Here is a 57,671-nt window from a genome sequence, read left to right as displayed (position 1 = left end):
GTATAATTCCTTGCTCAACAAAACCTCGTTTCATATAATGTAATGTTTCATGCGCATTCACTTCAGCACCGTTTTTGGTATACTCTCGTAAATCCGCAATTAAATTTTGAAACATATGTAGTTCATTACTATGCTTATCTTGCATTTCACTACGTTCTTTACTATGTTGAACAGCCAGTTGATTTTTCATCATACGCATATTTTCAAGTTCTCTAGCTGTACTAACTTGTAAATCATTATATTTTTTCTGTTCCATATTCTTTAAAGTACTTTGTTGTTCTTTATGATCTGTAATCGTAGCTGCAATTTCACTTTCATACGTTTCAATCGCTTGTTTCTTTTCAAATTCTACTTGCTGACTCTCTGATTCTAACTGTTTATTTTTATAAAACAGTACAAACACTGCAGCTAATAATATTAAAATTCCACCTATTAGCACATAATCCATACTTCTACTCCTTTATTTCATTTTCGATTATTTTTTATAAATATATCCATTATATTATACTATGCTTTCAATATACACTTTGTAAAAATTATATATTTTTAATAAAAGGCACCTCAGTCGAGATACCTTTTAAGTTCACTTTATTGTACACCATACTGAATATAACTTGAATCATTATATACCCACTGATTTGTCCCTAAGCAAAGCCATCCATTTTGCTTACTCCATACTCGATATGATTCACCATGATGTAACTGTCTTATAACATTCCCGTTTAATGATGGAGCGTCTCGCAGATTCACATTATCGCCAGTAATAGTTGCCACATAATGTTTGTACTGAATATAACTTGAATCATTATATACCCACTGATTTGTCCCTAAACAAAGCCATCCATCTTGTTCTCCCCAAACTTCATATGATTCGCCACGATTCAATTGGCGAATTACACTAGACTGTATAGATGGTCCACTTCGTAAATTCACATTATCTCCATTAATTACAGCAACTCCGTATACTGGAGTCGCATTATTAGGCGTGGGAACATTACCTCCACCACTTGCTCCATTTCCTTGTAAAGCTTCTAATGAAACAGCTGCTGATACATCACAATTTCCTACACCTGAAATTTGCCCAGAATCTGTGTACTGCCATGCTGTCCACTCTGTCCATCCACCAGCATCAGCAGGCGGTATACTAGAATATCTGGAAATCCATAGTGGAATGTCACTTAATCCGCTAATTCCAAATTCATTAATATACCAAACTCCTGTATATAACATTACATTTTTCCCAGTAGCTTGTTTCACATAATTTACGAAACTTCTTGCCCAATTCGATATAGTCGCACCCGTTAAACTACTATTGCTAGTATCCGTTGGCGATTCTAAATCTAAAACAGGAATTAAGTCCGTCTGATTACTCTGTAATATATTCACAAAATATTTCGCTTCTGAAATGGCATCATTTTGTTCTGGGTGCGCAAAATGATATGCACCAATTAATACATTCGCATTTCTCGCAGCTTGTACATTTTGAACGAAAGTAGGGTCAATATAGTTCACACCTTCCGTCGCTTTTGCATACGCCGCTGGAATACCAGATGACTTCACAGCATTCCAATCAATGTTTCCTTCCCAATGAGACACATCGATAAACGTAACATTTGAACTGGATCTATTTTGCATATAAAAGCTCCTATCAAATTTTTTTATTCCGTATACAATATGTACAACTTCGGTTAGAGGACACGACTTTTATGCTATAGTAATAAAATTCTAATACATTTATTTTGTCGAGTTGTTTAAGAAAAAAGTGAAATTGAAACCACCCTTCACCAAAAACTCCATTAATACACTTTTAACACCGCAAAAAAGGCCTTGTAATTACAAAGCCTTTTGCAAACTACCTTTATTTTGCAGTAAGTACATATTGTAATAAAGTCCTTGTTTACTAAGTAACTCTTGATGTGTTCCGCTTTCTACAATTTCCCCTTCATGCATAACAAATATTTGATCCGCATCTTGGATTGTAGACAATCTGTGCGCAATCGCTATCGTTGTTCTGCCTTTTCGCATTTGCTGCAATGCCGTTTGGATAGCCTCCTCTGTTTCTGTATCAATATTTGCCGTCGCTTCATCTAACACTAATACTTTCGGATTAGTTGCTATCGTTCTAGCAAAAGCAATTAATTGCCTTTGACCACTAGAAAATGCAGCTCCTCTTTCGACTACTTCTGTATCATACTGCTCTGGTAATTTTTCAATAAACGTATTCGCTTGCACAAATCGCGCTGCTTCCTCTATCTCTTCATCCGTAATCTCTTCATTATACATACGAATGTTTTGCTTTACATTTCCAGCAAATAAAAATGCATCTTGCAGCACAAGACCAATTTTCTTTCGAATTTCTTGTTCTTCAAACTTCTCTAAATCTACTCCGTCTATTACAATATTTCCTGATTTAATATTGTAAAATCTCATTAATAAATTCATAATCGTACTCTTTCCGCTACCAGTATGCCCTACGAAAGCAACCGTTTGCCCTGGCTTTACGTGAAAAGATACATTTTTTAAAACGTCACGCTTTCCATCATATGAAAAAGTAACATCTTTAAACTGAATTTCCCCATTAGCTATTCCTGGCTGTTCACTCCCCATTTGAACAGGAGCTAAATCTTTATCATCCATTAAATGAAATACACGCGATGATGAAACAAGCGCTTGTTGGAAGAAAGATAGTTTCATCATCATCTCATTTACCGGCTGAAAGAAACGATGAATATAGTTAACGAAAGCATATAAAACCCCTACTTCAACAGGACTCTTTAAAGCATCGATTCCGAATAAACCAAGTACTAACGCAATTGCTACAATATGAACAAGATCTGTTGCTGGACGTAAAAGTAATGCATCTAATTTCAATGTACGACGTCCAGCACTAAAATGTTTATTGTTCACTTCTTCAAATTCTTTTCTCATCCGCTTTTCTTGCCGGAACACCTGAACAATATTCATACCTTGAATGGACTCATTTAACTTTGCATTTAATATACTCAGCTGATTACGCACCTCTAAATAAAAAGCTGCACTTTTCCGTTGATACAACACCATAATTGCAAACATTACCGGAATTAATATGAGCGAAAATAGCGCTAATTTTACATCTAATAAAAACATCGCTACTAAAATCCCTACTAAAAAGACTACATTTTTCACGAATGTTGATAGTACACTAACATAAAAATCCTTAATCGCTTCTGTATCATTCGTTATGCGAGATACGAGCGTACCAATCGGCGTACGATCAAAGAAGCTTAATGACAATTTTTGAACATGTTCATACACTTCAACTCGCATATCTTGGACAATCTTAAAAGCGATATTTTGAAAGTACAATAAGTCTAAATAAGTAAATAATACTTTTAATAAATGAGCAATAATATACACTACAAATAGGGTTACAAGTGCTGATTGTTCAAAGTTACGTGGTACTAAGTGTTCATCAAGAAATTGTTTAATTAAAAAAGGACCCATCATTTCAGTTACAGTTGCACCAACTAGAAATAAAAATGCTAACGCTAATAACCTTTTATATGGTCTCATATAAGAAAGCAATCGCCTTAAATCACTCCGCTTTTTCTCAGCCATCATACGCCTCCTTTCTCCACCAACGCCTCTAACTGCTGGCTTTCATACATTTCCTTATACCAACCATTTTCGTTCATTAGTTGTTCATGTGTTCCTCGCTGCATAACCTTACCTTCATCAATAACAAGAATAAGATTTGCATGCTGAATCGCACTTAAACGGTGCGCAGTAATAATCGTCGTTTTTTCTGCTCTTTCTCGTTTCAATGCAGTTAAAATAGTTTCTTCTGTTTTTGCATCTACAGCTGATAAACAATCATCTAAAATTAAAATTTCAGCATTCGTTAATAACGCACGTGCAATTGAAATCCGCTGTTTTTGGCCTCCTGATAGCGAAACCCCTCTTTCTCCTACTACCGTTTCATATCCTTCCGAAAATTGAATAATATCATTATGAATACAAGCAATCTCAGCAGCCCTGCTAATTTCTTTATATGTAGCATCGGCCTTTCCAAAAGCAATGTTCTCCCCAATACTCGCTGAAAATAAAAAATGATCTTGCGGTACGTATGAAATTGCAGAGCGTACACCGTGAAGTGTTAAATCTCGAATATCCCGCTCACCAACTTTTAATTCACCATTAAAGTGGTCATACTCACGAATTAAACATTTTAATAACGTCGTCTTCCCTGCACCGGTACGCCCTACAACTCCTAACGTTTCACCTTTTCTTAAGTTAAAGTAAATATCTTTTAAGTTTAATAGTTCATTCTTTTTATAAGAAAACGAATCAACAGCAAACGAAACATCACCACTTGCTATAGTATGTATAGCATTTTCCTTATTCACTACATCTGAAGTTTGTGAAAGTATTTTCTCCACACGATCATACGAAGCACGTCCACGCTCCATAATATTAAATAGCCATCCAAAAGCTAACATTGGCCATACAAGTGTCCCTAAGTACGTTGTAAATGTTACTAATTCCCCTACAGTTAATTCGCCCCGTACAACTAATAATGATCCGTAACAAATTGCGATTAAAAATGAAAATCCGACAATTAGAGCAATCGTTGGATCGAATAACGAGTCAATACGTGCGACTAGCATATTTTTATGTACGACATCTTCCGATTTCTTCCGAAACGATTGTAAATCCTCTTTCTCTTGTCCAAGTGAGCGAATTACCTTCATCCCACTCATACTTTCTTGTACTTTATCATTGATTTCAGAAAACGATTGCTGTGCTTTATGAAATCTTCTATGTAGTAAAGTTCCATAATAATTTGTAGAAATAGCTACAATTGGCATCGGAATTAAACTTAATAACGTTAACTTCCAACTAATTGTAAATCCCATCGCTACGAGTACACATCCTCCAACAGCTAATGAATCAACGAGTGTTAAAACACCTGACCCCGCAGTTTGCTGAATGGCCTGAATATCATTTGTCGCATGTGCCATCAAATCGCCTGTGCGACGTGATTGATAAAAGGATGGGCTCATCTTAGTAAAATGTTCATATAGATTCTTTCGCAGTTGACGAGCTAGTTTTAAAGAAGATCCAAAAATCATAATACGCCATAAGTAACGTAATATATACATCGTAATTCCTACAACTGCTAATAGAATAACCCAGTTCAACAATTTTTCAGACGTTAATGTTCCATTGTTAATTTCATCTACTACAATGCCCAGTACTCTTGGCGCTACAAGTTCAAGAAGCGCGACACCAAATAACATAATAATTCCGATTATGTACGCTCGTTTTTCTTGCTTAAAAAACCAAGCTAAATTAAAAAACACTTTCATATTTATCCTCCTCCCTTAAAATGAGCGATGTTTTCAGTTTACCAAAAACACAGAATTTTTAAAAGTTTTAAACACTTATTATATCCAAAAGAAAAGGACACTCGGTAAGAGTGCCCTTTAGCGCTTATTTCGTTTGTTGCTTGTTCATCGCGCTCATCATTTGATTGATTTTCTTTTGGGAAGGTTTTTGCCCCATTTGCATCATCATCATTTTTAACATTTGTTCGTTAATTGGTGGATTTTTTTGTAAGTAATTCATCATATATTTGCGGGCAATGAAAAATCCTAACGCCACGCCTGCTACTAGTGCTACTACGCCCACTAGAATACCTAACCACATTGGCATATCTTTTCCTCCTTCATGTTGTCTACCTTACAGTGTACTAAAACCTTTTCAATAAGACAAGATACTATTCGACATTTTTTACACATATGTTCGTACTTGTTTGAGAGGATTTAACCAACCGTACTTTTTATTTTCATAATCCATCGCTAAAAATGTTAACTCACACTTTCTAAGCACCTCAAAGAAGGTTGTTTCCATGGATACATTTCCAGAAGTATTTATTCGAATATATTGTGGTTTCACCATTATTTCTCCGTATTCGGCTCCTGTATAAAGCGTATGAGTATGATTTGTTCTTTCATATTTACCAAGAACACGCAAAGCTTGTTCTAATTTATGATGAATTTTCATTACTTGTAACGGCATCGTAATATACGTCATTTGTTTATATAATACTTTCTTCTCCGAAAGGAACCCAGATTCTGAAAATCGAGCAAATAAATCAAAAAACAAATATTCACGACCAAAGTAAGCTTTCGCAATATCCTCTTGAATTAAATACAATTCATACGTTTTCATTTTTCCCCTCCCGATCTGGACAACCTTTTCCCTACATTATATAAGAGAAGATTTGCAATGATTGTCTGACTACGGAGAGAGAAAAAACTTTTCCTGTCGAAAAAACTCAATTACATAGAAAAATCTCCCCATGCTGGAGAGATTTTTCTAAAATCATTAAAGTATTTCTTTTACTTTACGAACAACGTTCTCTACAGTAAATCCATACTCTTCCATAATCTTCTCACCAGGAGCAGAAGCACCGAATGTGTCAATACCTAGTACATCTCCATCAAGACCTACATAACGGTGCCATCCCATTGTAGCACCCATTTCAATTGCGAAACGTTTCGTTACTGCTTTTGGTAGTACAGATTCTTTGTACTCAGCAGTTTGAGCTTCAAAGCGATCCATAGATGGCATGCTAACAACAGCTGCATCAACGCCGTCTGCTGCTAGAGCTTTTTGCGCTTCGATCGCTAAGCTTACTTCAGATCCAGTTGCAATTAAGATTACATCAGCAGTTTCTTTCTTGCTTGCAGAAACTACATATGCACCTTTTGCTACTTTTTCATAAGTATCTTCTTTTGCACCTTCTAATGTTGGAAGATCTTGACGAGTTAACACTAATGCAGTTGGTGTTTTTGTAGATTCTAGAGCTAGTCTCCAAGCTGCAACTGATTCGTTACCGTCCGCTGGACGAATAACAGATACATTTGGCATTGCACGAAGCGCTGCTAATTGTTCAACTGGCTCATGTGTTGGACCATCTTCACCAACAGCAATACTGTCATGTGTAAATACATACGTTACAGGCAATTGCATTAATGCTGCAAGACGAATTGCTGGACGTAAGTAGTCAGAGAATACGAAGAACGTACCACCGTAAGTTTTTAAACCGCCATGAAGTGCGATACCGTTCATTGCTGCACCCATTGCGAACTCACGTACACCGTACCAAATGTTTTTTCCGCTGTAATCAGCTCTTGTAAAGTCTTTTTCGTTATTCATGTATGTTTTGTTAGAACCAGCAAGGTCAGCAGATCCACCGAAGAATGATGGTACAGACTCTGCAATTGCATTAATTACAGCACCTGAAGAATTACGTGTTGCTGCTTTTGATCCTAATTCATAAGTTGGTAAGCTTTGTTCCCAACCTTCTGGAAGAAGACCGTTCATTGCTGCTTGCAGTTCGTTTGCTAATTCTGGGTATGCTTGTGCATATTCACCAAGCATCGTGTTCCACGCAGCTTGCGTCGTTTCACCAACATCTTGTACTGTTTTACGGAAGTTGTCATATACTTCTTCTGCTACATGAAAGTCTTGTTCAGCAGTCCAAGCGTATGCTTCTTTCGTTAATTTTGTTTCGTCTACACCAAGTGGAGAACCATGTGAAGCTGATTTTCCTGATTTGTTTGGAGAACCGAAACCAATTGTCGTTCTTACTTCAATTAGCGTTGGGCGTTTTTCGTCAGCTTTCGCTTCTTCAATTGCTTTTGCGATTGCTTCAATATCATTTCCATCCTCAACACGGATTACTTGCCATCCGTATGCTTTGTAACGATCTTCTACACTTTCAGAGAATGAGCGATTTAAATCGCCATCTAATGAAATATCGTTTGAATCGTAAAGTACAACAAGACGACCTAATTGTAAATGAGCAGCTAATGAAGATGCTTCAGCAGAAACGCCTTCCATTAAATCTCCATCACCACAAATAGCGTATGTATGATGATCTACTACATTATACGCATCACGGTTGTATTTAGCCGCTAAATGTCTTTCAGCCATTGCCATACCTACAGCAGTTGCAATACCTTGTCCAAGTGGACCAGTTGTTGCGTCTACACCTGCTGTGTGACCGTACTCAGGATGTCCTGGAGTTTTGCTTCCCCATTGACGGAAGTTCTTTAAATCATCCATTGTTAAGTCATAACCAGATAGATGAAGTAGGCTGTATAGTAACATTGAACCATGACCTGCAGATAATACGAAACGATCGCGGTTAAACCACGTTGGGTTATTTGGATTGTGTTTCATAAATTGAGTCCATAATGTATAAGCCATTGGTGCTGCACCCATTGGCATTCCTGGGTGACCAGAGTTTGCTTTTTCAATCGCATCAATGGATAATGTGCGAATCGTGTTGATAGAAAGTTGTTCGATTGAATGTGACATGCTATTCTTCCCTTCGCGTATGTTAGTAAACGTTTTATACATTTATATGATAGCTTCCCACGCAAGATTATACAACATGTATCGACAAATATGTTGATGTTTTTTTGATTTTTCATAAAAAATACAGTGATTCAGGGAATGTATGGGCATTCAATATGACATACTTTTTAATTGTTTTTATTTTAAAAATAAAGATAATTATCTGTATATTTATACAAATATACTAATTTCTGATATATCTCCTTTTTGATAACCTTTAAAAATACAAAAAAGCATCTGAATTAGATGCTTTTAAAACAAATTAAATAATCCGCTTACGAATAGAACTTGAAATAAAATCAATTATAATTACCATTAAAATGATACCTAATAAAATAATTCCCACACGAGACCAATTACGTGAACTAAGTGCAAAAATTAATGGCGTACCAATACCACCTGCTCCAATAACACCTAAAATCGCAGCGGATCGTACATTAATTTCAAACCTGTATAACGTATACGATAGAAAATCCGGTAACACTTGTGGTAATACCGCATACCAAAGTATTTGAAACCGATTTGCACCCGTTGCTATTAACGCTTCCGTCGGTCCCTTATCTATATTTTCAATTCCTTCCGAATATAATTTCCCTAACATTCCGATAGAGTGTAACCCTAAAGCTAGAACTCCGGCAAAAGAGCCTGGACCAACAGCTTTTATAAATAAAAGAGCCATAACTAATTCAGGAAATGTACGAACAAAACTAAGTACAAATTTCCCAGTTCCTGAAGTTAATTTTCCACTACTCATATTCGTTGCCGCCCAGAAAGCAAATGGAACAGATAAAAAAGCAGAAATAAATGTACCTAATATCGCAATTGCCAATGTATCAATTAAACCGTGTAATAAATCTTCACCATCTGGCAAAGATACATACGACCAATCTGGGTTCAATACGCCTGTCATAATGGCTTTTGTAATTTCTCCCGCCGTATTCTTTATTCCCTCTAACGGGACTCCTGAAAAGGCCCATACATATATAACTGTAAGTGCTATAAAAATAATCCAGCGATATATACTCGGTTTCTTCGGTTTTGGTACGATTATTGTCGTTTTACTCATTATAATTTCCCCCGCAACACTGTACTTACATAATCAATTAGCAATACAACAACAAGGGTATAAATAATAATAGAAGCAGTTTGTTGATATTGTAAAAATCCAAGTGTACGATCATAATATAATCCAATCCCACCTGCTCCTACTAAACCTAGAACAGCTGCTGCACGTACATTCACCTCAAATGTATAAAGTACATAGGAGACGAAGTGCGCTTTCACTTGCGGAATGACCCCATAAACTATCCATTGCACCTTATTCGCTCCTACAGCTGTCATCGCTTCTAATGGACCTGGATCAATTGATTCAATTGACTCATACAATAATTTTGCTACGAGTCCAACGGAGAAACAAGTAAGAGCCAAAATACCTGGAAGTGGTCCTATTCCAAAAATCGCTACAAAAATAGCCGCTAATAATAAATCTGGTATTGTTCGTATAAAATTTAAAATCAATCGAGCTGGACTGTACAAAAATACACTAGTAAATACATTACTTGCCGCAAATAGTGCAAGTGGAATGGCTAAAATCGCCCCTAAAGTCGTTCCAATAATCGCCATACGTATTGTATCTAACATTGCTGTTGTAATAATTTGAAAATAACTCCAATCTGGTGGCACCATTTCCTTCAATAAATCCATCATATTTGGAAAACCAACTACTAGTTTTGAAAATGATGCGTCGACCTGTACACTACTACCCCACAACAGTAAAATAACTAAAATAACAGTTAACATATGTTTCAGTTTACTCGGCGGCTTCGGTATCGATTTCGAATATATCGTCACTTCATTCATTTAGCTGCCACCTCTAATAATGCGCTTTTCTGAGCTACGTCCCCATAAATTTCAGCGAATTTTTCATCCGTTGCCTCTTCTACTAACCCATCAAAAACAATTTCACCAGCATGTAATCCAATAATACGAGTAGCATATTGCCTCGCTAAATCAATAGAATGTAAGTTTACAATTGTCGTAATTCCAAAATCTTCATTAATTTTCTTCAAATCATCCATTACTTGCTTTGTTGTCAGAGGATCTAACGAAGCAACAGGCTCATCTGCCAATATGATTTTCGCTTCTTGTGCCAATGCTCTAGCAATTGATACACGTTGCTGTTGTCCCCCTGATAATTCATCAGCTCGTGCATATGCTTTTTCTGAGATATTCACTCTATTCAGCGCCTGGAATGCAAGCTCCACATCCTCTTTCGGAAACAGACCTAACGTTGTACGCAATGTAGAATGATATCCAACCCGCCCAGCTAATACATTCTTCAGTACCGTTGATCGCTTCACAAGGTTAAAGCTTTGAAAAATCATACCAATATCTCGGCGCATGCGTCGTAATCCTTTTCCTTTTGCAGCAGTAATAGACTCCCCTTCAATAATGATTTCTCCTTCTGTGATCTCATGAAGGCGATTTACCGATCTGAGAAGTGTAGATTTTCCAGCCCCGGATAGCCCGACCATTACAACAAACTCACCTTTTTGAATTTCCAAGTTTATATTATTCAATCCTTTTGTACCATTCGGATACACTTTAGAAACATTTCGAAACTCTATCACACATCTTACCTACCTTCTATGTATTATCAATAACTGAAAAACGGCAAACTAACTGAAATCACACACTTTCCAGTTAGTCGCCATTTCCATATGTATTATTGCGTTTTCACTTTCTTTCCATATTCACGAACGATATCAAATTTACTATCATCAGATTTAACGTATCCTTCATGTGAGTATACTTCTTTAATGATTTTGTGCCCTTCCTCATTCTTTCCTATTTCAATGAAAGCATCCTGTAATTTCTTGCTCCACTCTGCATCTAAATCAGAACGTACAGAAATCGTATCGTTTGGAATTTTCTCCGTAAATTTTACTATTTTCGTTTGATCGAATATATTCGGATAATCTTTTTTTACAATATTGCGAGCATCTTGGAATACAACAGCTGCATCTACATCACCATTTAAAAGAGCAATAAGTGACTGATCATGACCTTTTAATGTAACAGGTTTCACATCCTTTAGCGGATCGATTCCCTCTTTTAACAATACAGCCGCAGGCCATACATAACCCGCTGATGATGTTACATCTTGATAGCCAATTTTTTTACCTTTTAAATCTTTTACACTATTAATATTAGAATCTTTCTTAACAACAAACTCTGATTTATAAACATCTACTAAATCCTTTGTGGGAGCTCCAGTTTCATCATCTACCCCAAAACGTTGCGCCTGTAAAATTACGTTTGCAGCCTTTTTCTCATGCGCTAACACATACGCTGTTGGAGGTAAAAAGCCTACATCTACTTGCTTAGATGCCATCGCTTCTACAATTGTATTGTAATTCGTTGAAATACTAACTTTTACCGGAATGTTTAATTTATCACTTAATAGCTTTTCCAATGGTTTTGCCTTCGCCTCTAACGTATCTGCATTTTGAGAAGGAACAAATTGAACATTTAGCGTCTTCGGTACATAACCTTTTTTCGTATCTTCATTTTTACTTGCACTTGATTCCTTCGTTCCACATCCGCTTAATAATCCCGCTGCTAGTACAACTGTTGTGCTCATTGCAAAAACTTTTTTCAACATGTTAATGCCTCCATTTTTCGTTGTTATAAAATAACCTTCCATAAACATGAAGAAATATATCACATATTTTTACAAATAATTGCTTATTTACAGAATCTTTACACATTCTATACATTCACATTAAAATTCTTTTCATATATTTGATATGATTAATTGAAAGATAACTATAGAAAAGGTGAATGGTGTTGAATCAAAATCAAATTGTAACTTTAAATATTTTATTAACAAGCGATGTACATGGTACTGTGTATCCAATTCACTACCAAGATAACTCCAAAGCAGAAATTGGTTTAGCTAAAATTTCTACTCTCATAAAAAAAGAACGTTCTCAAAATGCAAACGTTCTTCTGATTGATAACGGGGACTTCATTCAAGGAACACCATTTACTTATCATTACGCTACATACGAAAAAGATATGGAAAACCCAATGTCCTTATTAGCCAACTACTTAGAGTATGACATTGCAATTATCGGAAATCATGAATTTAATTATGGAATGGATATATTAAATAATGCTGTGGCTACTGCAAATTCCCCTTATCTATCAGCAAACATTTTAGATAAAAACAGAAAAGAACCTTATTTCGGGAAACCATATATAATAAAACATATTGAATCAAATATAAAAATTGCTATTTTAGGGGTGACAACGCATTACATCCCCCATTGGGAACAAGCACATCATATTAAAGATTTACAATTTGAAGATGCATTTGAAACAACAAAAAAATGGGTTTCTTACATCCGTAAACATGAAAAACCAGATTTACTAGTCGTAGCCTATCACGGGGGATTTGAACGTGATTTACAAACCGGAGTACCGACTGAAGTTTTAACAGGTGAAAACCAAGGATATGCAATGTGCCATGAAATTGAAGGCATAGATATTTTACTAACAGGCCACCAACACCGAGAAATCGCTCACACCGTGATTAATGGTGTAACAATTTTACAGACTGGATGCAATGGACACTCAGTTGGAAAAGTAACAGTAACATTCGAAAAAGCAGAACAAAAATGGGTGAAAAAAGAGAGTTATTCAGAGTTATTGTCCGTACAAGGAATTGCGGCAGACCAAGATGTTCTTTCCTTGGTTGCCAATTATGAAGAGAAAACACAAAATTGGCTTGATAAACCTATTGGAATAATTTATGGGGATATGCAAATTTCCGATGCTATGCAAACACGTTTGCAAGACCATCCTTTTATTGAATTCATAAATAAAATACAGATGGATATAGCTAATGTTTCAATTTCTTGTACAAGTTTGTTTCATAATACATCTCCTGGTTTCCCGAAACATGTAACAATGCGTGACATCGTTTCTAATTATATTTATCCAAATACATTAAAAGTAATTAGAATAACCGGAGCGGATATAAAAGATGCTCTCGAACTCTCTGCTTCTTATTTCACATTAAAAGCAGATGGAACCATCATCGTAAACCCTGCCTATATAGAGCCAAAACCACAACACTTTAATTACGATATGTGGGAAGGGATTTCGTATGTATTAAACATTTCAAAACCAATTGGAGAGAGAGTAGAGTCTTTGCAGTATAAAGGCGCTCCTCTTAATATGAATGAAGAATATGACGTTGTTATGAATAATTATCGTGCAAGCGGTGGCGGGAACTTCTTTATGTTTCAAAATAAACCAGTAGTAAAAGACATACCAACAGATATGTCCGAACTTATCGCTAACTATATATTGAAGCATAAAAGGATAGAAGCAACGAAAAATGAAAACTGGAAAGTTATTAAATAATAATTCTAACAAATAAAAAAAGATGGGCTATGCCCATCTTTTAATTTAATTTTGCATTATCCTGCTTCTTTAAAGCTTTTAATTTCGCCGGTGTAACGTCCGTGCCTTCTTCGTTAACGACTTTAATTCCTTTTAATTCGTTTAACATATTTTGACGAAATCCTTTTAAATATTGTTCACGAAGCGATTTGCGCTCACGTTGTTCTTCTTCAGTTAAGCCTTCAGCTTTTGCTTTTTTCGCTAAGAAGTTAATGCGTTCAATGAGTTCTTGACTTGGCATCTCGAATCCCCCTTCTACTCAAAACTGATTATTATCATACAATAGTTATTCCTCTTTATCAAGCAATTGCTTTGTATATTCTACATACCTTCGATGTACAGTTGCTTTTGAAACATCATGACCAAAACCACGAAGTGTTGCTGCAATTTCTTCAAAAGTTAATTCATTCCGGCGCAAACGTACAATTTCCTCAATTGGCACTTCTTTTTTCTCACGTCCTACGCTTAAATGACGATTTTTCAAATTATTTTCTGGACGAAATCCTTTCTCCACTGCTCTTTGCATGCCACGTTTAATTTTTAAATTGTGGATCTTTCTTTGATACTCTTCAACGATCCCAATTATATTTAGCACCATCGAATCAGAATCTGAAAGCTGTAATTCACCACTATGCGTGTGCGTATAAACTTTTATCCCCTCTTTATGTAAACAATGCATTAATGCAATCTTTGCATTTCCTCTACCAAGACGCGTTTCATCTTGTATAAGTAGTACATCAACTTGTTCATCTCGAATTGTATCTAGCACTTCTAATATGCCATCACGTTCAATTGTATAACCGCTAGCCTGCTCCTCAATTACCTTTGTAACATCCATTTGATAGCGCTCAGCTAAATGCAATAATTCATCTTTTTGACGCAATAATGATGTTTCCTGTTCTTCTTTTGTTGTGCTCACACGTGCATAAATAATTGCATTCATTTTGAACCCTTCTTTCTCACTATATTTTCCTTATAGTGTATCATAAATTTGCCTTTCGTTCGAACTTATGTTTGTAGAATGTTTTTTCGCATGTTATACTTAATAATAAGAAAAATGAAAGAAAACGAGGTGTTAGAAAACATGGAAAAGTTAACGAAACGCCAGCAAGACATTCTCGACTTTATTAAGCTAAAAGTACAAGAAAAAGGATATCCACCTTCCGTACGTGAAATCGGTCAAGCAGTCGGCCTTGCTTCTAGTTCTACAGTGCACGGACATTTATCACGACTAGAAGAAAAGGGATATATTCGACGCGATCCAACAAAACCACGCGCAATTGAAATTTTAGGTGACAACCGAACGGAAACACAATCTGTTATTCAAGTTCCAATCATCGGAAAAGTTACTGCCGGTTTACCGATTACAGCAGTCGAAAGTGTAGAAGATCACTTCCCACTTCCAGCTAGTATCGTTGCTGGAGCAGATCAAGTGTTTATGTTACGCATTTCTGGAGATAGCATGATTGAAGCCGGTATCTTTGATGGTGATTTAGTTGTTGTTCGCCAACAACAGTCTGCATACAACGGTGAAATTGTAGTTGCTTTAACAGAAGATAACGAAGCAACTGTTAAACGTTTCTATAAAGAAAAAGATCATTTCCGTCTACAACCGGAAAACTCTTCACTAGAACCTATTATTTTAAAACAAGTGTCAGTTATTGGAAAAGTAATTGGCGTATATCGTGATTTACATTAAAAATAATAAAAAGAAGATAATTCCCTTATTTATATAGGTAATTATCTTCTTTTTATATTTTGATAGATTTCCGTTCATTCAAAAGAATGCGTTTCATTAATTATTAACGCGTTTCAATAGTAACATCTCCAGCAGCGGTTTTACCGCTAATCTTTTTACTACCATTACCAATCGTTATATTTTTATTGTCTTCATTAAAAATTGTCACGTCTCCAGCAGCAGTTTGCCCAGTTATAACTGCATCTTGTGGTTTTTCCAATAAAGTAATATCTACATCTCCAGCAGTTGAACTTACCTCTAAATCATATTTAGAATCATGATCAATAATATCTATATCCCCACTAGCCGTTTTTGCTGTTACTTTCCCTATTACTTTTTTAAAATTCACCTCACCAGCTTTTGTAGACCCCTCCACACTCTTTGCTGTTACATGTTTCAAATCCACTTCTCCGGCGAGTGTTTCAACACTTACGCGGTCACTTTTCACATTACTTATTTCTATTTGTCCAGCGGATGAATTTACTTTTATCTCTTGATAAGAACGTTCAGGTACTAATATAGTCAATGTAGGCGTTTGAAATCCGAAATTGTAAAATGAAAAATCAAATGAAACACCTTTTTCTATTTCCCCTATGATTTTTAATGTATCACCATCTTCAGCAATACGAATCTCCTGTTTACTTACGTCTCCTTTTTGCTTTACATAAAAAGAGGAATCAGGAGATTTTTGGACAACAATATCTCCAGCATCTAACTTAACTTCTACATTTTTTAGCGTTTCGTTTTTAATTACGTCCTCTTTATCTCCTTTTTCTGCAGTTTGCACTGCTTTTTCATATGTTTGTGAAATCCCTATTACTCCAATAATGATACAAGCGATAGCTACTAATAATATCTTTTTCATCATCTACTCCCCTTTTATCATTTTGAAGTTCCAGACTACATAGCGTACACATAATCTTTTAAACCACTTCGTACTATAATAAGCTACAATACATAACAACAAACCTACTCCGACAAACGTTATACTAACGAAAAGATCCAACCATATAAAAGTGCCCATAAATACTTTTACAATAACGAAAAATGGTGTCACTACACTAGCAATCCCACCGACCCAAAAAGAAAATATAAAACCGATAATTGCAACTAACGGGCCTAACACAATAATAAAATTAAACAAACTAAGTCCAACCGCTGCCATGACAGCTCTTGTCACATTTGAAGTCGACGGATCCTTTTTCATTTCATCAAATCGATACATCGCAAGTAAGTCTTTCGCAATTACTTTCGGAGAGCCAAGTCCCTTTATTATTTCTGATTCAGTTTTCCCCTCTTCCATCCCAAACTGAAAGTGCTCTTCATAATCAAATAAAATATCTTGTCGCTCTTCTTCTGGTAACTTTCTAAGATGACTTGATAATTCTTTAAGAAACCCTTCTTTACTCATCCCATTCCACCCCTTCAATAATTTCTTGAACACCTTTAGCAAAATCGCGCCACTCTGTTACTAATAAAGTAAGTTGCATCTCTCCTTGCTCCGTTAGTTGATAATATTTACGAGGTGGTCCTTCCGTAGATTCCTTTAAATACGTTTGAAAATACCCTTCTTTCGTTAAACGACGTAATAAAGGATACACTGATCCTTCCGATATTAAAAATTTATTTGAGATTTGCTGAACAAGTTCATAACCGTAACAATCTTTACGTTTCACAAGTGCCAAAACACACAGTTCTAACACACCTTTTTTAAACTGAACGTTCAAGGTCAATCCCCCTTTCTCATTCCAGTACTGTTCAATACACGGTACCTGTCATATCCATAATATACCACTTAGTATTATCCATTGCAAGGTACTCATTTATATTTACTCCCTAAATGTAGAAAACGTACAAATAAAAGCCCGAATAAGATCTTGTTATAACTGACCATTACTCGGGCTTTTATTCGATTCGAACTGTATGAATACAAAAATTCATTCACCCTTTCCCTTCTAAGAACCAACTTCCATTTGTGACCCTAACAAACTTCGAAATACACCTTTTCTCTCTTTAGCCAATTGATTAAATTCACCTTTTTGGACAATTTCACCTTTTCCTAAGACAATGACTTGATCTGCATTGCGTATAGTAGATAAACGATGCGCAATCACAATAATTGTCATTGTTCCTTTCAACCTTTCTATTGCTGATTGGATTTTCACTTCATTTTCAGTATCTAATGCACTCGTAGCTTCATCTAATACTAAAATCGATGGCCTTCTTAAAATAGCCCGAGCTAGTACAAGTCGCTGACGTTCACCACCTGAAAGCCTCACCCCACGATCTCCAATCAGTGTTTCAAGCCCATTTGGTAGCGTTTGTACAAATTCAGCGGCGGCTGCAAAACTTAATGCATCCCAAATTTCTTCCTCATTTGCATTCGGTTCAATCATCAATAAATTATCTCTTATGCTCGCATTAAATAAGAAAGGATCTTGTGGTACATAACTAATAGCCCGCCTTAATGACAATAAATTATCAGTTGTAAGGGGAGTACCATCTATTAACACTTGACCTTTTTCTGGCTGGATTAATCCCATTAATACATCAATTAATGTACTTTTTCCTGCACCAGAATGCCCCACAATGGCCGTCATACTATTTATTGGAATTTTTACATTAATATTTTGAAGTGCGTATAAAGATTCTTGCTTATTATAACGAAAGTGAACATCCTTACACTCAATACCTTGTTCAATACAAATCGGCTTTATTTGTTTGTGCTGATGTATATCCTGTATTTCAATCGCTTCCTTACATTCCTCTTGCAACTCCCATAATGACTTAAAAGCAGGAATACTTGCAGCTAGTTGTTCTAAATTTGATTGAATCGTCATAAATCTTGGCCACAATCTGGAAAAAATGAGAATGATTAATAATAATTGGGTTGGTTGCGATTGAAATAGTTTAACAGATATAAAAACGAGCAATGCTATTAAAACAGATGATGCAGCTCTATAAAAAAGTTGTGATTTATTTTTCAATCTCATAAACCCCAATTGCTCGCTCTCTATTTTTTGACACCAATAATATAACCATTCATACCTAGACTCTTCTAGCGTATTACTCTTAATATCTTTAATCCCGTTAAAATGATCTGTAATACCAGCAAGATAACTTTTGGATATCTCTGTCTTTTTATTTCCTAAATCTCTAAACTTTTTTATAAAACCTCTCAACAAAAATGCAAGTATTAGACCCGCAAATAGTACAAAAATCGTTATTGTTGCAGAGAGCCATAATGCAATACCAATTTGGATGAAAGTAAATACTAAGGCGGTTAACATTTGAAAACACAAATTTGTCCCTTGTATGATTCTTCCTAACTCTTCAGTTAAAGAGTTAATCAAGTCAGACTTTCTCTTTTTCACAAAGAATTCCCAATTCACTTTTAGTAGAGAACTATATGTTTCTAATCTTATATAATTTGTAAAGCGAATAATAATCTTCATATTTTGAAGACTCAAATGTTGTTGTAGAAACGCTTGAAAAACTACTAGAAAAATATAGATACCTAAGATGAGTAGTAAACTTATTGTTCCAGGGATATTATGAAAAAAACTAAACATCTCCATAAAGGAACTCGAATCACTTTTCATGTTTACAACTCCACTTACACTTATCATTGGAATCAATAAAAGTATCCCCATTCCTTCCAAAAGACTCACTACTGTCATCCCTAATAAATTTATATATAATTTTTTCCCAGCAAAAGAATGTAATTTTTTCATAAAATATAAGAGGTAGTTCAATTTTTATCCTCCTATGAGAATACATATTTTTTCGTTTTTCTCCAAGCACATAAAATAGGTCGTAAAGGAAAGTATAGAAAATGAAGTGACTTTGGTAACGGTAACGTCTTTGCATCAATTGGATAGGGATAAAAATGACTTATCATAAATACAACCCTTTGCCTATTTGACATTAGCAAAAATAGATGTCGACTGTGATATTCTGCTACATCATCCGGAACAGGAGGTGTATGCAAGTTTATCTTTTGCTTCAAATAAAACAATGCTCCTTTCGCTAGCCGCTTCGTACGACTCCGATTCATCAACCCTATCATTTCCTCGATAGTTATGGCATTTAAAAGTTCGCTAACTAAAATTAACGCTTGTCCTCCCACATTCTCATTTTGATATTTTTTAAATAACTTTTTAATAACTGGCCGATTGAGATCTTGCTTTAACATCTGATGAATATCAACTAACCAACGTAATCGAGACCAACCATGACGCGCTCCATGAGAAACAAGAAACCAAAATAAATCCTCTCTTCCTAACATATAAACAGGATAACTTCCCAGCAAGCTCTTCCTTTTCCTCTCCCAAAGCGCTTCAAAATTTGGTTCTTTCCCAGGGCCAGGGTGTAATCTCCAATGAATTTCTACTTTAATATGCTTCTGATGATGAAAAAATGTTACATGATGATGTCTCCATTTCCAATCATTTAATATTGTTTGAATGTACTCATCTTTCACATAACCTTCTTCCACAAGGAGTTTCTCCACTTTTTCTAACTGTTGAATCGGAATAAGAATGTCCAGATCACAAGATGTACGTAAAGAAATATCACCATATAGATCATGCGCAAGTATTGGCCCTTTTAAAAAAAGTGTACGAATCTCATTTCCAAAAAACATTTTACTCAACCGTTCCATTTCAGCACTCAAATACAGCATTTGAAAAGTATTCTTTTTAAACTGTTGGTACAACAATTCCACTACACAATCAGGTATCCGTTCTTCTCCTATGCCTTTTAATTTCGAATATATGCTTGGGTAAACACGGTGATGCATTGCAAGTGCAACAAACTCATGCCAATCAATATCCAGCAGCCATTCACTTCGATTTTGAAATCCATCATCACCATCTTCCATTTTCAAAATCTCCAAAAGCAATTTTAACTCCTTAGAAAAATCATCTGTGTCTAGACAGAAACTCTTATGCATCGTAGTCTCCTTTTTTTGGATTCTTCTCATCTATTTTCTTTGCAAATGTACTAACAACAGTAAATTGATCCATACTTTCCATTCCAGTAATATAAAAAGGACCACTACGTAACCACGCATGAGCGACCAGCTTTCCATCCTTATCCTTTGCAGTTCCAAAATATAAAGTACTTTCTATTCGTCGCCTCTCTAACATTTTCATTGCGGCTATCGATTTCTCAAAACACATACTGTCCCATAAAGTATGCTGGCTCACAATTTGTATAGCCTCAGAAACTCTCCCGATTATTGGTTTATTAAATTCTATATAACTTAAAGGTGTTTCTTCCATATGAATACCTAAGGCCGATGAAACTTTAGAGAATGGCATTACCTTTAAAATCCGTGCCCATCCTAAATACATACATGCCTCTGCAAATAAAAACATTACCTGCCTATCTAATGAAATAAAAGCCCCTACTTTTCTCAACATTTCCATATCCTCCTACTTCTTTTCGAAAATAAAAGAATACACTAAACTTATTTACTGACCTCAATTAACCCTTCCTCTAATAAAATCTCCAAATAAGATACCACTTCTTTCTCACATTTCGATTGTTCTACCTCATATTCTAATGTTAATTCCTTAACCAATTGAGTAACTGCTAGTGGTTTCTCAATTAATCCCCATATAACCCCTCCTAAATCACCTAAATTGTAATATTTACCATTCCGTATACTTAACATTACTTTCTCCCCGTTCATATCGCTTACTATATTCCCTTGAACTTGTGTAATGAATTGATTTAATGAGATACCTTGTTTTTCCATAATCACTCATTCTCCTTTGTTTATAGTATTTATTATGATATCAACTAGTTTCGGTGCACTGAATCTAGAAATCGGTCTACACAACTGATACATATTAACTTTACTTAAAATATCTGCTGATTTGTTAAAGTGCCATTCCGTTAGCCCTAAATCATGAATAAGAAAGTTGCGAAAAGTATGTCGGAATAAAGCATAAAAACGCTCCAGATTTTCAATTTTTTGGACCTCTATTTCCTCACTTTCCGTTTTCACCAATTCAAATATACCTGCCAAAGGCAATATTTCACTAAAGTATTGAGAGGTAACTGGAACACTATACTTCTTCTCTCGACCACATATGGATTGATACTTTCCTATTTCCATTCCAAAGTTGGTCAAACTATCCTGCCATAACTTCTGTTGAGGATAAGAAGGGATAACTATCGGCGCATATGTGTCTTGCGAAAAAGATACTGCAATCACATCATCACTTAAAAACTGATATCCTTTTTTTATAAACCCTGACGCTAATGTAGACTTTCCTGCACCTGAATCTCCTATGAATGCATATGCTTTTCCGTTAATCACCACTGCACTACCATGCAATGGAAAAACCTTCCTTTGCATTAGTATTGCACCCATACAAGTTCCAAGAATCCAAAGTCGAATCATATCTTCTTCATACTTTTCCAAAGGTGAAACAGTTATCGTCTTTCCACCTTGTATCGAAAAAATTACTACATTAGGAACCTGAAACATAACTCTGTTTTCATCGACTATAAAAGTCCTTTCTTTATCTGATAAGTCAAACCAAATTTTTGATAGATCTTCTATTTTTATTTCTACATCTATTTTGTCTAGTTTATTATTCGCATAAGGTAATTCTGGTAGAGGAATATCACTAACAACCGACAAACCAAAGGCTTGATACACCGTTTCCTTCTGAATTATTAGCATCCTTTTCACCTCCTATTTAGTTTTATGTTAAAAACCCTTATATTTTTTCATATAAGGGTTTTTTAACAACAACCGGTCATATAAAATCTAAGTAGATTCGAATAACTAAATACACTCAATAAAAAACTCTTTTCACCTAACTCCAAGTTAAATCATCTCGATCTGTTCCTGCCTCATAAGTATGATCAAGATGTCTTCCATTTTTCGGATCAAGCATTGTCATATTCACATCAAGCACTTCTAATACAGGTGTTTTCCATTCTTTTTTCATATTATCACCTCCTTTCAAACAAATTTTTTCATAAATCTATATAATATTAAACAACGCATTAATATCTTATAATTCGGATCAGTTGCATACTCCGGTCGAACATCTCTGCTAATTTCAGATAACGCTCGCTTAATTATCTTGCCATCTATAAATTCTAAAATCCTTTCGTCTTCACTAAGCTGCTGTAACTCCTCTATTACCATATCCCAATACGGAATCATTCGATGAAGCCAATCGGCTCCTTGAACACCACGAACTCTTTGATTTAATCTAACTTTATCTGGCAAATACTTTTCAGTAGATTTTCTAATAAGCGCTCGATCCAGCCCATTTTGAACAAATTGTTTCTCTGGAACAGATAAACAAAAACGAATTACACGTATGTCATTAGTAGGATCACGTGTCCATAACGAATAATATAAAGATAATTTACTTCCTAATGTACTAGTTGCGTTCCAATGAAAACCATCTTCAAAATGTCTAATTCTCCGTTCGTAAATATTTGTGGTAGCAAACCATCCCTTTTGATCTAATCCGTAATTTTTGAGTTTATTAAAAACATCTGTCCTCTTTGCAAATTCTTGATTAATGAATGATGGAATTTCATACGGTTCACCCATCGGAAATATTTGATCAATAAATGGAAATGCTACTCTTGCAACAACGGGTATTCTTCTTAATCTAGCCCCACCTGCATTTTTACTGTACTGATGTAATTCATAAATAAGACGAAACCATTTCATTCTTTTCAGTAAAATTGCATAATAATCTAAGGCAGCTCCCCAAGATATACTTAAATTACCTCTTGCCCCACTTAAAAGCACCCCAACTTTTTCTTCTTGTCCTTTCTCATACATCCCCTTCAACCAAAAAGAATTTTCGAAAAATTTATACGGCATCTCCATCATTTCTAATAGACTATCAATTTCAGAGAAAGAATTTTTCTCTTTAAAATCTAAATAATGCGCTTTAATTCCGCCTACGTATTGGACGGTTGATTGAATAAATGTCCTTTCATCTGGCATTAAAGACTTAGGAGTATAATCTTCAAAATCATCCGAAGGAATATAGCTGAATGTATGCAATTGTTTATTTTCTGTACTTAACGCCTTTACAGCGAAACTAACAACTGCACCAGAATCTAGCCCACCACTTAAATGAGCCCCAATTTGACGATAAGTACGTGTACAAGATGTTACAGCCTGTTGAAAAACTTCTTGAAACGCTTCTACATACTCTTCATCTGTCTTGAGCTTTAACTTCTGGCCCAAGTCCAAAGTACAATATTTTGTTAACTTTATCTTACCTCTGTCAATTGTAATGCTGTGAGCTGGAGGTATTTGTTCTATTTTTTTATAGGGTGTTATTGAGGTATCTACCGTATCAACTACTGTTGAAATTGCTAAATACTCAGCAATCCATTGTTCGTTTAATTCTCTTCGTATATAAGGTAATGTTAACAAAGGACTTATCGTCGTACAAAAAACAACCCGTTGCTTATCATAGTAATAATACAGAGTTCGACTTCCTGAAAAATCTCTAGCTCCAAATAATTTTTGATTACGTTCATCCCAAATCATAAAAGCAAAATTACCGACTAAATATTTTGGAGCATCTTCTCCCCACTTTTGATAAGCTAGTAAAATTAATTTACTATCAGGTATTACCTTTCTCTCGTTATAATTTACTTGCAACCTATCAAATAGTTCATTTCGATTATCAATAATTGCATCTGCTGTAATCACTAATTTTGCTGTTTCATTATAGTAAGGTAACTGTTCACCAATAGCTTCTGGTGTAATCCATTGTGCATGACACCCAAAAAATGTGTTCTCTTTATGGAAAATTCCAATGTCATTAGCAGGATATTTATATAAACAATCCATTATCCTTCTTCCATGCTCAATTAATACGGGTTCATTAGTAAGATGAACAATACCAGTTATTGCGCTCATGTTTTCCTCCTAATATATAAGGAATTTCTATAAATACTGCTTTTATATTTATTTCGTTAAACATACCCTTATATCATTCTTTTTAAAGAACAAAAACATTTATTCTCACACTTCCTCCATTATATGGTCCTATAAATCAGTAGATTACGGGTATGTCAAAACTACTATCATGCACTTATTTTCATTATAAAGAACAAATTACAATGCCTAATTTCATTCTTATTTGTTGTTTTATTTGCTTTTCTTTAACACTACATTTAAAACACACTGAATCACCCGTTGTTGATCTTCGATTAACATATTAGATCCTGAAGGTAAACAAATTCCACTTTGAAACAGACACTGCGACACATCTTCATTTTTGCTATGCGGATAATACTTCTTCCTTTTAAAGAGCGATTGTATATGCAATGGCTTCCACATAGGACGCGCTTCAATATTTGCTTCCTCTAAATCCCTCAATAAGTTCCCAACAGAGATCCCGGATTCCTTTTCATCAATTGTTAATGTGGTAAGCCATCGATTCGAGCGAGTATTTTCTAATTCAGGCATAAAATAAAATCCTGGTATGAGAGATAACTCTTCGTAATAACGTTTATATACAGATCTTCTAGCTCTCACCCTGTCTTCTAACACTTCTAATTGTCCTCTTCCAATACCAGCCAATATATTACTCATTCGATAATTATACCCTACCTTACTATGCTCATAATGTGGTGCTGGATCCTTTGCTTGTGTTGCTAAAAATCTCGCTCTTTCTAACGCTTCCACATCATCAGAAATTAACATTCCACCGCCCGAAGTTGTAATAATTTTATTTCCATTAAATGAATAAATACCAAATCTTCCGAATGTACCACTTGCTTTTCCTTTATATGTAGAACCTAGGGATTCTGCTGCATCCTCAATTATGGGAACACCATAATGATTACAAAGCGAAAGAATTTCATCTAATTTTGCACTCTGACCATATAAATGAACAAGAATGACAGCCTTAGGTAATTTCCCTGCTTTATCAGCATCATGCAACGCAAGTGCTAGAGCTTGTGGTGACATATTCCATGTTTCCGGTTCCGAGTCAATAAATACCGGTTCTGCTCCCAAATAAACAATCGGATTCGCACTTGCTACAAAAGTGAAACTTGAACAAAACACTGTATCACCCTCTTGAACGTTTAATAATCGTAAAGCTAAATGAATGGCCGCAGTACCTGAACTAACCGCAGCCCCACCTTTAACTCCTACAAAAGAAGCAAGCTCTCTTTCAAATCCATCTACATTTGGGCCTAGAGGCGCAATCCAATTTGAGTCAAAAGCATCTTTTATATATTTTTGTTCATTTCCACTCATGTGTGGAGAGGAAAGATAGATTTTCTCCTTATTTTTTATCATCACTCTTCATCTCCTCTTAATTTACTACATTAATAACTTTTGCTGGAATACCAGCAGCAGTACAATTAGATGGAAAATCATTTATGACTACAGAACCAGCTCCAACAATAGACCACTTACCAATTTGAACACCTGGAATTATAGTAGCTGATGCTCCTATATGTGCCCCCTCTGCTATAGTGACAGAACCTGTAAGTGTAGCATGTGGTGAAATATGAACAAAATCATCAATTATATTATCATGTTCTATTATTGAGCCCGTATTTATTATAGTATGGTTACCGATGAACGTATCCGCATTAACAACCACATTTGGCATAATTACCGTTCCGTTTCCTATATTAGCATTTGAACTTATAATGGCTGTTTTATGAATTAAAGTAGCATATATGCTACTTTGTTGATTTAATATTTCTGAAATTTCTCTTCTTATTTTATTATTTCCTATAGCAATCACGAGCCTTACATCATTAAAATTATTGATAATTTCCCTTGCATCTGCAATTGCTCCAAAATAAAGATTGTCTACAATATTTATCCCTGTGTACAAATCATCTAAATAACCGACTATTTCATATCCTTCATTTGATAAGATTATATCCCTCACAACCTTGCTATGCCCACCACATCCTATTATTAAAATTTTCATTTTCCCTCCCCCTTTATTTCTATTTTCCCTCCAGTAAATCTCTCCATTGTCACATGCCCTACATAATTTATTCCCTCTGTTTTAAATACTTTTAATATTGTAAGTACAATTATTTTCAAGTCTAATAAAAAAGAGTGATTCTCCACATACCATACATCCAATTCAAATTTTTCTTCCCAGGTAATCAAATTCCTACCATTTATTTGTGCCCATCCCGTAATTCCTGGTTTTACATTATGCCTTTTAGCCTGTTTACTAGAATATAGGGGTAAGTATTCCATCAATAATGGCCTTGGACCTACTAAACTTAAATCACCCCATAGAACATTCATCAGTTGGGGTAACTCATCTAAACTATATTTTCTAAGAATTGCCCCAAAAGTAGTCAATCTATTTTGATCTGGAAGTAATTCCCCATCACTCCCCTTCTTATCTAGCATAGTTCGAAACTTATAAACATTAAACGGTTTTCCATGTAGTCCTGGACGCTGTTGCTTAAACAGTACAGGAGATCCTATTTTCAGCCTAACTAAGATTGCTATAACAAGAATAGGAAGCAAACATACAAATAATAACAATAAAGAAATACATACATCAAAAATTCTTTTCATGTACTATCCTCCTTACTCATTTACGTTTAATACCCCTAGGACCATTTAAAACTTTATATGCAATTAAACAAAACAAAAGGCAACTACAGTTAGTTGCCCCTTGTTTTGTTTAATTACGTCATCTTTCATTAATTCTATCTCATCAAATAGTTTAAACATAGCTAGCCTATGTGAATATTTCCATGCGATATCACTGCTTATTTACAAAGGACCCGTTACTCCATTAGTTTCTATAACTTTACATGTATGGATCAAAGACGCCATTAATATAATTATCCCTTTTTATATGTTCATCCCTTAACTTTATAACTACTGTGTCCACAATATTATCTTTAAAAATCAAAGTAATTGAGGATGAAATTTGATTTGCATTCACGCCTATCATACTTTTATTTGACCTAAATATATTATTTTCTATTAACATAAACTCACTCGTAAATGTTTCATTCCAAAAATTCATTATACTGTCTGTCGATTCCGAATTAAGGTATTCAAATGCATTATTATTAAATTCTATTCTTCCCCCAATGTCCCATAAAAAAAATGCTGAGCCCCATCTTCCACCTCTAAAATTACTATTTTTCACTTTTAGCATCGCTATCCTTTGAGAAGACTCAACAGTAAACAGATTATAAGCATCCCAACTAAATGAACATCCATTAAATTCATATTCTGCTTGAGGAGTTTTTGTAACAAATGATATTGTACCGCTGTTCTCAAATTTACATCCCGTATATACTCCTGGTGGTAAATTCGTAATGATTCCTTGCGGGTGTTTCGTATCTATAAAAGCAATATTATTTAATCTCCATCCATTTTTCATACCAGGTGATACGCCTGTCAAACTTGTACCCTCTACAGCCCCTCCTTTAATAACACAATTTGATATAGTTTGCGGTTCTGCTGAAAAACCAATTATTGAACCCAACTGTGAAAAAGAATGAAATAAATCTCGATCACTAAAAAATTCACATTGGTTCACTTGAATACAATATGCTTTATCTCTTCCCATTAACAATGCGCTATTATGGAAAATACAGTTACCAATAAGCGCTTCCTTATCTCCTTGATCTATCGTGACTCGAGTAGCATACATTTGATTATTCGTAAAAGTTACTTCTCCGCTTAAAACACAACTTACTTCCCTTAAGTGATTATTGTTTATAATCACTTTCTCTACATTTTCACCTACTACTAATGAATTATTAGCTAATTTATTTTGAATGATATTAATATATCTACCACCGACTACAACAACGTTATATCCCTGATTATCATATATGTTATTACGCTCAATGTTTATATATTGATTTAATCGATATCCATCTTCAATATCTATTGCTCCCTGAGGTGCTGTACCTTTCATTTTGTAAATTTCACAATCTCTAATATAAATTTGTTTCGCTCCAGATACACTTACCCCAAGCCTTCTACAATCATGTATTTTACATTTTTCGATAAATACATTTCGGGAAAATTCTGGAATTCTAACAGTTATTTTACAACCGTTTTCTGTAGGTATTGTACCTTGATGAAGAACTATTTTCGCATAATCTGCTTCTTTTGGAACACTCACTTCTTCAAAAAACTTTACTCTATTCGCAGCCGTTACAAAAGTATTATCAGCTTTATAAAATAACACATCATATAATTCTGTATATATTTCTGAACCAATTCCACCATAGCCATCTCCATACAAACCGAAATATCCCCATTTTATAATGCTACTATGATGTAAATCTATTTTTAAATTGGATCTAATTTTATTATCATCTACTATTAGGGAACCATTGACATCACTAATCCCCCCCACTTCAAATGTACTGGCAAAATCATATTCTCCAATTTGTCCCCATGTACTTTCCATTGCTATCCCATCGCCAGTACAATTTAAAATTTCCATATTATCTATTGAAATATAATTCATATTACTCCCCTCAGCAGGAGTAGTATTTCCTACTTCAATCCCATATCCCCATTCATGAGTATGAGGAATCGTTGTATAATCGTGTGTATCTTTATCTCCTTCAACCCTTCCATTGGTAACCCGAGAAAATTTTTGATTTCTTTGATATCGTACGATTGCATATTTAACTAATCCATTACTTCTTATTTTTAAAGTTGATCCACCTAAATTTAAAGTCATAAAACTTTGTGGCTCAATTGGTGTATTTTCATCAATTAAATATGTCCCCATGGGTAAAACAACTTCTATAAATCCTTGTTGAAATGCCCATAATAATGCATTATTAATCCCTTTAGAAGTATTATCCGCGTCCGTTCCATCATTTTTAACATTCCATCTCTCTAACTCAAGAAAATACGTGCCCGAAACCACATTAGCAGATTCTGTTTCTCCAATCAGTGATTTTCTAGAATTAGAACTTCCAAATGTATTGCTTTTAAGTTTACTTACTAACCTCTCAAATTTATTCTCCGTTGATACTTTTATATTCCCTTTTTTCGTCCCAATAAATAACTCACAAGTATCTATACAAAAACAAAATTCTCCCTCGCTTAACACAGGAAGATTCCCTTTTAACACACATGTCACTTGAAATTTTGCCATGATTTATATAACCTCCAACTAAGATAGAAGTTGAATTTTCACAGAAAATTCAAACTTATACCAGTGCATAGGGACAAATATTTTATATTCTGCTTACATACGTATCCCTTTAATAGAATACTATGCATTATATAAATGCTATGTTAGGGCTAATGATTCACGTTTTCTAATTAATATCAAGTTTCATTTCATACTAAGAGGCTTCAACAACAATATACTTACTTAATAATTCAAACCAATATAATATCCATAATTTTTATACCTAAATAACGTTTCGTTTCTTTTTAATTTGTAAAAACATCACACTAAAGATATTTCTTATATAATGAAATTCTGTGCTTTTATAAAAAATTAAAATGTATATTACATTTGGTACTAATAAGCAAATCATACCTTTTCCGACTAACGAAATAAAGGTACTACCTTCTATGAAATAATTACATATACTTGTAGTAATGAAACCTGTCACGACAGTTAAAAATATATAAAATACATATGCTGTGAAATACTTCCAAACTGATTTCTTAAAAAGATTTTTATATACAATATAAGGCTGAATCCAAAGTACCGTAGTAATTGTACTAATCGCCGTTCCTATGAATATACCTACCAATCCTAACATTTTAGCTAATAGAATGGATAAACTTAAATTGATTATCGCTTCAACTAATGGAATATACTTATCTTGTACAAATAATCCCGCTTTATTTTTAAAAATAGCTATCGCGGTTCGCATCCCTGTTAAATAAAAGTTTATGAGTATCACTACAAAAACCATGTTATTTAATAAATACTTCTTATCAAGCCACCACCCTATAAATGGCTCTAACAGATTAAATAAAAATATGGTACAAAAAGAAAAAATCCAAAAATTCACTAAATAAGTCACTTTAAATATTGCATAATTTTTGTCACTATTCTCAGTTGCGATTAGATTTCCTACACTTGCTTCAATACCATTTAATATAGGATTTACTACAGCTGCTAATTGATTTATTATCATTGTATAATTCGAATATATCCCGACCGTAGCAAGACCTACAAAAGATGAAATCAGTATATTATCCGTTCCAAATACAATATATCCTCCAATATTATGCAAAAACATCGCCTTTACATTTATAATTAATTTTTCTTTCGTATCATTATCTATAGAATACTTCTTTTTTGTCTTTATATAAGAATAGTTCTTATTCACAATCCTACCGTTTACGACATTTTGAATTACATATATACTCAACTCTATAATTAAATACAATATATAATTTTTTGTGTACATTAGTATAAATATTTTAAATATTGTAGTTACCACTTGGAATAAGAGATCCACCCTAGCCAATATGTATCCTCTTTGATCAGCTTGTATTAAAGACCTCTTGTGAGCATTTAAATAAGTAACGACATTTTTCACCACGAATATCGAATAGATTATCGCAACATTCGATATAGACTCCCCATCTTTCATTAAATAACTTAAAAAGGGATATATCATAGCACTTATTACTAAAATAATGATTGCTAAAATCTGATAAATTTTTTTATATAATTGAACAAGGGCTATAATTTTATACTGATTATTTTCTGCCAATGGTTTATACAAATTGTATACTATACTCGCTCCTATGCCAGCTTCAATTAACGCTAACATGGATAATACATTAATTAACAAACCATCTATCCCTAAATACTCTATTCCTAAACTATCCAAAAAAACTTTCCTAGATATAAAGCCTAGAATAACAATAACTATTTGAGAAAATATACTTATTGCTATGTTTTTAATTGAATACATTGTTCGCATGATTAATCCCCTTCATTAACTAGATCATCTCTAAGTAGAAAGAATCCTCATAACAATAAAGTTATATTATCCTGGCAATAATTTCACTCTCATAATTCAAGTCACTAATTGCATTCACATTAGTTCCAGCATCTACTTCACCAACATACTTATTTTTTATAGGTTGTTTTTCTGTCGCTTTCTTCAAAAACCATTCATACTCTATATCAATATGACCAATATCTAACGTTTGATATCCAGCAGAAGATAAATCATACGCTAATACCGTAGCTGTTGGGCCTAGTGCAATTAATATTAATTTCGATTTTTGTTGACTCTTTGCTAGCTCTAAAATTTCCCTATACTTCGCAAAAGCATTTTTCGATGGGCATATTATTCTATCAATTGTTTTAACATTTTTAAAAAGATCGTTTCCTACCCCTAGTCTACTTTGAGCCCCTTCAATAATGATTATTTCTCTACCATTCCAAATATCTTTCATTTTATCAAAACGAATTCCAACCATACTTTTATCTTGATGATCTATATATAACCTTGTAACTAATGCATCGTAATATTCTTTATTCATACGTATACTCTTATAAATTCTGCTACGATTTAACTCTAAATATTTTTCCCAATACCCTCTTGATTTGTCCGTACACCAATTTAAATTTTCAAAAACATTTGGAATACAAACTAAATGGCCCATCTTATTACTCTTAATAACTTCATCCAGTCTATCCTTTAATTCTTTTGAATACGGCTGAAAAATTAAATTTTCTCCATTTATAAGAGCAAATTCACCATCACCAAATCTACTTACTGAACAATTATTACTTATAATATAGTCAAGTGTTTCATCAACACTTTTCACTATTGGAGGCTTCCTTTTCATAGTAATCACCCTATTATATTGAATAGTCACTTTATTCTTCGTTCCAATATATAAATAATATAATTTCAACAAAGACGTCTTCATACCTATCCCCTTTTTGCAAAATTATTAATTAAAATTTTATATAATAATGGATGTAGCTTGGTCGCCAATAATAAAAACTTTACACTTTTCCCATACTCTTTTAAACGCATTGTTTTATAAAAATAACGATTCAATATACCAATAACCTTATAATATTTACTCTTATGCTCATTAAGTCTTCCACTCAATGATATTAAATTTAATACTACCATCGAACAATTTCCTAGTTTTAATATAACTAAGTTATATAACTCCTTATAATATCGCTCCATAAATTTACACATTTCATCATAAATTAAGACTGAGTCAATTTTAATCTCTTTTACAGCCTGATCCATCATACTATTATCACGCTTTATATAATGATATTTAGGTTCTCCTATAAAACATACTTTGTTACACTTATGAATAACTTTATACGTAAATGCTGTATCTTCATATGACATACCTACTGGAAATTTAATACCCTCTAATAACTGTCTTTTGAAAAGTTTAGTCCAAACAACTTCATCATACAAATTCCCTTCTAGCATCGCTTTCATCGCACTATATCTATCATGAATAACAAACGGATGATTGCTTGAAATTACCGTTTTATCCTTGTAATGAATTTCACTACTACAAATAGCTATATCACAATCCTGTTCTAAACACATACCATATAACAATTCATACATATCCACTTCTATCCAATCATCACTATCAACAAATCCTATATAATCCCCCTGTGCTATTTCTAATCCAGCATTTCTTGCAGAAGATAACCCACCATTCTCCTTATGGATTACTTTAATTCGACTATCTTGAGTCGCATACCCTTCACAAATCTCACCACAACTATCAGGAGATCCATCATCAACAAGTATCAACTCAAACTCTTTGAACGTTTGCTTTAATATAGAATCAATACATTTATGAATATATTGCTCAACTTTATAAACGGGAACAATAATACTAATTTTAGGATTCATAATTGCATCCTTTCATTTACAATTAACTTAGAAAACGATTTACCTTTTCTAAGTTGTTAAATTCCTCTTTTAACAAATTAGTCGTTACCTCTTCACGCACTCTTGGTTGATCCAAAAGATATTTAATCTTGTAATATAGGCTTTCCTCATTACATTCAGCAACAAAACCATTATATCCATCTTTTATTTGCTCATATGCCCCTGTAAAATTAGTCGTTACGATAGGTTTTTTTAAACATTTCGCCTCAGCTAACGTGAGGCAATACCCTTCATGCCTAGAAGTTTGAACATATATATCTGATTGATTTACATATGGATACGGATTTATTGCTGATCCTAATAATAGAAAATCCTGTTTCAAATTATACTTACATATTAATGTCTCATAATACTCTCTATTCTCTCCTTCTCCGATACAGTACCATCGTACTTCGTATCCCTCCTTACGTAGCATTGATAAAACTTTAATTGCAAGGTCTTGACCTTTTTCTTTTGAAAGTCTACCTACTGTTACTATCTTCATACCTTTATATTCATTATCAAATTCTACTTTTTCTTTCGCCATTTCATTTATTAAATCTGGAAGTACAATATTTAAAAAGACACTTGTCTTACTTTTTACTTTAGGAAACTTCTCTATTAAATGTTTTTGTGCTTCTTTAGAAACTACATATATATTATCCAGCTGATTATATAATTTTTCATATAATTTTGTATTAACTTGATGTTGAAAAACATCAAAATGGATCCAAGAAATTTTCTTTTCTGAAGTCACTCTATTAACTATATAATAATCAATTATGTCAGTAGGACCTTGATATGCTATTGCAATATCATAATTATTCTTATTATGTGGAATATCTTTAAAAATCTCTTTATAGAAAATATATCTATCCTTTAAATTTTTTGATACCACATAAGTGAGTAAAAAATTTAAACCCTTTATATACTTTGCATTTTCAAAATACTCTTTAATCGTTTTCTTTGGTGGTTGCATAATTTTAGGCTTTATATTTTCAAACCAAGTAACTTCTTCTATCTTTACCCAACTTGGTAATTGTTTTAAAAATCCCCCTCGCTTCTCCAGCATCAATACTGTGACATCATACTTTTCTTTTGGTATTACAGATAACAAAGAAAGAAATGATTTTTCTACACCACCTATATTCATACTACTTACCATAAATAGCACTCTCTTCATAACTATCTCCTTCTACCACCTAAAAGTTTTATATCAAAATAAAAAAACACCCTCGAAGATGTTTTCACAAAAAACATAATTTATAATAGCGAACCGCCCATATTTCTGTAATGCGATAATAATACCTTCTAAAATAAGTTACCTATTAGAATTGGCTATTCTATATAACTTTTTTAACTCTTCTCTCGTATCTACCACTTCTTTTTCTATATTTTTTCTCAACCGTTCATCCAGCAATTTATCACTTAATATCTGTACAATAGAATCATACATTTGCTGCTCATCAAATTGAACTATTAATCCATTGTGGTTATGGATTATCTGTTCACTTGCTCCTGTAAAATCTGTACTAATAATTGGGTTATTAAAACATCTAGCTTCTGCAAGTGTTATGCAGTATCCCTCATATCGAGACGGTTGAACATATAAATCACATTGTTTCATAAATGGATAGGGATTCGAAACTGCTCCTAAAAATATATAATCACCCTGGACATCGTAATTTTCCACAAGCTTTTCATACATTCCTCTTTCCTTTCCATCTCCTATACAATACCATCTAACATTGAAGCCAGCTTCTTTAAGCTTAGCTAACACAGATATTGTCAAATCCTGCCCCTTTTCTATACTCAATCTACCAACAGTAAGGATTCTTACGCCCTCAAAATCATCCGTAAACCCAATTCCTTCATTTGCCATTTTACATATCATTTCAGGTGAAATAATATGTAAAAAAGTTTCTGTTTTATTTATCAATTCTGGAACAGTTTGAGTAAGTTTCATCTTTCCTAAATCTGAAACTACAAAAACATGTTGAAATTTTTTATATACTTTGTTAACAAAATGCTTATTAAAATATATCTTTTCAATATCGAAATGGATCCATTGAATCTTTCGTCTAGCCTCTACTTTATTTGCCACAAAGTAACTAATAAAATCCATTGGTCCAGCATAAGCGATAGCAATATCATAATTTTTATAAGTACCTTCATAATTCTGTAAATAATATTTAAAAATAACACTCCGTTCTTTCATAATCTTAGAGATTATGTACAACACTGCCAGTTGCAGCGCTTTTACAATTTTTCTTTGTTTTATAAAATCTGCTATAACTAATCGTGTTGGTTTATTCAATATATATTGCATTTCCTTGTAACCCTTTACGTACTCAATATGAACCTCCTTTGGAATAAAATTCAAAAAATCTCCTTTTTTCTCTAACATTAAAATTGTCACTTCATATTTTTCTTTTGGGATTTCTGCTACCATATTTAATAAGGCCTTCTCCGTACCACCTATATTCATATTTATAATCATAAAAAGTATTTTCTTTTTCATAGTTCCCCCATTCTTTCTATTTATAAAATCCTTTAATTGAAAGAAGCATATATCTTCTCAATTTCCTCTTCCGTTCCAACCTTTTCTTTCCTTAAATTTTCAAATAACCGTTTTTTTAGCAAATCGTTTTCTATAATTTCTTTCACTCCTTCATATATTGCTTCCGAATCCATCTTCACTATTAAACCATTCTCTCTATGTTTGATTTGATTATGAACTGTAACAAAATCGGTTACTACTATAGGTTTTTGAAATATTCTAGCCTCTGCTATTGCCAAGCCGAATCCTTCATACCTAGAGGGTTGTACATATATATCACTGTGTTTTATAAAGGGATAGGGATTCTTGTATGTACCTAATAATATGAAAGTATCGTGTAAATTATATTTACTTATCCTATCCTCGAGTTCACTTTGAAGATTTCCTTCGCCGATTACATACCACTTAAATCTATAGCCTTTTTGCTTTAATTTATAACAAGCTTCTATGGCCAATTCATATCCTTTTTCATAGACTAACCTACCAATCGTTAATATTCGTAATCCCTCAAACTGATCACTAAATCCTTTACTCTCATTTGCCATCGATTTAATTAACGTCGGCGATATAATATCATAGACAACCTGAATTTTCGACTCTATTTTGGGAATTTCTTGAATCAATACTTCCTTACAACAATCGGAAACAGCTACTATTTCATTAAATTCCTCATAATAGTTCAAGTCAAAATCTTTATTATATGCAGCTAACCTATAATCTGTATTCACCCAGGCAATTTTTTTACTTGCGTAAACCTTATTCGCCACAAAATATGTCGGCATTCCTTGACTATAAGCTATGGCAACATCATATGTCCCCTTTAAACTATCCATCCCTTTAGACACCCATCTCCAAACTACTTGAGCTGCATGTAATTTTTTATTTATGTATGGATTTCTAAGAGATATAGAAGCCCCAACTCTAAGAAATAACTCTTTAAAGTATTTATGTTTGATTAAATAATTATATTTCTCAGCCTGTCTTTTAATAATCGTCGGTACTTCTAAAACCTTTACCTGTTTTGGAAGTAATGGTAAATACAATCCACTGGCAGAGAACATTAACAAATCAACTTCATATTTCGTATAATCAAATAAAGAAAGTAAAGAAACCAAACTTTTTTCAGCTCCTCCACTTTGTAGCGAATCTATAACGAATACAATTTTTTTCTTCATCACTATCACTACCCTAAAGTGTTTTTATTGCGCTCAAAATATTAAAAATCATTTACTTATTCTCCCTTTACGAAAATAATGCGTATAATTTATTGATTTCATTACAATTTCCATATTCACCTTTAAGAGTATTTTCTACCAGTGCTTCCCTTAATTCTGTATCTTCAATAAGTTTCTTTATTCCATTAACTATCCCGTTTATTCCCATCTCAGTTATTAATCCATCAATTCCATCCTGTACCTGACTTTTAGCAGTTGAAAAATTAGTAATAAGTACTGGCTTTCCGATAATTTGTGCTTCACGAACTGTTACAGCTTTCCCCTCATACCTTGATGGCTGCACATATATATCACATGCTTTTATATATGGATAGGGATTTGTCTTTTTACCCAATAAAAAAAAATGTTTTCCCAGGTTAAGTTCCACTAATAACTTTCTAAGTTCAGCTTCTAGCGCTCCATACCCAACTACATACCATTCCATATCATATCCCTCATCTAATAACTTTCTTAAGGCATGCATAGCAACGTCTATTCCTTTTGCATATGATAACCGCCCTACAGTAACAAGCTTTATTTTTCCTGGTTTCATCTGTAGTTCTTTCATAATATCTTCCCTGTGTGCTTGCTCACGTACGAACTCCGGAGATAATATATTTTCTATAATTTCAACATCCTTATTTACATTTGGTAAAATACTAAGAAATGAATCTCGACATCCTTCTGAAACTGCTACGATGTTATCCATTTTGCTCCACATTTTATACTCCATGCTTGCATTAAGGTTTATATTTGAATAATCTGTATGAATCCAACCAATCTTTCGTTTCGCTCGAACTTTATCTCCAACAAAATAATGGGGCCATAAAAAACTAATTGCTACATCATACTCCTCTTCCAGTTTCGGTATAAATGGTAAAGTTATTCTCCATCCATACTGAATAACGAAATATCCCACCTCTGCACTTTTCACATATCTCCCATGCACATCTCCCAAAATTTTCCCTAAAGTCCTTGCCATCCCAATTGTAATTTGCCCTTCTTGCAATATTTGTTTAATTGATTTTCTAAAAGTAGTATATTGTTTTACTTCCTTTAACAAATTAGGCAGTTTAGGTAATAAAAAAAGAAACTCTCCCTCATGTTTAAATAACATTAAATCTACATCATATTTGCTATAGTCGATTGTATTCAATAAACCAATTAAACTTCTTTCTACTCCTCCAATTGCCATATCAAATGATGTAATGAGAATTTTTTTCTTTTTCATGTCTTACTCCCTCATCCGATTTATTTTACTAGTTTTATTCTTATGAAAGTAATTACATTTAACTATGATTCCCTATACTCTAATCCATACAATAATAACCACTCTGGAATATTACTCTTTATATCAAAACCGAGCTTCGAGATCGTATCAGCTATTATTTCTGTATTTAATTTTTCTTTTTCCAAAACCCTTTGAATTTCTGCAGACCATATTTTAAGATTTTCATCTAAGCTAACAAATGATATTATCCCTAATCCCATATCAACATTTTTAGTTATTGTATTTGCCACTACACACGGAACACCTGCACACTGTGCTTCTAATGCAACAATTCCAAATCCCTCAAAAAGTGACGGAAAAAGAAAAACATCAAACATCCTTATAATTCTTGGAATGTCTTTTCTTACTCCTAAAAATCTAACTTTTTCATAGATACCTAGTCTTTTAGATTCTAGCTCAATAGAGTTCTTTAACGGTCCATCTCCTACTAAAACAAGCATAAAATTAGGATCATATTTTAATACCTCATTGAAAACTTTCAATATAAATATATGATTTTTAGATTCAGAAAAACGCCCAATATGACCAATAACTTTCTGTTCAACTGGTATATTGAATTCATTCCTTACTGCATTATCATCCTGTATATTTGCATTAACAAATTGGTTAATATCTATTGCGTTTTTCATTATCTTTACCTTTGAATTATCAATGTTTTTTTGAAATAAAAAACGTGCAGATTCTACACTGCACGCACAATAATTTGTTCCCGCATAAGTAATAATTGTTCGTAAAAAACTCAATAAAACTTTCCCTTTTACCCCCGATCCCATCGGCCAATTATTACTATGTGAATGACAAATCCTTATTTTTATACCCGCTATTTTAGCAGCAACAGCAACAAATCCCCCTTGGTAATCAGTATGTGCATGTGCTGCCACATATTGATTACTAGACATTACCTTAACAAGCTCTTTAATGTACGAAAGAGGGCCTGCCTGTCCTAAGCTAGATATTCGATATATTTTCCCACCCAATGCAATTATTTCCTTATCATAATCACATTCTTCACTTTTATGGGAAACAAAATCAAATTGTACCTTTTCTCTATCTACATTCCTATATACATTCATTAGCAACGCCTCTGCACCACCTCGGTCCATCGCACTAACGATATGCAGCACCCTTTTAGGTCGTTCTAGTTTACACATTGAAAATTACTCCCATCTAAGAATGATTTTCAAATATACATTTTACCCCCAAAAATTACTCTTATAAACTATCCCTAAAGTAATAACATGTTCATATACAAAATAAATAAAGTAACATAATATTACTGCATAATAAATTAACTTTTGGTCCTTTTCAATAAATACCTTTATAACCCACGATATCAATATCAATTGGTATAATCCAAAATATATGGAGAATCTAGCAAAAATCCAATTTTGAGTTGAAATAATCATAAAAACTAGACCTAATAATGCCATATTTACGATATAATCACTCTTCGGAAAAAGCTCTCTTAGTTTATGCCTCCCAATAAAAGCAAGGATGAGCGGGGTTGCTTCCACAGCAACTCGAAGAATATTAGCTCCCCCTTCTTGAAAATCCTTATAATGTCCATATTGAGTATCTCCTATAGTCGCAAAGAAAGCTTCTGCAAATTGATTAAATCCTATCACAATAAGCACCGCAAGAAAGAGTAGTATAAATGTTATTGTCGACCAAGCTTTCCTTCGGACTACAAAATAAATAGGAATTAATACAAGAGCACTTTGATGAAAAGTAGATGCAAACAGGACTATTAAAAAATATTTTTTCCAATTCCCATCTAAAATATATTTTGTGGCGGTAAAAATAATTGCTGCTGTTAAATACTGCCTCACTCCATTCATTGAAACTAAGTACATACCCGATGCTATATATACATATAAACTTAACTCAATCATTCTTGAATATTTATATAAAACTGCTACTATTAATATATTTGTTATTAACGCTGTTATAAAAATTAGAACTTGGGGATCATCCGTATATACTTTTAATATCATTTGTAAAATACTAAATCCAACATCCTTACTATTTTGAATATACCCCCAATTGAAATCAGTAACTTTAAAAGCATGCATATAAAAATACGTATCACCAATATTATTTCTAAAACCAGATACTAATACAAGAGAGGTAGTCGCCATTAAAATCAATAATCGATTCGGCTTTAACATCACAATTCCCGTAGTTACAGGCATAGCAAAATACCTTGCAAAAAATGCGAGTATGAATACGCTAAAAAGATTCATCCAAAGTATAGTCATTATTATTCCCTCTCATTTAACTACCAAATAGATTTCTATATATTTGCTTTGACTCTTGTTTTTACTGTTATATAACTATAAAGAATAACTCCAAATGGCAGTGCGCAAAGTGTAAGCACTTTGTATGGTGACTCTTTTATAAATCTTATATTTTTTGCTATAAAGCTACTTGATACATAATGTACAGCTTGCCTATATTTAAATAACCTATTTGTAAATGGTAGCTTCATAAGTTCCTTACGATAAAAAGCAAAACCTTTTGGATTCTGACGATACTGCTTTAACATATTCATCGAAGAACCATCAGGCATATATTCAACATAGCAAAGAGCTTCATTCATCAGTAACATCTCATATTTCTGATCCAACATATAATATTTATATGCCAAACCTACATACTTCTCATTTTTAAAAATCGGATATGGATACTTCTTTGTTAGTTCTGTACGATATACTAATTTCTTATCTCCAGTTACACCATGTTTATTGTAGAGATTAAAAAGTGTAGAACGGTTAAGATGTAATGGTAACTTTGAACCAATTACCTTCTCATCTTTATATAAATCAAGAGCAATTATCCCACTTACCTGTTCATTTCCATTTTCATTCCAAAAATTAATGATTTTCTCTACGGCATCACTGGGCATTGAATCATCTGAATCAATACATACATTGAGTTCTGTATCAATCATTTCATAAGCCGTATTATGAGCACCATGCATCCCTTGATTTGGTTGCCAATAATACCGTATGTCTATGTAATCTTCAGAAACCCAAGAATGCACTAACTCTTTTGTATTATCATCAGATCCATCATCTATAATAAGCCATATAAAATCTTTACATGTTTGCTGCTTCAAGCTTTCATAACACCCCTGAAGACAATACGCTCTATTATATGTAGGGGTAAAAACCGTTAGTTTTTTCAAATTTCTCACCTCGATACTGCTACATAAAATTTTTGAGTGAATCCAGTAATATTTTTTATATCGTATCCTTTTTCAGCTAACGTAAATTGTGCAATGCTCCTCGATATCTTTCTATCCGCTATACTTTGTAATTTCCCTGTCCACTCTCTTACATCTAACAAAGAGCACTGTTCAACTAAATTCAAACCCAGATCTACATCTTGCGTAATAGTGTCTGATATAATACATGGTAAACCCGCCCCTTGCGCTTCAATAAGGGTAACGGGTAACCCTTCATAAATAGACGGAAAAATAAACATATCAAATGCCTGCAACAAGCGATTGATATCATCTCGTATCCCCAAGAATTTGACTCGACCTTTTATATTCAGCTTTTCTACTTTCTTCTCAATCTCTGATCGAAGAGGACCATCTCCCACTAACAAAAGAATAGATTTCGGTCGAGTTTCTATTAATCGGACAAAAATATCTATTAGAAAAGTATGATTTTTAGGATACGCAAATCTTCCGACATGCCCAATTACAAAAGCATCCTCATGAAGTTTCAGTTCTTTTCTTACTTGTTCTCTAATTTCTGAAGAAAATGCAAACTTATCACATTCAATTCCATTCTTTAAAATTTCAGTTGTACTTAACCTATCAGCAAACAACCATTTTGCCGCTGTAATTGAACATGCTAAAAAATGTGTTGCACATGGCACAATAAATGCTCCTGCATACCATTTATATATCTTCGCCATAGTTCCGCCTTCACTACTTGTACTATGGCTATGTGAAATCCTAACCGGTATTCCCGCCTTCTTAGCAGAACGAAGTACAAATCCGCTCATTTTATCCATGTGTGAATGTACAATTCTATATTCTTGATGAGAGGTGAAAAAATTATCCAGTGCTTTTATATATCCTCTATGACCAACGTTTGTGATATATGGAATTCTATGAATTTCTCCGCCCAACTTTACTACCTCATCATCAAACACTCCTTCTTTACATGTTAAAAAATCAAATTGAACTTTGGAACGATCTATATTGCGATATAAATTCATAATTAGCGTTTCGGCGCCGCCTCTATTCATATTTACGACTACATGTAATACTCTTAATGGAGTGCCCAATTTAAATCCTCCATTTCACCCATAAATGTTGTATAAATTTCTTTTTTCTCTTTTAACACTTCATTTACTGAATATTGATTTTTAATACTAGTACATCCATACTGCCCCATCTGAGCTAATACTTTAGGATTTATAGAAATACCCTTTATCCTGTCAGCCATTGCTTTTATATCATCACGATCTACAATCCAACCATTTTTATTATTAATAATCAATTCCCTATGTCCCCGGTTATCAGTAGCTACAACCGGAAGTCCACAAGCCATGGCTTCCATAATATTAACTGGCAAACCTTCCCTGTAACTAGATGCAACTGCAAGATCACACATCTGTAGTAAGGAAGCTATATCATTTCTGTAACCGAGAAAATGAACCATGTTAGTCACTCCTAGTTGAGTCGCTATTTTTTTACACTCTTCTATTAACGGACCTTCTCCAGCAAGCAAAAGCTTCGCATGTGGCATTTCATTTTTCAATTGTGCTAATACACGGATTAAAAAGCTTTGATTTTTATTCTTATTAAATTCAGCAGCATAAAACATTAAAAAATCTTGTGATTTATAGCCATATTGTAGCTTTAATTCTCGTTTCTCAATTTCAGTTACAAGAGTAAACCGTTGTACATCTATTCCTACACCGTGAACTAGCTTAATATCTTTCACTGGAAAGCGATGTTTAACTGCTAAATCATAATCTTCTTGGTTAATTGTTATTAGACAATCCGTATGAGAAGCTAGAATTCTTTCAATCGGATAATAAAGCAACCAATTCATATACGGTGATCCTTTACAAAAGTGAAATCCATGTGCTGTATATACGACTTTCGTTCCTTGCCGCCTGGCTTTCTGAGCAGCTAAACGAGCAATTACTCCTCCCATAGGCGTATGACAATGAATGATATGATATTTATTTTGATCAATAATTGATTTTAGTTTTTTATATGCGTGGAGGTTTTGTATACTAAGAGGTGACCTTTGAATAGGAATACTATATTTTCGAGTTACGTACGGAAGATGTATATTCCCATTCGCTGCAACATGTACTTCCCATCCTTGTTCTGAAAACCATTTCAAATACGGTAAATGAAAAGCCTTAAAATGATAATCTACAGTTGCACAAAACAGAACTTTTTTAGACACCATCCCACGCACCCGTCTTATATAAATTTTTTCTATTAACCCGATACAGGTATTAACAGTTTTAAAGTTTTACGCTGATTTACTAACTTTAACAATCGTTTTCTTAATTCTACTTCGTTTAAATCTGTATAACTTGAAATAAACTCTTCAATTTCTTCTATACGAACATTCATTTCTTGTCCTACGTAAATCCTCGGATGAATTTGCTTTTCATTCATTTCATCTTCTTTTAGTAATTCTTCAAAAAGTTTCTCCCCTGGGCGTATACCAGTAAATTCTATTCCTATTTCATCCACAGAATTTCCTGATAATCGAATAAGATTTTTGGCAAGGTCGACTATTTTCACTGGTTCTCCCATGTCCAATACAAAAATCTCTCCACCTTTAGCTAAAGCACCAGCTTGCACTACGAGTCTTGATGCTTCCGGGATTGTCATAAAATACCGAACCATATCAGGATGAGTAACTGTAACTGGTCCACCATTTTGAATTTGCTTCTTAAATAAAGGTATAACACTCCCTCTACTTCCTAAGACATTCCCAAAGCGTACAGTAACAAACTTTGTATGACTTATTTTATCTTTATGTTGAATTACCATCTCAGCTAATTTCTTTGTTGCTCCCATAACACTCGTCGGGTTCACAGCTTTATCAGAGGAAATCATAACAAACGTTCCTACTCCATGTGCTCTCGCTGCCTCTGATACATTCATAGTTCCAATCAAATTATTTTTAACAGCCTCTTCAGGATTATTCTCCATTAGTGGTACATGTTTATGTGCAGCTGCATGATATACAACATTTGGAAGATGTTTATTCATTATTAAATTCATCTTTTTTTCATCTTGTATATCTGCGATTTCAGGAATAAACGTGCCTTTCATATCTCCATATTTTCTGTTTAATTCCATTTCTATAGAATAAATACTGTTCTCCCCATGCCCTAGTAAAATCAACCTTTTCGGCCTGAATTTTGCAATTTGTCTACAAATTTCCGAACCAATTGAACCTCCTGCACCAGTAACTAAAATAACTTTGTTAGTTATATAATCTGAAATAACATCCACATCAAGCTCTACAAGATCGCGCCCTAATAAATCTTCTACTTGAACATCTCTGAATTCGTTCACCGATACTTTACCCGTTACTAAGTCTTCTAACATCGGAAGAATTTGAGTTTTCACTTCTGTTTTTAAACATCTTTTCAAAATAACATTTTGCTCTCTTTTGTTTAATGAAGGAATTGCCAAAATTATTATTTCAATATTCAGTTTTTTAACAACATACTCAATTTGATTCTTACCACCAATTACTGGAATACCCCAAATATCAAGGTTATGTTTTTTTACATTATCATCAATAAATGCGACTGGCATTAATTCGGCAGCACTATTCTTTAACAACTGCCTTGCAACCATTGTCCCAGCAGATCCCGCACCAACAATTAACGTTCTTTTTTTATCACCCTTTTTTACATAATAAATATCTCTGTACATTCTCCATATAAAACGTGAACCACCAATTAATAAAATATGAATCATCCAAGTTACAACTAACAGCCGAAAATACATTTTTTGCATGATTAGTTGCTGCACAACTGCTGTAGCAATTATAGAAAATGTAACAACTTTGCATATAATGAGTAATTCTCCTATACTTGCATATTCCCAAGCTTTATTATACAACTTATATATTAAAGCAAATAAATGATGACTGACTAATAGAGTGATAGAGCTAATAATTGATGATAAAGTGATAACACTAAAGCTAGCATTTACAAAGAAATAACTAAAGAAAATAGCACTTAACACAATCATTGAATCCATTAAAAGCAATAACGATATCCTCCGCCGATACGTCATGTAACTTCCTCCTTTAATCAATTCCATACTTAACTCTTTCAAATTTAAAGTTTCTAACTATATTCTCTTTATTAAAAGCACATAGTTAGAAACTTTAATAAAACATGGGCATCTAACCCGGCCTCACATTACACTCTTGATGACTCGCATCTAAGGTTGTTTTCACAACCCACAGCATAATCGAGTGCCTCCGTTGATAGCGGTAAGGAGACATCACCACATCGTAGCTCTTTAAAAAATTCTTTATAAAGAACACCTTAATATTAGGATATTAAATTTTTTTAAAAGTCCATTTATGTTATTTATACTTTTCCATTCAAAATCGCACCTAATATCCTACTTTTCGTAAAACTTAACGCCCTTTTCGTTTCAAGCGCATCTTCATTCACAGTACGATTATAACGTATCACCAATAATACACCTTCACACTTATCGGCCAATACACTTGTATCTGTTACTTCTAGTACAGGAGAAGAATCAAATAATATAATATCATATCGTTCCATTGCCTTTTGAACTAACATATCCATTGCACTCGAACTAAGTACTTCGGATGGATTGAATGGTACCGGTCCGCTAGTTAATACATCCAGACTTTCCATCTCTGTTTTTTTCACGGCGCCCTCTAAAGTTGTTTTTCCGTTCAATATATCAATTAATCCAATTGTATTTTCTACTCCAAACATTTCATGAATCGTTGGTGTTCGTAAATTTGCATCTATTACCAATACTTTTTCACCTTTTTGTGCTATTGAGACTGCTAAATTAACTGTAATCGTTGATTTTCCTTCACCATACCTCGGAGAAGTAATAACTATAGTTCTGCTTTTATGAATAGATGACGATAATTGAAGGTTTGTTCGAAGCGAACGATACTGCTCCGAAATTTTCGATCTTGGAGCGGTATGTACAATTATACTTTCTCCTTTAACTTTATTTGTTTTTCGTCTATTTTTGTAAGCCACTCCGTTCCCTCCCCCAATAATACCGTATTTTTTTTACTGAATTTGTCTTTCACATTTTTTCTATTCATTTTAGATATTCCGCCCAAAACAGGGACATCTAACAATTGTTCAATTCGCCGTTCCGATTTGATTCTCTCATCAAGTGAATCCAATAAAAAAATGAATCCAATACTGAGCACCATACCTATAGAGAATGCAATTAGTATCGTCTTAAGGTGATTTATATTTATAGGCATAGAATGTTTTTGAACTGGGTCTTCTGGTAATATACTCACATTATTAAAATTCAGTATATTCGCTACTTCTTTCTTATAAACAGCGGCTGTAGTATTTGCAATTTTATGAGCAAGCACAGGATCTATATCCACTACATTTATTCTCATAATCTGGGACCCTTGCACACTTTCTGTACTTATTTGTCCACTTAATGCACCTGCAGATCTGTTAATATTCAATTCAGCAGCCACTTTTTCTAATATTACAGGCTCATTTACCATCGCTTTCAATGTATTCATCGTTTCAGCATTAGCTTGAACAATAACTCTTGCTGAAGAGGCATATAATGGTGTTTTTACATATATAGTATACATCGCTCCTGCTACTGTTGTGAGAGTTGTAAATAATAGAATGATCCAAATCCTTTTCCGTATAATAGTAAATAGATTTTTCAAATTTATTTCCTTATCCATAACTTCCCTCCTCATTTAAAACCAATGAGCTTCAACTTGAAATTAGCATCGAAAACTTAAGAAAAAAACAATATTTTTATTCTTTTTAATATACAAACATTTCTAGTTAATGCCATTTTAGTTCTTTATACAGAACGAGTCAACACAAATTATTTTCAATAAATTACTTCCTGATGACACTAAAAAAAATGCGACAACATTCGTGTTTTTTTCACTGTAGATAAATGACGAAAAAGCCCTAATACCGTAGTATTAGGGCTTTTTTCTCTCTTAGTATAGAGACATATATTGATCGCGTTCCCATTGGTGAACTTGAGTTCTAAAGATATCCCACTCAATTTCTTTTGCTTCAATGAAGTGCTCAAGTAAATGATCACCTAATGCACCACATACGATTTCATTAGATTGTAAAGTAACTAACGCTTGCGCTAATGTTGCTGGTAAGTCAACGATACCTGCTTCTTCACGCTCTTCTTTTGTCATTACGTAGATGTTACGGTCTACTGCAGCTGGTGGAGTTAATTTATTTTTAATTCCATCAAGACCTGCTGCTAATAATGTAGCCATTACTAAATACGGGTTCGCAGCTGGGTCAACACTACGTACTTCTACGCGTGTACTAATACCACGAGATGCAGGGATACGCACTAATGGACTACGGTTTTGTGCAGACCATGCTACGTAACATGGAGCTTCATATCCAGGTACTAAACGCTTGTAAGAGTTTACAGTTGGGTTTGCTACCGCTGTAAATGCTGGCGCATGTTTTAAAATACCTGCGATGAAGTGACGAGCATCATCACTTAATTGTAAATCACCGTTTTGATCGAAGAATACGTTCTCACCATTTTTAAATAATGATAAGTTACAGTGCATACCTGAACCGTTCACACCGTATAATGGTTTCGGCATAAATGTTGCGTGTAAACCATGTTTACGAGCAATCGTTCTTACAACAAGCTTGAATGTTTGAATGTCATCACATGAGCGAATTGCATTTGCATATTTAAAGTCAATTTCATGTTGACCTGGCGCAACCTCATGGTGAGATGCTTCAATTTCAAAGCCCATTTCTTCAAGTTCAAGAACGATATCACGACGACAGTTTTCCCCTAGATCCATCGGCGCAAGGTCGAAGTATCCACCGTTATCGTTTAATTCTAATGTTGGATTTCCTTTTTCATCAACTTTAAATAGGAAGAATTCTGGCTCTGGTCCAAGATTGAAATCTGAGAATCCTAATGCTTCCATTTCTTTTAACACACGCTTTAAGTTGTTACGTGGGTCGCCATCAAATGGAGTACCATCAGCATTGTAAATATCACAGATTAAACGAGCTACTTTACCTTTTTCAGCTGTCCAAGGGAAAATTACCCAAGTATCTAAATCCGGATATAAATACATATCAGATTCTTCAATACGTACGAAACCTTCAATAGAAGATCCATCAAACATCATTTTGTTATCAAGAGCTTTTGTTAATTGGCTCACTGGAATTTCTACGTTTTTAATTACCCCTAAAAGGTCCGTAAATTGCAGACGGATATACTTTACATTCTCTTCTTTCGCCAAACGGAAAATATCTTCTTTTGTGTACCTAGCCATTATAAATTCCTCCTTAGTCCCTCTAAACACCTTCAGAATCAGTTATCTTTAGTGAAAAAACCTTGAAATGTCACCTTGTCGCAATGAGGTCCGATTAAATCTACCTGTATGTTGTAGTTCATCTCGAAGAATTTTGCGAAGCTCGGATTTTGAAATTTCTTTCGTTTCTTCTTTTACTTTCACTGCTTCTGTTTGATTTTCTTTCATTTGCAATACTTGTTTAATTCCGGCCATATTTAAGCCTTGATCTAACAAATCTTTAATTTCCAACAATTTATCTACATCGTTAAATGAAAATAATCTACGATTCCCTTTTGTACGGGTTGGAAAAATAAGATTATGCTCTTCATAGTAGCGAATTTGACGTGCAGATAATTGTGTTAAATCCATTACAATACCAATTGGAAACAGCGGAGCAGAACGTCTATCTTCTTTCATTGTTTCAGTTCCTCCTTCGCCTTAACTGTTTCTCATTTTATACCATGTTATGTTTAGTGTCAATAGATGTTAGTTTTTCTCACATGATTTTTTTGTAATTTTTTTCATTTTTTTTCTAATGGCACAAATCATTACTTTCACACGAAAAAAGCTGCCGAAATCGACAGCTTTCCTTTAAGAAATTGTTAATAGTTTTTTTTCAATTAACGCATCAATCGCAGAACAAATCGCAATCTTTACATGCGAATAAGTTAACCCACCTTGCACGTAAGCAACATAAGGCGGACGAATCGGACCATCAGCCGACAGCTCAATACTTGCACCTTGAATAAACGTCCCCGCAGCCATAATTACATCATCTTCATAACCCGGCATATAGTTTGCATATGGAGTGAAATGAGAATTAATTGGAGATGCATATTGAATCGCTTGACAGAACGCAATCATACGATCTTTATCATCAAATTGAACAGACTGAATTAAATCCGTTCTTGGTGCATTCCAAGCTGGTGATGTATTCATCCCTAACTTTTCTAAAAATGCAGCTGTAAAAATCGCACCTTTTAGCGCTTGTCCCGCTACATGCGGCGCTAAGAAGAAGCCTTGATACATTTCTTGCAAACTGTATAAAGATGCCCCTGCTTCCGCACCAATCCCTGGAGATGTTAGACGATATGCACACGCTTCAACATACTGCTCTTTACCAACAATGTAACCACCAGTTTTAACAATTCCACCGCCAGGATTCTTAATAAGAGAGCCTGCCATTAAGTCCGCACCAACATGACATGGCTCTTCTTCTTCAATAAATTCGCCATAGCAGTTATCTACAAATACAACAACATCAGGTTTAATCTCTTTCACAAACGCAATCATCTCTTTAATTTGTGAAACAGTAAACGACGGACGAGTAGCATATCCTTTTGAACGCTGAATACCAATCATCTTCGTATTACTATGGATCGCAGCTGCAACATATTCAAAGTCCACAAATCCCTCTTCAGTTAACGGAACTGCGTTATAACCAATATTATATTCTTTAAATGAGCCTACACCTTTTCCGCGTACACCAACGATTTCTTCTAACGTATCATATGGTTTTCCTGTTATGTATAGTAGTTCATCTCCTGGACGTAAAATACCGAATAGAGCTGTCGAAATTGCGTGAGTACCTGAAATAATTTGCGGACGAACAAGACCCGCTTCTGCCCCAAATACATCAGCATACACTTTTTCTAACGTGTCACGACCAATATCATCATACCCATAACCTGTCGTCGGAATAAAATGCGAATCGCTAATTTTATGTTTACGAAAACTTTCTAATACACGAAATTGGTTACTCTCAATCACTTCATCCACATGTTTATGTACTTCTGTAATTTGACTTTCTACTTCTTTTACGATTGGAGCAATTTTTTCTCCATTTTTCAAACGATCAAACATTATTTTCTCCTTCTTCCACTAAAAATCTCTTTAATTGCCCCTTAAGCGATGAATGAGCAAATATATACCCTGTACAATCATATACAAATTTATCTTCTAGAAAATCCATTTTAGTTAATAACGTTTCCGTCTTTAAAAGTGTTAACAACCTACCTTCACTCGGAGGAATTTCCACTTTATAATCATCCATTTCTTCCTTCATCTTCGTTTCTATCGCTTCTTTTATACGCAGTAAATCACTTTCTTCAAAAGCACTAGTCATTAAGAAATCACTTTTCGGAAATGGAATGAAGTTTTGATGCAATTTATCTTTTTTATTATATAACGTAATAATAGGAATATGATTAATTTCAAGGTCCGACAATAATTGTTTTACTGTCTGCTCATGCCCTACATAATTAGGATCTGCTGAATCAACAACATGTAAAATAACATCCGCTTCCCCAGCTTCTTCTAACGTAGATCGAAAAGCAGCAATTAGTGACGTAGGTAAATCTTGTATAAAACCAACCGTATCAGTCAAAAGCACTGTATAACCAGAAGGTAACGGCATCTTTCTTGTCGTCGGATCTAGCGTTGCAAACAATAAGTTTTCTTCAAACGTATCAGCTTCCGTTAATCTATTAAACAACGTAGATTTCCCTGCATTTGTATACCCAATTAACGCAACTTGAAACACTTTATTATCTTTTCTTCTCTCACGATATCTTTTTCGATGCTCCACAACAACCGCAAGTTGTCTCTTTATTTCATCAATACGAGATCGAATATGACGACGATCTGTCTCAAGCTTCGTCTCTCCTGGTCCCCTTGTACCAATTCCACCACCAAGACGTGATAAAGCAAGACCTTGTCCCATAAGGCGCGGCATTGTATATTGCAATTGAGCTAATTCTACTTGAAGCTTACCCTCTCTCGATTTCGCACGTTGCGCAAAAATATCTAGTATTAACTGCGTTCGGTCAATCACTCTCGCATCTAATACTGAAGATAAATTCCGAATTTGACTTGGTGTTAACTCATTATTAAAAATAATAACAGCTGGTTCTAATTCTTCCGTCAACGCTGCAAGCTCTTCTAGTTTACCTTTTCCTATATAAGTCGCCGGATGAAACTTCGGGCGCTTTTGCGTCGTTGATACTAACACTTCCGCTCGCGCAGTTTTCGCTAGCGATGCAAGCTCTTTCATGGAATGCATAAATTTTTCATCATCATCTTGTGGCAATTGACAGCCAACTAATATGATTTTTTCTTTTTCTTCCATCAAATATGTTCACTCATCCTTTTCGAAATTTAAACCTTCTAATATAATAGCAGAGGAAGCACATTTCATCTAGTTAGCGGGGGAGAAAATTCATGGCATGGGAGATTTTTAGCATCATAGGCACAATCGCTTTCGCACTAAGCGGAGCCATTGTTGCAATGGAAGAGGATTATGATATTTTCGGGGTATATATTTTAGGAATGGCAACCGCATTTGGGGGAGGTGCCCTTCGTAATTTATTAATCGGTTATCCAATCGTCGCGTTTTGGCAACAAGACATGTTATTCCAAATCGCACTATTATCAATGACGATCATTTTTCTTTTTCCTAATAAATTAATTAAGCATTGGAAAAAGTGGGAAAACATCACAGATGCCATCGGCTTATCAGCGTTCGCCGTACAAGGAGCTCTATACGCCCAAAAATTAAATTTACCAATTAGTGCTACAATTGTAGCTGCTGTTTTAACTGGCATTGGCGGCGGTATTATTCGTGATCTTTTAGCACGTAGAAAACCTCTCGTCCTTCGAGCTGATGTATATGCGTTTTGGACGATTTTAGCCGGTTTTTTGATTGGCGCTAAAGTCATCGTTAGCGATTGGGCTCTATACACCTTATTCATTTTAATTGTTTGCTTCCGCATGGTTTCTATTCATTACAAATGGCATTTACCGCATAGACGCATCGATACAAAGGAGCGCTCAATGCATAAATAGCAATCTAACCTCTTTACATATCGTAAAGAGGTTTTTCTTTTCTAACGAGTTTTTCTTTACATAATGTTTATACTAATTTTTAAAGCGAGGTGAATGCAAATGACAAACCATGTTAATAAAGGAGCTCAAAAAAGCTCAGTAAACCAATTTGGACATGATCCAAATTCAGCGCACGAAAAGAGCGCTAAAATGGAACGTCTTCATAAAACTCACCAAGAAAAAGCAAAAAAAGAGTAAACGAACTTATGCATAAAAACAGACGCACAGTTTACGTACTGTGCGTCTCCTCTTCAAGCATTAAATCCATACTTGATATCCCAATTAAATCATATTTATCATACGTATCCTCTTGTAACAATCGCATAGCTTGTGTACGAATCGATTTTTCAACAATATTCCGTACGTATCGCCCATTACTAAACGATGTAATTTGCGACGAATACTTTACCGCATGTAAATGATCTCGAAATTTCCACTCCGCTTCTTTAGATAACTGATATTCGCGCTCCTCATACATTCTCTTTCCAATTTCCAACAGCTGATTTACCGAGTAATCCGCAAATTCAATAATAAACGGAAAACGAGATTGTAACCCTGGATTTAATGAAAGAAAATGATTCATCTCTCTTGAATATCCAGCTAAAATTAATACAAAACCGTGTTGCTTATCTTCCATATGCTTCACAAGTGTATCAATAGCTTCCTTCCCAAAATCCTTCTCTCCCCCCCGCGCTAAAGAATACGCCTCATCAATAAACAAAATACCTCCCATGGCCTTTTTTATTAAATCTCTCGTCTTTTGCGCTGTATGACCGATATACTCCCCCACAAGATCAGCACGTTCTGCTTCAACTAAATGCCCCTTCGATAAAATATTCATCTCAAACAACAATTTCCCTATCATTCTAGCAACGGTTGTCTTCCCAGTACCGGGATTCCCCCTAAATAACATGTGAAGCACTTGCTTCTCAGATTTCAACCCCATCTCTTGTCTTTTTTTATTTACATAAATCCAAGCATAAATTTCTTTTATTATCTTTTTTATTTCATCCATCCCAACAAGCTTTCCCATCTCTTCTTCAATTCTCTGCAACATCTCATGTTTAGTAGTGGTTTCACTTGAAATTACCGTTTTATTTTCTGATGCCGGTAACGAAATTTTCTTTCGATGGTTTAATACAATATTAATTTGATTGTTATTTTTCTTACGCATCGATTGTTCCATACAATCACCTCATTTTATCCACTCACCAAATATTATTATTCCAGTCCCTCTTGCAAATGCCTATTTTCAGAAAAGTTTGCTATAATATAAGAAATAATCAAGGTGGTGGGACTATGGAAACAACGGAATTCCATGATACAATACAAGCCTTTTCTATTTTTTTATTGAATAAAGGCCGAAAGTCTTCAACCATTAAACGTTATGTTTATGACATTGAAGATTTTGGACATTGGTTAGAAAAAAACAAAAAGCTCCCTTCCAGTAATATATGGGCAACACTTTGTACAAAAGACTATGAAGATTACTTTTCAGACTTAAAAAAGAATCGACACTACTCTGAGAAAACAATGCATCGTGTATTTATTGTATTAAATAGAATGCATCATTTTCTTAACATTCCAAATCCATTGAATGATATGGAAATTACTATTCAACCAAACCGTGCATTGCGTAATGAAGATTTCATTTCATCCGATGAAGAAAAAAGATTAAAGCATATAGTCACTTCATTAGAAGGACTTTCAGAAAAACAACGTCCCGTTCGTCCATTATTAATGGATCGTAATATCGCCATTTTAAGTATATTAATCGACTACGGACTATCCTTACAAGAGCTTACAGCATTAACTATGCATCACGTTCATTTTGAAACTAATACACTTTCTATTCCAGCAACCGCAGGAGTAGAAAGAACAATCACATTAGCAATCGAAGACAAAAAACAACTGTACACATATTATAAAAGTATTCCAGAACCAGTTCGTCCTAAATACCATAGTAATGACCCGTTGTTTGTTGCATTCGATTTTAACCGCGGAACATACAGATGGGTATACGAAAACGATGCACCAAAAGCACTAACAGAAATCGCTATCCAAAAAATGATCCGACTTGAAGTAGCAAGAGCCAATTTACGTAAAGGCATTTCTGGACAACATTTCCGGAACACGTTTATTTTACGCCTAATAAAAAAACAAACCCCAGAGCCAGAAATCATAAAATTAGTTGGCTTCAAATCAAAAATTTCACTAAAGCGATATTATCAATATGCTGAAAATAAAAAAAACGCCCTATAATAAGGCGTTTTTTTTATTTTTTCTCGAAAGAATCCATTTCACTATGACCATTTAACTACTCTCTGCATCTACTATGATGAGTTTCGTTCACATTCTTATTAGAAAGGAGAGATTTAATGTCTCGCTTTAACGACAATCAAAATAAATACTCCAATCCATGCTTTCCAACTAGCGCTGGACGAATTCCAACTACCCCAACGATTCCAATTACTAAAGCGCAAATTAGAACATTCCGTGCAATCATTAACGATTTAATAAAAATAATCCCTAAACTTTTCGCCAATCCATCTCCCAAAAACATTGAGAATCTAATAGATACATTGCACCTACTAAGCAAATTCATCTGTTCACTAGACACTACTTCCGCTCTGAAAGCACAAGGATTAGCCATCATTAAAAACTTAATAACTATATTAAAAAATCCAACCTTCGTAGCAAGTGCTGTATTTGTTGAACTTCAAATTTTAATTAATTATTTACTTTACATTACAAAGTTATTCCGAATTGATCCTTGTACACTCCAAGAACTCCTTAAATTAATTGCAGAGTTACAAACTACTCTAGTTAATTCAGCTTCGTTCGGCAGAGGACCTACTGGACCTACCGGACCTAGAGGTAACACAGGTGCTACTGGTGCGACCGGACCTAGAGGTAACACGGGCGCTACTGGTGCGACCGGACCTAGAGGTAACACGGGCGCTACTGGTGCGACCGGACCTAGAGGTAACACAGGTGCTACTGGTGCTACCGGACCTAGAGGTAACACGGGCGTGACTGGTGCTACCGGACCTAGGGGTAACACGGGCGTGACTGGTGCTACTGGACCTCAAGGTATTCAAGGTAACACAGGTGCTACCGGTGCTACTGGTTCCACTGGACCTCAAGGCGTTCAAGGTAACACAGGTGCCACTGGTTCCACTGGACCTCAAGGTGCTACCGGTGCTACTGGTTCCACTGGACCTCAAGGTATTCAAGGTAACACGGGTGCTACCGGACCTCAAGGTGCGCAAGGTAATACGGGTGCTACTGGTTCCACTGGACCTCAAGGCGCTCAAGGTAACACAGGTGCGACTGGTTCCACTGGACCTCAAGGTGCGCAAGGTAATACAGGTGCCACTGGACCTCAAGGTATTCAAGGTAACACGGGTGCTACTGGACCTCAAGGCGCTCAAGGTAACACAGGTGCTACTGGTTCCACTGGACCTCAAGGTATTCAAGGTAATACAGGTGCCACTGGCCCTCAAGGTATTCAAGGTAACACGGGTGCTACCGGACCTCAAGGTGCGCAAGGTAACACGGGTGCTACTGGACCTCAAGGTGCTACCGGTGCTACTGGTTCCACTGGACCTCAAGGCGTTCAAGGTAACACAGGTGCTACCGGTGCTACTGGTTCCACTGGACCTCAAGGTATTCAAGGTAACACAGGTGCGACTGGTTCCACTGGACCTCAAGGTGCGCAAGGTAACACGGGTTCCACTGGACCTCAAGGTATTCAAGGTAACACGGGTGCTACCGGACCTCAAGGTGCTCAAGGTAATACGGGTGCTACTGGTTCCACTGGACCTCAAGGCGCTCAAGGTAACACAGGTGCTACTGGTTCCACTGGACCTCAAGGCGTTCAAGGTAACACAGGTGCTACTGGTTCCACTGGACCTCAAGGTGCGCAAGGTAACACGGGTTCCACTGGCCCTCAAGGTATTCAAGGTAACACGGGTGCTACCGGACCTCAAGGTGCTCAAGGTAATACGGGTGCTACTGGTTCCACTGGACCTCAAGGTATTCAAGGTAATACAGGTGCCACTGGACCTCAAGGTATTCAAGGTAACACAGGTGCGACTGGTTCCACTGGACCTCAAGGTGCGCAAGGTAACACGGGTTCCACTGGACCTCAAGGTATTCAAGGTAACACGGGTGCTACCGGACCTCAAGGTGCTCAAGGTAATACGGGTGCTACTGGTTCCACTGGACCTCAAGGCGCTCAAGGTAACACGGGTGCTACCGGACCTCAAGGTGCGCAAGGTAACACGGGTGCTACCGGACCTCAAGGTGCGCAAGGTAACACGGGTGCTACTGGACCTCAAGGCGCTCAAGGTAACACAGGTGCTACTGGTTCCACTGGACCTCAAGGTGCGCAAGGTAACACGGGTTCCACTGGACCTCAAGGTATTCAAGGTAACACGGGTGCTACCGGACCTCAAGGTGCTCAAGGTAATACGGGTGCTACTGGTTCCACTGGACCTCAAGGCGCTCAAGGTAACACGGGTGCTACTGGACCTCAAGGTATTCAAGGTAATACAGGTGCCACTGGACCTCAAGGTATTCAAGGTAACACAGGTGCTACTGGTTCCACTGGACCTCAAGG

53 protein-coding genes (1 of these 53 running past the window's edge) are annotated in these 57,671 nt (G+C 34.7%); 6 read left to right on the top strand and 47 right to left on the bottom strand.

The window, feature by feature from the left end:
• From ABH959_RS12505 to ABH959_RS12455, 11 genes are all read right to left on the bottom strand, one after another.
• Positions 1-448, bottom strand: the 5' portion of a protein-coding gene (locus ABH959_RS12505; protein WP_113936930.1) for a nuclease-related domain-containing protein. Its footprint begins 587 nt before the window's first position; 448 of the gene's 1,035 nt are visible here — the first part of the coding sequence; the start codon lies at positions 446-448; the stop codon falls past the left edge of the window.
• Between the two features lie 140 nt (positions 449-588).
• Positions 589-1,635 (bottom strand): GH25 family lysozyme, encoded by a 1,047-nt coding sequence (locus ABH959_RS12500; RefSeq protein WP_113936929.1) that lies wholly within the window; start codon positions 1,633-1,635, stop codon positions 589-591.
• A 198-nt stretch (positions 1,636-1,833) separates the two neighbouring features.
• The gene (locus ABH959_RS12495) at positions 1,834-3,597 is read right to left on the bottom strand and encodes an ABC transporter ATP-binding protein (protein WP_113936928.1); all 1,764 of its coding nucleotides are present in this window, start codon (positions 3,595-3,597) and stop codon (positions 1,834-1,836) included.
• Positions 3,597-5,348 (bottom strand): ABC transporter transmembrane domain-containing protein, encoded by a 1,752-nt coding sequence (locus ABH959_RS12490; RefSeq protein WP_404492654.1) that lies wholly within the window; start codon positions 5,346-5,348, stop codon positions 3,597-3,599. The genes ABH959_RS12495 and ABH959_RS12490 overlap by 1 nt, the downstream gene beginning before the upstream one ends.
• Before the next feature lie 124 nt (positions 5,349-5,472).
• On the bottom strand, positions 5,473-5,694 hold the full coding sequence (locus ABH959_RS12485; protein ID WP_001132292.1) for a YneF family protein: 222 nt from the start codon (positions 5,692-5,694) through the stop codon (positions 5,473-5,475).
• 78 nt (positions 5,695-5,772) lie between these two features.
• Positions 5,773-6,213, bottom strand: a complete 441-nt coding sequence (sirA, locus tag ABH959_RS12480) for a sporulation inhibitor of replication protein SirA (RefSeq protein ID WP_002014415.1) — start codon at positions 6,211-6,213, stop codon at positions 5,773-5,775.
• A 156-nt stretch (positions 6,214-6,369) separates the two neighbouring features.
• Complete coding sequence (gene tkt / locus ABH959_RS12475; RefSeq protein WP_113936926.1) at positions 6,370-8,370, bottom strand: transketolase; 2,001 nt, start codon at positions 8,368-8,370, stop codon at positions 6,370-6,372.
• A gap of 301 nt (positions 8,371-8,671) precedes the next feature.
• The gene (gene phnE, locus ABH959_RS12470; protein ID WP_002066554.1) at positions 8,672-9,475 is read right to left on the bottom strand and encodes a phosphonate ABC transporter, permease protein PhnE; all 804 of its coding nucleotides are present in this window, start codon (positions 9,473-9,475) and stop codon (positions 8,672-8,674) included.
• Positions 9,475-10,269 (bottom strand): phosphonate ABC transporter, permease protein PhnE, encoded by a 795-nt coding sequence (phnE, locus tag ABH959_RS12465; RefSeq protein ID WP_404492653.1) that lies wholly within the window; start codon positions 10,267-10,269, stop codon positions 9,475-9,477. Before phnE (ABH959_RS12465) ends, phnE (ABH959_RS12470) begins: the two co-directional genes overlap by 1 nt.
• Positions 10,266-11,039 (bottom strand): phosphonate ABC transporter ATP-binding protein, encoded by a 774-nt coding sequence (phnC, locus tag ABH959_RS12460; protein ID WP_002137774.1) that lies wholly within the window; start codon positions 11,037-11,039, stop codon positions 10,266-10,268. The genes phnE (ABH959_RS12465) and phnC overlap by 4 nt, the downstream gene beginning before the upstream one ends.
• Positions 11,040-11,134: 95 nt before the next feature.
• Positions 11,135-12,073, bottom strand: a complete 939-nt coding sequence (locus ABH959_RS12455; RefSeq protein ID WP_002137777.1) for a phosphate/phosphite/phosphonate ABC transporter substrate-binding protein — start codon at positions 12,071-12,073, stop codon at positions 11,135-11,137.
• Between the two features lie 185 nt (positions 12,074-12,258).
• On the opposite strand from ABH959_RS12455, the gene ABH959_RS12450 reads away from it, so the two are divergent.
• Positions 12,259-13,842, top strand: coding sequence for a bifunctional metallophosphatase/5'-nucleotidase (locus ABH959_RS12450; protein WP_113936923.1), 1,584 nt, complete (start codon positions 12,259-12,261; stop codon positions 13,840-13,842).
• Between the two features lie 40 nt (positions 13,843-13,882).
• Here ABH959_RS12450 and ABH959_RS12445 read toward each other — a convergent pair whose 3' ends face one another.
• Positions 13,883-14,122 (bottom strand): DUF896 domain-containing protein, encoded by a 240-nt coding sequence (locus tag ABH959_RS12445; RefSeq protein ID WP_113936922.1) that lies wholly within the window; start codon positions 14,120-14,122, stop codon positions 13,883-13,885.
• Positions 14,123-14,167: 45 nt separating this feature from the next.
• Positions 14,168-14,824, bottom strand: a complete 657-nt coding sequence (locus tag ABH959_RS12440) for a YneB family resolvase-like protein (RefSeq protein ID WP_002014433.1) — start codon at positions 14,822-14,824, stop codon at positions 14,168-14,170.
• Between the two features lie 141 nt (positions 14,825-14,965).
• On the opposite strand from ABH959_RS12440, the gene lexA reads away from it, so the two are divergent.
• Complete coding sequence (lexA, locus tag ABH959_RS12435; protein ID WP_002087894.1) at positions 14,966-15,580, top strand: transcriptional repressor LexA; 615 nt, start codon at positions 14,966-14,968, stop codon at positions 15,578-15,580.
• Positions 15,581-15,683: 103 nt separating this feature from the next.
• On the opposite strand, the gene ABH959_RS12430 is transcribed toward lexA, so the two are convergent.
• The 33 genes from ABH959_RS12430 to hflX all read right to left on the bottom strand — a co-directional run bounded on the left by ABH959_RS12430 (position 15,684) and on the right by hflX (position 52,292).
• The gene (locus tag ABH959_RS12430; protein ID WP_002014437.1) at positions 15,684-16,487 is read right to left on the bottom strand and encodes a DUF4097 family beta strand repeat-containing protein; all 804 of its coding nucleotides are present in this window, start codon (positions 16,485-16,487) and stop codon (positions 15,684-15,686) included.
• Positions 16,488-17,030 (bottom strand): DUF1700 domain-containing protein, encoded by a 543-nt coding sequence (locus ABH959_RS12425; protein ID WP_113936921.1) that lies wholly within the window; start codon positions 17,028-17,030, stop codon positions 16,488-16,490.
• On the bottom strand, positions 17,023-17,346 hold the full coding sequence (locus ABH959_RS12420; protein ID WP_002066545.1) for a PadR family transcriptional regulator: 324 nt from the start codon (positions 17,344-17,346) through the stop codon (positions 17,023-17,025). The genes ABH959_RS12425 and ABH959_RS12420 overlap by 8 nt, the downstream gene beginning before the upstream one ends.
• Positions 17,347-17,574: 228 nt before the next feature.
• Positions 17,575-19,374, bottom strand: a complete 1,800-nt coding sequence (locus tag ABH959_RS12415; protein WP_404492651.1) for an ABC transporter ATP-binding protein — start codon at positions 19,372-19,374, stop codon at positions 17,575-17,577.
• An 11-nt stretch (positions 19,375-19,385) separates the two neighbouring features.
• Positions 19,386-20,573, bottom strand: a complete 1,188-nt coding sequence (locus tag ABH959_RS12410; protein WP_404492650.1) for a nucleotidyltransferase domain-containing protein — start codon at positions 20,571-20,573, stop codon at positions 19,386-19,388.
• Positions 20,566-21,051 carry a lasso peptide biosynthesis B2 protein gene (locus ABH959_RS12405; protein ID WP_404492649.1) on the bottom strand — a complete coding sequence of 162 codons (486 nt, stop codon included), beginning with the start codon at positions 21,049-21,051 and terminating at the stop codon, positions 20,566-20,568. Before ABH959_RS12405 ends, ABH959_RS12410 begins: the two co-directional genes overlap by 8 nt.
• A 41-nt stretch (positions 21,052-21,092) precedes the next feature.
• Positions 21,093-21,389, bottom strand: a complete 297-nt coding sequence (locus ABH959_RS12400; RefSeq protein WP_404492648.1) for a lasso peptide biosynthesis PqqD family chaperone — start codon at positions 21,387-21,389, stop codon at positions 21,093-21,095.
• Positions 21,390-22,319 (bottom strand): phosphoenolpyruvate carboxykinase (ATP), encoded by a 930-nt coding sequence (locus ABH959_RS12395; protein WP_404492647.1) that lies wholly within the window; start codon positions 22,317-22,319, stop codon positions 21,390-21,392.
• 136 nt (positions 22,320-22,455) lie between these two features.
• On the bottom strand, positions 22,456-22,590 hold the full coding sequence (locus ABH959_RS12390; protein ID WP_113936916.1) for a paeninodin family lasso peptide: 135 nt from the start codon (positions 22,588-22,590) through the stop codon (positions 22,456-22,458).
• A gap of 14 nt (positions 22,591-22,604) precedes the next feature.
• Positions 22,605-24,545, bottom strand: coding sequence for a lasso peptide isopeptide bond-forming cyclase (locus ABH959_RS12385; RefSeq protein WP_113936915.1), 1,941 nt, complete (start codon positions 24,543-24,545; stop codon positions 22,605-22,607).
• A gap of 231 nt (positions 24,546-24,776) precedes the next feature.
• Complete coding sequence (locus ABH959_RS12380; RefSeq protein WP_113936914.1) at positions 24,777-25,937, bottom strand: aminotransferase class I/II-fold pyridoxal phosphate-dependent enzyme; 1,161 nt, start codon at positions 25,935-25,937, stop codon at positions 24,777-24,779.
• A 16-nt stretch (positions 25,938-25,953) separates the two neighbouring features.
• Positions 25,954-26,586, bottom strand: coding sequence for an acetyltransferase (locus ABH959_RS12375; RefSeq protein WP_113936913.1), 633 nt, complete (start codon positions 26,584-26,586; stop codon positions 25,954-25,956).
• Positions 26,583-27,197, bottom strand: coding sequence for a sugar transferase (locus ABH959_RS12370; protein ID WP_113936912.1), 615 nt, complete (start codon positions 27,195-27,197; stop codon positions 26,583-26,585). The genes ABH959_RS12375 and ABH959_RS12370 overlap by 4 nt, the downstream gene beginning before the upstream one ends.
• A 238-nt stretch (positions 27,198-27,435) precedes the next feature.
• A complete protein-coding gene (locus tag ABH959_RS12365; protein ID WP_404492646.1) occupies positions 27,436-29,766 on the bottom strand; it encodes a right-handed parallel beta-helix repeat-containing protein in 2,331 nt (776 codons plus the stop codon).
• A 262-nt stretch (positions 29,767-30,028) separates the two neighbouring features.
• The gene (locus ABH959_RS12360) at positions 30,029-31,567 is read right to left on the bottom strand and encodes a lipopolysaccharide biosynthesis protein (protein ID WP_404492645.1); all 1,539 of its coding nucleotides are present in this window, start codon (positions 31,565-31,567) and stop codon (positions 30,029-30,031) included.
• A 61-nt stretch (positions 31,568-31,628) separates the two neighbouring features.
• Complete coding sequence (locus tag ABH959_RS12355) at positions 31,629-32,444, bottom strand: SP_1767 family glycosyltransferase (RefSeq protein WP_404492644.1); 816 nt, start codon at positions 32,442-32,444, stop codon at positions 31,629-31,631.
• Between the two features lie 86 nt (positions 32,445-32,530).
• Complete coding sequence (locus tag ABH959_RS12350) at positions 32,531-33,499, bottom strand: glycosyltransferase (RefSeq protein ID WP_404492643.1); 969 nt, start codon at positions 33,497-33,499, stop codon at positions 32,531-32,533.
• 22 nt (positions 33,500-33,521) lie between these two features.
• Positions 33,522-34,700 (bottom strand): glycosyltransferase, encoded by a 1,179-nt coding sequence (locus tag ABH959_RS12345; protein WP_404492642.1) that lies wholly within the window; start codon positions 34,698-34,700, stop codon positions 33,522-33,524.
• A gap of 138 nt (positions 34,701-34,838) precedes the next feature.
• A complete protein-coding gene (locus ABH959_RS12340) occupies positions 34,839-36,038 on the bottom strand; it encodes a glycosyltransferase (RefSeq protein WP_404492641.1) in 1,200 nt (399 codons plus the stop codon).
• 32 nt (positions 36,039-36,070) lie between these two features.
• Entirely contained in the window at positions 36,071-37,252 is a 1,182-nt protein-coding gene (locus ABH959_RS12335; RefSeq protein WP_113936905.1) for a glycosyltransferase, read from the bottom strand.
• Positions 37,253-37,319: 67 nt separating this feature from the next.
• On the bottom strand, positions 37,320-38,522 hold the full coding sequence (locus tag ABH959_RS12330; RefSeq protein WP_404492640.1) for a glycosyltransferase: 1,203 nt from the start codon (positions 38,520-38,522) through the stop codon (positions 37,320-37,322).
• 62 nt (positions 38,523-38,584) lie between these two features.
• Complete coding sequence (locus ABH959_RS12325; protein WP_113936903.1) at positions 38,585-39,733, bottom strand: glycosyltransferase family 1 protein; 1,149 nt, start codon at positions 39,731-39,733, stop codon at positions 38,585-38,587.
• Positions 39,734-39,775: 42 nt separating this feature from the next.
• The gene (locus tag ABH959_RS12320; protein WP_113936902.1) at positions 39,776-40,840 is read right to left on the bottom strand and encodes an EpsG family protein; all 1,065 of its coding nucleotides are present in this window, start codon (positions 40,838-40,840) and stop codon (positions 39,776-39,778) included.
• A 35-nt stretch (positions 40,841-40,875) separates the two neighbouring features.
• A complete protein-coding gene (locus tag ABH959_RS12315; RefSeq protein WP_404492639.1) occupies positions 40,876-41,769 on the bottom strand; it encodes a glycosyltransferase family 2 protein in 894 nt (297 codons plus the stop codon).
• 5 nt (positions 41,770-41,774) lie between these two features.
• Positions 41,775-42,884, bottom strand: coding sequence for a glycosyltransferase family 1 protein (locus ABH959_RS12310; protein ID WP_113936900.1), 1,110 nt, complete (start codon positions 42,882-42,884; stop codon positions 41,775-41,777).
• Positions 42,869-44,026 carry a glycosyltransferase family 4 protein gene (locus tag ABH959_RS12305; protein WP_404492638.1) on the bottom strand — a complete coding sequence of 386 codons (1,158 nt, stop codon included), beginning with the start codon at positions 44,024-44,026 and terminating at the stop codon, positions 42,869-42,871. The genes ABH959_RS12310 and ABH959_RS12305 overlap by 16 nt, the downstream gene beginning before the upstream one ends.
• A gap of 32 nt (positions 44,027-44,058) precedes the next feature.
• Positions 44,059-45,885: a polysaccharide biosynthesis protein gene (locus ABH959_RS12300; RefSeq protein ID WP_002165237.1), complete on the bottom strand. Its 1,827-nt coding sequence runs from the start codon at positions 45,883-45,885 to the stop codon at positions 44,059-44,061.
• Positions 45,886-46,187: 302 nt separating this feature from the next.
• Entirely contained in the window at positions 46,188-46,850 is a 663-nt protein-coding gene (locus ABH959_RS12295) for a CpsD/CapB family tyrosine-protein kinase (protein WP_113936898.1), read from the bottom strand.
• Positions 46,799-47,539 carry a YveK family protein gene (locus tag ABH959_RS12290; RefSeq protein WP_002167787.1) on the bottom strand — a complete coding sequence of 247 codons (741 nt, stop codon included), beginning with the start codon at positions 47,537-47,539 and terminating at the stop codon, positions 46,799-46,801. Before ABH959_RS12290 ends, ABH959_RS12295 begins: the two co-directional genes overlap by 52 nt.
• Before the next feature lie 270 nt (positions 47,540-47,809).
• Positions 47,810-49,144, bottom strand: a complete 1,335-nt coding sequence (gene glnA, locus ABH959_RS12285) for a type I glutamate--ammonia ligase (protein WP_002014472.1) — start codon at positions 49,142-49,144, stop codon at positions 47,810-47,812.
• A 48-nt stretch (positions 49,145-49,192) separates the two neighbouring features.
• Positions 49,193-49,582, bottom strand: coding sequence for a transcriptional repressor GlnR (gene glnR, locus ABH959_RS12280; RefSeq protein WP_002014475.1), 390 nt, complete (start codon positions 49,580-49,582; stop codon positions 49,193-49,195).
• A 174-nt stretch (positions 49,583-49,756) separates the two neighbouring features.
• Complete coding sequence (locus tag ABH959_RS12275) at positions 49,757-51,028, bottom strand: methionine gamma-lyase family protein (protein ID WP_113936897.1); 1,272 nt, start codon at positions 51,026-51,028, stop codon at positions 49,757-49,759.
• Positions 51,021-52,292, bottom strand: coding sequence for a GTPase HflX (gene hflX / locus ABH959_RS12270; protein ID WP_404492637.1), 1,272 nt, complete (start codon positions 52,290-52,292; stop codon positions 51,021-51,023). The genes ABH959_RS12275 and hflX overlap by 8 nt, the downstream gene beginning before the upstream one ends.
• Before the next feature lie 92 nt (positions 52,293-52,384).
• On the opposite strand from hflX, the gene ABH959_RS12265 reads away from it, so the two are divergent.
• Both ABH959_RS12265 and ABH959_RS12260 read left to right on the top strand, forming a co-directional pair.
• Positions 52,385-53,008: a trimeric intracellular cation channel family protein gene (locus ABH959_RS12265; RefSeq protein ID WP_002014478.1), complete on the top strand. Its 624-nt coding sequence runs from the start codon at positions 52,385-52,387 to the stop codon at positions 53,006-53,008.
• 99 nt (positions 53,009-53,107) lie between these two features.
• Positions 53,108-53,245 (top strand): hypothetical protein, encoded by a 138-nt coding sequence (locus tag ABH959_RS12260; protein ID WP_002087943.1) that lies wholly within the window; start codon positions 53,108-53,110, stop codon positions 53,243-53,245.
• 31 nt (positions 53,246-53,276) lie between these two features.
• On the opposite strand, the gene spoVK is transcribed toward ABH959_RS12260, so the two are convergent.
• Positions 53,277-54,233 carry a stage V sporulation protein K gene (gene spoVK / locus ABH959_RS12255; protein ID WP_002014481.1) on the bottom strand — a complete coding sequence of 319 codons (957 nt, stop codon included), beginning with the start codon at positions 54,231-54,233 and terminating at the stop codon, positions 53,277-53,279.
• A 113-nt stretch (positions 54,234-54,346) separates the two neighbouring features.
• Here spoVK and ABH959_RS12250 point away from each other — a divergent pair, with 113 nt between their 5' ends.
• On the top strand, positions 54,347-55,309 hold the full coding sequence (locus ABH959_RS12250) for a tyrosine-type recombinase/integrase (protein WP_002128613.1): 963 nt from the start codon (positions 54,347-54,349) through the stop codon (positions 55,307-55,309).
• Between the two features lie 116 nt (positions 55,310-55,425).
• Positions 55,426-57,671, top strand: a 2,246-nt coding sequence (locus tag ABH959_RS12245; protein ID WP_404492636.1) for a collagen-like repeat preface domain-containing protein, incomplete at its 3' end; no start/stop codon positions are given.

It is taken from the genome of Bacillus sp. RC51 (assembly GCF_044908115.1).
GTDB lineage: Bacteria > Bacillota > Bacilli > Bacillales > Bacillaceae_G > Bacillus_A > Bacillus_A mycoides.
The sequence above is the reverse complement of the archived record's forward strand: the minus strand, read 5'-3'. Positions and strand labels throughout refer to the sequence as shown.

Bases quoted from the DNA above. Each gene is read 5' to 3' on its own strand.
- ABH959_RS12500 (WP_113936929.1), bottom strand. From the start codon at position 1,635: ATGCAAAATAGATCCAGTTCAAATGTTACGTTTATCGATGTGTCTCAT.
- ABH959_RS12495 (WP_113936928.1), bottom strand. From the start codon at position 3,597: ATGGCTGAGAAAAAGCGGAGTGATTTAAGGCGATTGCTTTCTTATATG.
- ABH959_RS12490 (WP_404492654.1), bottom strand. From the start codon at position 5,348: ATGAAAGTGTTTTTTAATTTAGCTTGGTTTTTTAAGCAAGAAAAACGA.
- ABH959_RS12485 (WP_001132292.1), bottom strand. From the start codon at position 5,694: ATGCCAATGTGGTTAGGTATTCTAGTGGGCGTAGTAGCACTAGTAGCA.
- sirA (WP_002014415.1), bottom strand. From the start codon at position 6,213: ATGAAAACGTATGAATTGTATTTAATTCAAGAGGATATTGCGAAAGCT.
- tkt (WP_113936926.1), bottom strand. From the start codon at position 8,370: ATGTCACATTCAATCGAACAACTTTCTATCAACACGATTCGCACATTA.
- phnE (WP_002066554.1), bottom strand. From the start codon at position 9,475: ATGAGTAAAACGACAATAATCGTACCAAAACCGAAGAAACCGAGTATA.
- phnE (WP_404492653.1), bottom strand. From the start codon at position 10,269: ATGAATGAAGTGACGATATATTCGAAATCGATACCGAAGCCGCCGAGT.
- ABH959_RS12455 (WP_002137777.1), bottom strand. From the start codon at position 12,073: ATGTTGAAAAAAGTTTTTGCAATGAGCACAACAGTTGTACTAGCAGCG.
- ABH959_RS12445 (WP_113936922.1), bottom strand. From the start codon at position 14,122: ATGCCAAGTCAAGAACTCATTGAACGCATTAACTTCTTAGCGAAAAAA.
- ABH959_RS12440 (WP_002014433.1), bottom strand. From the start codon at position 14,824: ATGAATGCAATTATTTATGCACGTGTGAGCACAACAAAAGAAGAACAG.
- lexA (WP_002087894.1), top strand. From the start codon at position 14,966: ATGGAAAAGTTAACGAAACGCCAGCAAGACATTCTCGACTTTATTAAG.
- ABH959_RS12430 (WP_002014437.1), bottom strand. From the start codon at position 16,487: ATGATGAAAAAGATATTATTAGTAGCTATCGCTTGTATCATTATTGGA.
- ABH959_RS12425 (WP_113936921.1), bottom strand. From the start codon at position 17,030: ATGAGTAAAGAAGGGTTTCTTAAAGAATTATCAAGTCATCTTAGAAAG.
- ABH959_RS12410 (WP_404492650.1), bottom strand. From the start codon at position 20,573: ATGCATAAGAGTTTCTGTCTAGACACAGATGATTTTTCTAAGGAGTTA.
- ABH959_RS12405 (WP_404492649.1), bottom strand. From the start codon at position 21,051: ATGGAAATGTTGAGAAAAGTAGGGGCTTTTATTTCATTAGATAGGCAG.
- ABH959_RS12395 (WP_404492647.1), bottom strand. From the start codon at position 22,319: ATGCTAATAATTCAGAAGGAAACGGTGTATCAAGCCTTTGGTTTGTCG.
- ABH959_RS12390 (WP_113936916.1), bottom strand. From the start codon at position 22,590: ATGAAAAAAGAATGGAAAACACCTGTATTAGAAGTGCTTGATGTGAAT.
- ABH959_RS12385 (WP_113936915.1), bottom strand. From the start codon at position 24,545: ATGAGCGCAATAACTGGTATTGTTCATCTTACTAATGAACCCGTATTA.
- ABH959_RS12380 (WP_113936914.1), bottom strand. From the start codon at position 25,937: ATGATAAAAAATAAGGAGAAAATCTATCTTTCCTCTCCACACATGAGT.
- ABH959_RS12375 (WP_113936913.1), bottom strand. From the start codon at position 26,586: ATGAAAATTTTAATAATAGGATGTGGTGGGCATAGCAAGGTTGTGAGG.
- ABH959_RS12370 (WP_113936912.1), bottom strand. From the start codon at position 27,197: ATGAAAAGAATTTTTGATGTATGTATTTCTTTATTGTTATTATTTGTA.
- ABH959_RS12365 (WP_404492646.1), bottom strand. From the start codon at position 29,766: ATGGCAAAATTTCAAGTGACATGTGTGTTAAAAGGGAATCTTCCTGTG.
- ABH959_RS12360 (WP_404492645.1), bottom strand. From the start codon at position 31,567: ATGCGAACAATGTATTCAATTAAAAACATAGCAATAAGTATATTTTCT.
- ABH959_RS12355 (WP_404492644.1), bottom strand. From the start codon at position 32,444: ATGAAAAGGAAGCCTCCAATAGTGAAAAGTGTTGATGAAACACTTGAC.
- ABH959_RS12350 (WP_404492643.1), bottom strand. From the start codon at position 33,499: ATGAATCCTAAAATTAGTATTATTGTTCCCGTTTATAAAGTTGAGCAA.
- ABH959_RS12345 (WP_404492642.1), bottom strand. From the start codon at position 34,700: ATGAAGAGAGTGCTATTTATGGTAAGTAGTATGAATATAGGTGGTGTA.
- ABH959_RS12340 (WP_404492641.1), bottom strand. From the start codon at position 36,038: ATGAAAAAGAAAATACTTTTTATGATTATAAATATGAATATAGGTGGT.
- ABH959_RS12335 (WP_113936905.1), bottom strand. From the start codon at position 37,252: ATGAAGAAAAAAATTGTATTCGTTATAGATTCGCTACAAAGTGGAGGA.
- ABH959_RS12330 (WP_404492640.1), bottom strand. From the start codon at position 38,522: ATGAAAAAGAAAAAAATTCTCATTACATCATTTGATATGGCAATTGGA.
- ABH959_RS12325 (WP_113936903.1), bottom strand. From the start codon at position 39,733: ATGTGTAAACTAGAACGACCTAAAAGGGTGCTGCATATCGTTAGTGCG.
- ABH959_RS12320 (WP_113936902.1), bottom strand. From the start codon at position 40,840: ATGACTATACTTTGGATGAATCTTTTTAGCGTATTCATACTCGCATTT.
- ABH959_RS12305 (WP_404492638.1), bottom strand. From the start codon at position 44,026: ATGGTGTCTAAAAAAGTTCTGTTTTGTGCAACTGTAGATTATCATTTT.
- ABH959_RS12300 (WP_002165237.1), bottom strand. From the start codon at position 45,885: ATGACGTATCGGCGGAGGATATCGTTATTGCTTTTAATGGATTCAATG.
- ABH959_RS12290 (WP_002167787.1), bottom strand. From the start codon at position 47,539: ATGGATAAGGAAATAAATTTGAAAAATCTATTTACTATTATACGGAAA.
- glnA (WP_002014472.1), bottom strand. From the start codon at position 49,144: ATGGCTAGGTACACAAAAGAAGATATTTTCCGTTTGGCGAAAGAAGAG.
- glnR (WP_002014475.1), bottom strand. From the start codon at position 49,582: ATGAAAGAAGATAGACGTTCTGCTCCGCTGTTTCCAATTGGTATTGTA.
- ABH959_RS12275 (WP_113936897.1), bottom strand. From the start codon at position 51,028: ATGTTTGATCGTTTGAAAAATGGAGAAAAAATTGCTCCAATCGTAAAA.
- hflX (WP_404492637.1), bottom strand. From the start codon at position 52,292: ATGGAAGAAAAAGAAAAAATCATATTAGTTGGCTGTCAATTGCCACAA.
- ABH959_RS12265 (WP_002014478.1), top strand. From the start codon at position 52,385: ATGGCATGGGAGATTTTTAGCATCATAGGCACAATCGCTTTCGCACTA.
- ABH959_RS12260 (WP_002087943.1), top strand. From the start codon at position 53,108: ATGACAAACCATGTTAATAAAGGAGCTCAAAAAAGCTCAGTAAACCAA.
- spoVK (WP_002014481.1), bottom strand. From the start codon at position 54,233: ATGGAACAATCGATGCGTAAGAAAAATAACAATCAAATTAATATTGTA.
- ABH959_RS12250 (WP_002128613.1), top strand. From the start codon at position 54,347: ATGGAAACAACGGAATTCCATGATACAATACAAGCCTTTTCTATTTTT.